45 protein-coding genes and 1 tRNA gene are annotated in these 50,229 nt (G+C 70.7%); 27 read left to right on the forward strand and 19 right to left on the reverse strand.

All coding sequences use genetic code 11. From position 1 onward, the window contains the following. Nucleotides 1-517 precede the first annotated feature (517 nt). Nucleotides 518-1,480 carry a hypothetical protein gene (locus OB08_RS13765; protein ID WP_461475659.1) on the forward strand — a complete coding sequence of 321 codons (963 nt, stop codon included), beginning with the start codon at nt 518-520 and terminating at the stop codon, nt 1,478-1,480. A gap of 150 nt (nt 1,481-1,630) precedes the next feature. On the opposite strand, the gene OB08_RS13770 is transcribed toward OB08_RS13765, so the two are convergent. Together OB08_RS13770 and OB08_RS13775 are read right to left on the reverse strand one after the other, a co-directional pair. Continuing rightward, nucleotides 1,631-3,883: an esterase-like activity of phytase family protein gene (locus tag OB08_RS13770; RefSeq protein ID WP_461475661.1), complete on the reverse strand. Its 2,253-nt coding sequence runs from the start codon at nt 3,881-3,883 to the stop codon at nt 1,631-1,633. Between the two features lie 202 nt (nt 3,884-4,085). Continuing rightward, nucleotides 4,086-4,985, reverse strand: a complete 900-nt coding sequence (locus OB08_RS13775) for a TerC family protein (protein ID WP_461475663.1) — start codon at nt 4,983-4,985, stop codon at nt 4,086-4,088. 197 nt (nt 4,986-5,182) lie between these two features. On the opposite strand from OB08_RS13775, the gene OB08_RS13780 reads away from it, so the two are divergent. Then, a complete protein-coding gene (locus tag OB08_RS13780) occupies nt 5,183-6,298 on the forward strand; it encodes a fatty acid desaturase family protein (RefSeq protein ID WP_461475734.1) in 1,116 nt (371 codons plus the stop codon). Between the two features lie 27 nt (nt 6,299-6,325). On the opposite strand, the gene OB08_RS13785 is transcribed toward OB08_RS13780, so the two are convergent. The 3 genes from OB08_RS13785 to OB08_RS13795 form a co-directional block, all read right to left on the reverse strand. Then, a complete protein-coding gene (locus OB08_RS13785) occupies nt 6,326-6,826 on the reverse strand; it encodes a septum formation family protein (protein WP_461475665.1) in 501 nt (166 codons plus the stop codon). A 115-nt stretch (nt 6,827-6,941) separates the two neighbouring features. Then, nucleotides 6,942-7,922 carry an SRPBCC family protein gene (locus OB08_RS13790; protein WP_461475667.1) on the reverse strand — a complete coding sequence of 327 codons (981 nt, stop codon included), beginning with the start codon at nt 7,920-7,922 and terminating at the stop codon, nt 6,942-6,944. A gap of 1 nt (nt 7,923) precedes the next feature. Further along, complete coding sequence (locus tag OB08_RS13795; RefSeq protein ID WP_461475668.1) at nt 7,924-8,319, reverse strand: ArsR/SmtB family transcription factor; 396 nt, start codon at nt 8,317-8,319, stop codon at nt 7,924-7,926. Nucleotides 8,320-8,419: 100 nt separating this feature from the next. On the opposite strand from OB08_RS13795, the gene purL reads away from it, so the two are divergent. The 7 genes from purL (at nt 8,420) to OB08_RS13830 (ending at nt 14,871) form a co-directional block, all read left to right on the forward strand. Next, nucleotides 8,420-10,747: a phosphoribosylformylglycinamidine synthase subunit PurL gene (purL, locus tag OB08_RS13800; RefSeq protein ID WP_461475670.1), complete on the forward strand. Its 2,328-nt coding sequence runs from the start codon at nt 8,420-8,422 to the stop codon at nt 10,745-10,747. Between the two features lie 27 nt (nt 10,748-10,774). Next, the gene (locus OB08_RS13805; RefSeq protein ID WP_191765071.1) at nt 10,775-10,912 is read left to right on the forward strand and encodes a hypothetical protein; all 138 of its coding nucleotides are present in this window, start codon (nt 10,775-10,777) and stop codon (nt 10,910-10,912) included. A gap of 70 nt (nt 10,913-10,982) precedes the next feature. Then, nucleotides 10,983-11,783: a hypothetical protein gene (locus tag OB08_RS13810; protein WP_461475672.1), complete on the forward strand. Its 801-nt coding sequence runs from the start codon at nt 10,983-10,985 to the stop codon at nt 11,781-11,783. Nucleotides 11,784-11,849: 66 nt separating this feature from the next. Next, nucleotides 11,850-12,767 (forward strand): hypothetical protein, encoded by a 918-nt coding sequence (locus OB08_RS13815; protein ID WP_461475674.1) that lies wholly within the window; start codon nt 11,850-11,852, stop codon nt 12,765-12,767. A 105-nt stretch (nt 12,768-12,872) separates the two neighbouring features. Then, nucleotides 12,873-13,265, forward strand: a complete 393-nt coding sequence (locus OB08_RS13820) for a GntR family transcriptional regulator (protein ID WP_461475676.1) — start codon at nt 12,873-12,875, stop codon at nt 13,263-13,265. Next, complete coding sequence (locus OB08_RS13825; RefSeq protein ID WP_461475678.1) at nt 13,262-14,179, forward strand: ABC transporter ATP-binding protein; 918 nt, start codon at nt 13,262-13,264, stop codon at nt 14,177-14,179. Before OB08_RS13820 ends, OB08_RS13825 begins: the two co-directional genes overlap by 4 nt. Then, nucleotides 14,176-14,871, forward strand: a complete 696-nt coding sequence (locus tag OB08_RS13830) for a hypothetical protein (protein WP_461475680.1) — start codon at nt 14,176-14,178, stop codon at nt 14,869-14,871. The genes OB08_RS13825 and OB08_RS13830 overlap by 4 nt, the downstream gene beginning before the upstream one ends. 101 nt (nt 14,872-14,972) lie before the next feature. On the opposite strand, the gene OB08_RS13835 is transcribed toward OB08_RS13830, so the two are convergent. Further along, nucleotides 14,973-15,266, reverse strand: a complete 294-nt coding sequence (locus tag OB08_RS13835; RefSeq protein ID WP_461475681.1) for a chorismate mutase — start codon at nt 15,264-15,266, stop codon at nt 14,973-14,975. Nucleotides 15,267-15,342: 76 nt separating this feature from the next. Here OB08_RS13835 and OB08_RS13840 point away from each other — a divergent pair, with 76 nt between their 5' ends. Further along, the gene (locus OB08_RS13840; RefSeq protein ID WP_461475683.1) at nt 15,343-16,509 is read left to right on the forward strand and encodes an AI-2E family transporter; all 1,167 of its coding nucleotides are present in this window, start codon (nt 15,343-15,345) and stop codon (nt 16,507-16,509) included. 116 nt (nt 16,510-16,625) lie between these two features. Here the strand turns inward: OB08_RS13840 and OB08_RS13845 are convergent, their stop codons facing one another. Both OB08_RS13845 and OB08_RS13850 read right to left on the reverse strand, forming a co-directional pair. Next, nucleotides 16,626-17,801 carry a lactonase family protein gene (locus OB08_RS13845; RefSeq protein WP_461475684.1) on the reverse strand — a complete coding sequence of 392 codons (1,176 nt, stop codon included), beginning with the start codon at nt 17,799-17,801 and terminating at the stop codon, nt 16,626-16,628. Between the two features lie 2 nt (nt 17,802-17,803). Next, nucleotides 17,804-19,090: an adenylosuccinate synthase gene (locus tag OB08_RS13850; protein ID WP_461475686.1), complete on the reverse strand. Its 1,287-nt coding sequence runs from the start codon at nt 19,088-19,090 to the stop codon at nt 17,804-17,806. A gap of 78 nt (nt 19,091-19,168) precedes the next feature. Here OB08_RS13850 and OB08_RS13855 point away from each other — a divergent pair, with 78 nt between their 5' ends. Then, nucleotides 19,169-19,933, forward strand: a complete 765-nt coding sequence (locus OB08_RS13855; RefSeq protein ID WP_461475688.1) for a Pr6Pr family membrane protein — start codon at nt 19,169-19,171, stop codon at nt 19,931-19,933. 22 nt (nt 19,934-19,955) lie between these two features. Here the strand turns inward: OB08_RS13855 and OB08_RS13860 are convergent, their stop codons facing one another. Further along, nucleotides 19,956-21,335: a DUF1254 domain-containing protein gene (locus tag OB08_RS13860; protein ID WP_461475690.1), complete on the reverse strand. Its 1,380-nt coding sequence runs from the start codon at nt 21,333-21,335 to the stop codon at nt 19,956-19,958. Between the two features lie 91 nt (nt 21,336-21,426). Between OB08_RS13860 and argG the strand changes: the two genes are divergently transcribed. Together argG and OB08_RS13870 are read left to right on the forward strand one after the other, a co-directional pair. Next, a complete protein-coding gene (gene argG, locus OB08_RS13865; protein WP_461475692.1) occupies nt 21,427-22,869 on the forward strand; it encodes an argininosuccinate synthase in 1,443 nt (480 codons plus the stop codon). A 206-nt stretch (nt 22,870-23,075) separates the two neighbouring features. After that, on the forward strand, nt 23,076-25,697 hold the full coding sequence (locus OB08_RS13870; protein WP_461475694.1) for a penicillin acylase family protein: 2,622 nt from the start codon (nt 23,076-23,078) through the stop codon (nt 25,695-25,697). Nucleotides 25,698-25,745: 48 nt separating this feature from the next. Here the strand turns inward: OB08_RS13870 and mnhG are convergent, their stop codons facing one another. From mnhG to OB08_RS13900, 6 genes are read right to left on the reverse strand one after another with little or no spacing between them, the layout of a single operon-like run. Further along, nucleotides 25,746-26,108: a monovalent cation/H(+) antiporter subunit G gene (mnhG, locus tag OB08_RS13875; RefSeq protein WP_461475696.1), complete on the reverse strand. Its 363-nt coding sequence runs from the start codon at nt 26,106-26,108 to the stop codon at nt 25,746-25,748. Continuing rightward, on the reverse strand, nt 26,105-26,374 hold the full coding sequence (locus OB08_RS13880) for a monovalent cation/H+ antiporter complex subunit F (RefSeq protein WP_461475697.1): 270 nt from the start codon (nt 26,372-26,374) through the stop codon (nt 26,105-26,107). The genes mnhG and OB08_RS13880 overlap by 4 nt, the downstream gene beginning before the upstream one ends. After that, complete coding sequence (locus tag OB08_RS13885; protein ID WP_461475736.1) at nt 26,371-26,943, reverse strand: Na+/H+ antiporter subunit E; 573 nt, start codon at nt 26,941-26,943, stop codon at nt 26,371-26,373. Before OB08_RS13885 ends, OB08_RS13880 begins: the two co-directional genes overlap by 4 nt. A gap of 38 nt (nt 26,944-26,981) precedes the next feature. After that, nucleotides 26,982-28,580 (reverse strand): Na+/H+ antiporter subunit D, encoded by a 1,599-nt coding sequence (locus OB08_RS13890; RefSeq protein WP_461475699.1) that lies wholly within the window; start codon nt 28,578-28,580, stop codon nt 26,982-26,984. Further along, nucleotides 28,577-29,125, reverse strand: coding sequence for a Na(+)/H(+) antiporter subunit C (locus tag OB08_RS13895; protein ID WP_461475701.1), 549 nt, complete (start codon nt 29,123-29,125; stop codon nt 28,577-28,579). Before OB08_RS13895 ends, OB08_RS13890 begins: the two co-directional genes overlap by 4 nt. After that, on the reverse strand, nt 29,122-32,046 hold the full coding sequence (locus OB08_RS13900; protein WP_461475703.1) for a Na+/H+ antiporter subunit A: 2,925 nt from the start codon (nt 32,044-32,046) through the stop codon (nt 29,122-29,124). Before OB08_RS13900 ends, OB08_RS13895 begins: the two co-directional genes overlap by 4 nt. Before the next feature lie 168 nt (nt 32,047-32,214). Here OB08_RS13900 and OB08_RS13905 point away from each other — a divergent pair, with 168 nt between their 5' ends. Then, entirely contained in the window at nt 32,215-33,804 is a 1,590-nt protein-coding gene (locus tag OB08_RS13905; protein ID WP_461475705.1) for a hypothetical protein, read from the forward strand. A gap of 1 nt (nt 33,805) precedes the next feature. Here OB08_RS13905 and OB08_RS13910 read toward each other — a convergent pair whose 3' ends face one another. Continuing rightward, nucleotides 33,806-34,855 carry a LacI family DNA-binding transcriptional regulator gene (locus OB08_RS13910; RefSeq protein WP_461475707.1) on the reverse strand — a complete coding sequence of 350 codons (1,050 nt, stop codon included), beginning with the start codon at nt 34,853-34,855 and terminating at the stop codon, nt 33,806-33,808. 112 nt (nt 34,856-34,967) lie between these two features. Between OB08_RS13910 and OB08_RS13915 the strand changes: the two genes are divergently transcribed. From OB08_RS13915 to OB08_RS13935, 5 genes are all read left to right on the forward strand, one after another. Continuing rightward, entirely contained in the window at nt 34,968-36,173 is a 1,206-nt protein-coding gene (locus OB08_RS13915; RefSeq protein WP_461475709.1) for an MFS transporter, read from the forward strand. A gap of 27 nt (nt 36,174-36,200) precedes the next feature. Further along, nucleotides 36,201-36,896 carry an endonuclease NucS gene (gene nucS / locus OB08_RS13920; protein WP_461475711.1) on the forward strand — a complete coding sequence of 232 codons (696 nt, stop codon included), beginning with the start codon at nt 36,201-36,203 and terminating at the stop codon, nt 36,894-36,896. A 92-nt stretch (nt 36,897-36,988) separates the two neighbouring features. After that, nucleotides 36,989-37,672 (forward strand): HAD hydrolase-like protein, encoded by a 684-nt coding sequence (locus OB08_RS13925; RefSeq protein WP_461475713.1) that lies wholly within the window; start codon nt 36,989-36,991, stop codon nt 37,670-37,672. After that, the gene (locus tag OB08_RS13930) at nt 37,665-38,930 is read left to right on the forward strand and encodes a coiled-coil domain-containing protein (RefSeq protein ID WP_461475715.1); all 1,266 of its coding nucleotides are present in this window, start codon (nt 37,665-37,667) and stop codon (nt 38,928-38,930) included. Before OB08_RS13925 ends, OB08_RS13930 begins: the two co-directional genes overlap by 8 nt. Nucleotides 38,931-38,957: 27 nt before the next feature. Beyond that, complete coding sequence (locus tag OB08_RS13935) at nt 38,958-41,030, forward strand: bifunctional lysylphosphatidylglycerol flippase/synthetase MprF (RefSeq protein ID WP_461475717.1); 2,073 nt, start codon at nt 38,958-38,960, stop codon at nt 41,028-41,030. Between the two features lie 151 nt (nt 41,031-41,181). Here the strand turns inward: OB08_RS13935 and OB08_RS13940 are convergent, their stop codons facing one another. After that, nucleotides 41,182-41,388, reverse strand: a complete 207-nt coding sequence (locus OB08_RS13940; protein ID WP_191765018.1) for a cold-shock protein — start codon at nt 41,386-41,388, stop codon at nt 41,182-41,184. Between the two features lie 327 nt (nt 41,389-41,715). Between OB08_RS13940 and OB08_RS13945 the strand changes: the two genes are divergently transcribed. From OB08_RS13945 to OB08_RS13960, 4 genes are all read left to right on the forward strand, one after another. Next, a complete protein-coding gene (locus OB08_RS13945; RefSeq protein ID WP_461475718.1) occupies nt 41,716-42,354 on the forward strand; it encodes a GntR family transcriptional regulator in 639 nt (212 codons plus the stop codon). Between the two features lie 27 nt (nt 42,355-42,381). Further along, on the forward strand, nt 42,382-42,696 hold the full coding sequence (locus tag OB08_RS13950) for a GNAT family N-acetyltransferase (protein WP_461475720.1): 315 nt from the start codon (nt 42,382-42,384) through the stop codon (nt 42,694-42,696). A gap of 261 nt (nt 42,697-42,957) precedes the next feature. Then, the gene (locus OB08_RS13955) at nt 42,958-43,662 is read left to right on the forward strand and encodes a hypothetical protein (RefSeq protein ID WP_461475722.1); all 705 of its coding nucleotides are present in this window, start codon (nt 42,958-42,960) and stop codon (nt 43,660-43,662) included. Further along, nucleotides 43,659-44,201: a DUF4352 domain-containing protein gene (locus OB08_RS13960; RefSeq protein WP_461475724.1), complete on the forward strand. Its 543-nt coding sequence runs from the start codon at nt 43,659-43,661 to the stop codon at nt 44,199-44,201. Before OB08_RS13955 ends, OB08_RS13960 begins: the two co-directional genes overlap by 4 nt. Nucleotides 44,202-44,587: 386 nt before the next feature. Here the strand turns inward: OB08_RS13960 and OB08_RS13965 are convergent, their stop codons facing one another. Next, a complete protein-coding gene (locus OB08_RS13965) occupies nt 44,588-45,949 on the reverse strand; it encodes a hypothetical protein (RefSeq protein WP_461475738.1) in 1,362 nt (453 codons plus the stop codon). 80 nt (nt 45,950-46,029) lie between these two features. After that, a tRNA-Leu gene (locus tag OB08_RS13970) sits at nt 46,030-46,113 on the reverse strand. Nucleotides 46,114-46,348: 235 nt separating this feature from the next. On the opposite strand from OB08_RS13970, the gene OB08_RS13975 reads away from it, so the two are divergent. The 4 genes from OB08_RS13975 to OB08_RS13990 all read left to right on the forward strand — a co-directional run. Then, entirely contained in the window at nt 46,349-47,095 is a 747-nt protein-coding gene (locus OB08_RS13975; protein WP_461475726.1) for an FhaA domain-containing protein, read from the forward strand. Then, complete coding sequence (locus OB08_RS13980; RefSeq protein ID WP_461475728.1) at nt 47,092-47,625, forward strand: FHA domain-containing protein FhaB/FipA; 534 nt, start codon at nt 47,092-47,094, stop codon at nt 47,623-47,625. The genes OB08_RS13975 and OB08_RS13980 overlap by 4 nt, the downstream gene beginning before the upstream one ends. A gap of 18 nt (nt 47,626-47,643) precedes the next feature. Next, on the forward strand, nt 47,644-48,882 hold the full coding sequence (locus tag OB08_RS13985) for a PP2C family protein-serine/threonine phosphatase (protein WP_461475730.1): 1,239 nt from the start codon (nt 47,644-47,646) through the stop codon (nt 48,880-48,882). After that, the coding region (locus OB08_RS13990; protein ID WP_461475732.1) for an FtsW/RodA/SpoVE family cell cycle protein at nt 48,879-50,229 on the forward strand (1,351 nt) is incomplete at its 3' end. The genes OB08_RS13985 and OB08_RS13990, both read left to right, overlap by 4 nt.

Below are 50,229 nucleotides of genomic sequence, written 5' to 3' on the forward strand. Positions count from 1 at the left end.
CGCCCACCTGCTGACCGAGTCCGGCATGGGTTACCGCCTGGTCCTCGACCCCGCCTGACCCCGCCCCACCCGGCCCGCCCCGCCCGGCCGGCCCGCCCGGCGGGCCCGACCCCGGCCCGGCCGGCCCTCGCCGCGCCTGACCGGCCCGACCCTCGCTGCCGACGCGTAGCCGTCCCGCGCCGCCCTCGTGGCCGCGCCTCGCTCCATTCCCGCGCCCGCTGCTCGAACCTGTGACCGCGGCCCAGAACTGCGAGCCCCGCACCACTCGGCAGCCCCTCATTTCGCGACCGCTGCTCAAACCGGCGACCGCGGCGTCGCCCGACGCAGCGCTCGCACGAAACAGCCGCACTCGCGACCGACGGCTCGGCGAATGACCGAAAGCCGCGGCATCCACGAAACAGCGGCAGTCACGGGCAGCCGCGGCGTGCTTCCTCCCCCGCTACCGCCGCACCGGGCGGCATCCACCGACACTCCCGACGGCCGACGGTCGAGGCCGCGCCTGTTGCACCGTGGTCCGATGTGGATCCTCGAACCGCCGCTCGACACCGTCTTCCGCCGGCGTGAGAACGACGGCGAGCCGGTGAACGACCGGCGGCTGAAAGCCCGCCTCGCGCAACGCGAGATCGTGCGCATCGCGCCGGGATCGTACGCCGCTCGCAAGGAATGGGAGGCACTCACACCGATGGCGCGTCACGCTCAGCGCGTGTGGGAGACCGCCGCGCGCGCCCGCTCGCACCTCGTCATCTCGCATCACGCGGCCGCTGCCCTTCACGGCATCGACCTCATCGGTGCGTGGCCCGCCGGCGTCGATGTCAGCACAGAGCTCGCGTCGGGCGGGCGCTCGAGCGGCGTGATGCGGCGTCACGGGCGCCGCCTGTCGGAGGTGGAGGCCGTGCCGTGGCTGCGGCACGCGGTGACGACACCCTTGCAGACGGCCGTCGACCTGATGGCCGGCGCCCGCTTCCCCGACGGCGTGGTCGCGGCCGACCAGGCCCTGTGGGCGCGGCGCGCCGGCGGGCCGCTCGTCGACGCGTGCGATCTTCGCGAGCGCGCGCACTCGGTCGTGGGCCGCGGGTCGGCGCGGTCGGCGCGAGCGGCGGACTTCGCGACAGGACTGGCCGACAGCGTCCGCGAGTCCCAGTCCCGGGTGCTGATCGCGACCATGGGCTTTCCCGTGCCCGAGCTGCAGGCCCGGTTCGAGCTCGCCGACGGCCGGGAGGCCCACACCGACTTCTTCTGGCGGGAGCACCGCCACATCGGCGAGTTCGACGGTGCGGGGAAGTACCGCGACCCCGTCTTGCTGCAGGGGCGCACTCCCGAGCAGGTTCTGCTCGACGAGAAGGATCGCGAAGACGAGCTGCGGCGCCAGGTCGCGGCCTTCTCGCGGTGGCGGATGCCGGCGCTCCGGTCACCTCGCGCGCTCTACGACATCCTGACCGGCGCAGGACTGCCTGCACGCCGTCCGCGGCCGGCGCGGTAGCCCACGGGGCGCCCGTTCGTCGAGCGCTGCACCTTCCTGCGAGCGCTGCATCGACCGACGCCGCGGTCGCAGAAATCAGCCGCGGTCGCGAATCCGAAAGGAGAGCGGGCGGATGCCGCAGCATCCGCCCGCTCTTCGGTCGAGGTCGTGTCAGCCGACCGTCGCCACCGCCACGCCGGGCTGGTCGCTGAAGAGGCCGTCCATGCCCTGCTCGAGGAACACCCGGATCTCACCGGCCAGGTCGCCCGGAGCATTGGGGTCGGTGCTCGAGCGGAACTCGACCGGGAGGAACTGGTTCTCGAGGCGGAACGTCCAGCCGTGCACGGAGAGCCCCGCGGCGTGCGCATCGGCGATCACCGGGGTCGGCGTGCCGAGGTTGCCGGCCGGCGTGCGCGGGATCATGACCGACTTCTCGAGGCCCACGCCGTCGGCGTAGGTCGCGATCTCGGCGAGGCCGGCGGGCGTCACGAGGTCCTTGTACGTGCGCGGGTCACCAGCGGCGATGAAATCGTACGGGCGGCCCGAGGGGCTGACCAGCTGGGCGATGCTCACGTCGGTGAGTTCGTTCAGCTCCACGAGGTTCGCGACCTCGAAGCTCTGCAGGATCACCGGCGCGTCCGCGCGGTCCATGCCGTTCGCCTGGAGGGCGGCGGCGAGCGGCTCCTCGAGCGAGAGGCCGATCGAATCGAAGTAGGTCGGGTGCTTCGTCTCCGGGTAGACGCCGACCGGGCGCCCGTCGCAGCTCACCGAGTGGCGTGCGAGGTCGATGACCTCGTCGAGCGTCGGCACGAGGTAGAGGCCGTCGAACGCCGTGTTGGCAGGACGGGTCTGCGGCAGCCGCTCCTTCGCGCGCAGCGTGCGCAGCTCGGAGAGGGTGAAGTCCTCGGTGAACCAGCCGGTGATGCGGGCACCGTCGATCGTCTTGGTGACGCGGCGGTCGGCGAACTCGGTGCGGGTCGAGACATCGGTCGTGCCGCCGATCTCGTTCTCGTGGCGGGCGACGAGCACGCCGTCCTTCGTCGACACGACGTCGGGCTCGATGTAGTCCGCGCACTGCACGATGGCCGTCTCGTACGCCGCGAGGGTGTGCTCGGGACGGTGGCCGCTCGCGCCGCGGTGACCGACGACGGTGATCTCGGACGGCTCGATGCGCGCACGCTGGAGGTCGATCACGGCGAACTCGGTGTCGTCGGGTGTGCCCGCGATGCGCGCGTCGTTGCCGGGGTAGTTGTTGTCGTTGCCGATGAGCAGGCGCCCGTCCTTCAGCTGCACGACGGTCTCGAACGACTGCACCGGCAGCGAGTACACCGCACCCGTGCCGTAGCCGTCGCCGTCGCCGATCAGGTCCGGGTTCTGGATGCGCAGCGCGTCCACCACGAGCGTCTTCTCGAGGTAGCCCTCGGCGTCGGCGCGCGTGAGGTCGACCTCGTAGATGCGCTTGGTGACAGCCTGGTCGCCCTCGAAGTCGTCGCGCTCGACGATGAGGAGCCGGTCGCTCTTCGTGAGGAAGGCGTCGCCGATGACGTTCGCCTCCTGGTCGGTCTGGTAGCTCCACGTGCGGCCGGTGTACTGCCCGCGCTTCACGTCGAACTCGAGCACCTCACGGCGACGCAGGTCGGAGTCGTCGGCGTACGAGCCCTCGACGATCGGGTAGAGGAACTTCCCGTTCTTCGACGCGGCGAGCGCCTCGAAGCCGCGGCTGGCCCGCACGCGCGGCGTCTCGCCCTGCAGGTACGGGTTCTGCGGCGACTTCGCGCCGTCGAGCGAGAACGGCTTCTCGAGCAGCGTGCCCTCGGCGTCGAAGTGCAGCAGGAACGGGCCGAACTCCTCGCCGACCCAGAACGTGCCGTCCTTGGCGCGCACGACGGACTCGATGTCGAAGTCCGCGCCGGTGAGCAGACGCTCTTCGGTGCCGTCGCCCACGATCGGGAAGTCGAGCACGCCGTTGCGGTCGTTGTACGAGATGAAGCGCTCGACCTCGATGGCGCCCGCGCCGCCGGCGGCGGTCTCCCACGCGGGGCGCACCAGGTAGTTGCGCAGCAGGAAGTCGGCCGAGTTGCCCTTCGAGCCGAAGCCGTTGTCGGGCTGCGCCCAGAAGGTGCCGTCGCCGTTGTCGATCGCGGCGGAGAATCCGGGGATGACCTGGCCGTCCCACGGACCGGTGCGCCCGTTCGCCGACGAGGCGAGCGCGCCCGACGGCGGTCCCTCTTCGAGGTGGTCGGCCGACAGCGTCGCGCGCGCGACCAGGGTGGGAGCGACGGTCTTGACGATGCCCGAAGCACTGGGGGCGCGGTCGGGCGCGGCGAGCGCGGCGGCGGGAGTGAGGACGGATGCCGCGGCGACAGCCGCGACGGTGAGGGCGACGACGCGCGGCAGGGCGCGCGATCGGGGGAATCGGCTCATGCGACGAGCAAACCGAGCCGACGGGGCGCCGCCGTGACGCCGAGGGAACGCGGGTCGGACATCCGGGTGAACGGATGCCGCGGCATCCACTCGCCCCGTTGCCGTCGCGAGCGCTGCACATTCCTGCGAGCGCCGCGTCGATCGGAGCAGCGGTCGCAGGAAACGGCAGCACTCACGAGCGCTGTACGAGGAAAGTCCTCTGTCAGCCCAGGCCGGCGCGCTCGTCGTCAGCCGGGGCGGTGTCGCCCGCGACGGGCTTGCGCGAGAGTCCGACCGACCCGCCGGACGCGCCGCCCGACAGCGCGGTGCGCACCGCGACCGACTCGTCGACGTCGGCGTACTGCGGACGCAGCTGAACGGCGTGCTGGCGCTTCTGCTCGCGCTTCGCCTTGCGTGCGGAGTACGCCAGGTTGAGGGCCTCGACGAAGATCGCGAACGCCATCGGTCCGTAGATGAACGCCTTGTCGATCTTGATCTCGAAGCCCTCTGCCACGAGGAACACGCCGATGAGTAGAAGGAACGACAGCGCGAGCATCTTCACCGTGGGGTGCTTGTTGACGAACGCGAAGATGAAGCGCGATGCGAAGAGCATGATGCCGAACGACAACACCACGACCGTGATGATCACGATGAGGCTCTCGGTCATGCCGACCGCGGTGATGACCGAATCGAGCGAGAAGACGAGGTCGAGCAGCAGGATCTGGATGAGCACCGATCCGAACGTGATCGTCTTGCGTCCGACGCCGCCGTGCTCCTCTTCGGCCCCCTCGAGCTTGTGGTGGATCTCGGTGACCGCTTTGTAGACGAGGAAGAGACCACCCGCGATGAGGATCAGGTCCTTCCACGAGAAGCCCATCTCGCCGATGAAGAAGACGTCCTCCTTGAGCGTGATGATCCAGCCGGCGAACAGCACGAGGACCACGCGCATCACCATCGCGAGGGTGAGGCCGAGGTTGCGGGCCTTGGCCTGCTGCTCCTTCGGCAGCTTCGACGCGAGGATCGAGATGAAGATGACGTTGTCGACGCCGAGAACGATCTCGAGCACGAACAGAGTCAGGAAGACGGCGACCAGATCCGGGGTGAAGTCGAGGGAGAAGTCCACGAGGCCATCGTAGGCGGCAGGGACGGAGGAGCTTGTCAAGGGGGTGGGTCTGAGCATGACCCGGGAACACGCTTGGTATCAGCCACCCATACCGGCCCGGTCATATGCAGGTGCGTAGTCTGGCCTCAGCGATCGGCATCCGCCTGTGGCTCCGCACCGACCGAGAGGTCGGCACCCGAACCAGAGCAGGTGCGATCATCGCCACCATCACCACCGTCGCCCCCGAAGGTCGTCTGGGTGCTGTGCGCCAGACCTACGCCGGCGCCGAGACCTTCCCGCCCGTCGCCCGTGCCTACACCGAGGTGTCGCAGGTGGTCCGTGAGACCGGCCTCCTGCAGCGGGCCCGCTGGTTCTATGCCCTGGTCGGCGGCGCCATCGCGCTCGCCTTCGGCGGCGCCGTCACCGGATTCATCCTGCTCGGCGACACGTGGTACCAGCTGCTCATCGCCGGGGCGCTCGGCGTGATCTTCACCCAGGTGGCCTTCCTCGCCCACGAGGCCGCGCACCGGCAGATCCTCGAGTCGGGGCCCGCGAACGACCGGCTCGGACGCATCCTGGCAGCCGGCGTCGTCGGCATCAGCCTCTCCTGGTGGAACAACAAGCACAACCGCCACCACGCCAACCCGAACCGCGTCGGAAAGGACCCCGACATCGAGATCGACACGATCTCGTTCCTCGAAGCGGATGCCGCGTCCGCCGGTCGCCTGCGCGCCCTCGTGACGCGCAAGCAGGGCTGGCTGTTCTTCCCGCTCCTCACGCTCGAGGGCGCGAATCTGCACGCCCACGCCTTCCGGCACCTGTTCTCGCGCGGCGAGGTCAAGGACCGCTGGGTCGAGCTCGCGCTCATCGCGCTGCGTTTCTCGCTGTACCTCACCCCGATCTTCCTGTTCCTGCCGATCGGCATGGCGTTCGCCTTCCTCGGCGTGCAGCTCGCGGTCTTCGGCGTTTACATGGGCGCCTCGTTCGCGCCGAACCACAAGGGCATGCCGATCATCGCCGCCGACGCCAAGCTCGACTTCTTCTCGAAGCAGGTGCGCACGTCGCGCAACATCCGCGGCGGCTGGTGGGCGACTGCGCTCATGGGAGGGCTCAACTACCAGGTCGAGCACCACCTCTTCCCGAGCATGGCGCGCCCCTACCTCGCCAAGGCGCGCGAGATCGTCATGGAGCAGTGCCGCACGCGCGGCGTGCCGTACACCGAGACGTCGCTCGTGCAGTCGTACGGCATCGTCATCGCGTACCTGAACCGCGTCGGGCTCGCCGCGCGCGACCCGTTCGACTGCCCGATGGTGAATCGCTTCCGCAGCGCCTGAGACCCGCAGGTCCCGGAGGGCCGCGGGTCAGCGCGCGGCGTCCGCGAGGCTGCCGGTCGTCTCGCCGGACTCCTCGCCGATGAGGCACGTGACCGTGCGATCGTCGAGGCTGTTCCACGACTCCTCCGTCGGCGTGTAGTACGTCGCGAGCAGCACCGACTCGTCGTAGGTGAGGCCGACGAACTCGGTGAAGGCCTCTTCACACGTCGTCCAGGCCTGCTCGTCGACGACGTCGGCGCCGGGGAACTCGTCGCCCGTCAGCTGGAAGTCGTGGTACGCCTCGAACGCGTGGGGCTCGCCGCACGGCACGGCGGCGACCTCGGAGACCTCGCCCTCCGGCGCGTCGGCCAGACAGTCGCCGACGGTGATCGTGAAGACGTCGAGCTGACCGCTCTCGGCGATCTCGCCGCTGTCGTCGCGCTCGGCGCCGGCGGGGAAGATCGAATCGATGACGCTGCACCCGGTGAGGGTGAGTGCGGCGGCGACGCTCGCGGCGGCGAGAGCCCCGAGTCGGCGGGTGGTGTGCATGGGCGGCCCCTTGCTGATGAAGCGTCTGCTGTGCGGCACGGCGGACGGCGGATGCCTCGACCGCCGCGCCGCGAGCAGTATATGGGTCTGCGCGGACACGCCCCCGCCGCGTCGCTCAGACCGCCGCGAGCACTCCCTCGAGCCGCGCGTAGCTCGCCTCCATGCCCTCCGTCATGCCGGTGGCGAGCACCATGTCGCGCGTCTGCTTGTCGGGGTACTCGATGAGCAGCGTGATGAGCGTCGCACCGTCCTCCTCTTCGAGGCTCAGGTCGTTGAGCGTCGAGGGGTAGTCGGTGCCGGTCATGTGCTCCGTCGTCACCGCGCGCCGCGGCGCCTCGGCGAGCACGGTCTCGCCGTCGAACCCGAAGCGCTCGCCTTCGGCGCCGTCGACGGGCTCCCACTCGTAGCGGTAGCGGCCGCCCACCGCGGAGTCGACCTCGCACACCGACATGCGCCAGCCGTCAGGTCCCAGCATCCACTTCTCGAGCAGCTCGGGCTCCTGGTGGGCGCGCCACACGAGGTCGATGGGTCCTTCGATGAGGCGCGTGATGCGCACGTGGGTGTCGTCGAGGATCTCGGTCTGCGTCCCCTTGCCGGCGGCGTACTCGCGCAGGCCGGCGAGTACGCGGTCGAGCTGGTTGATAGCCATCGTCGAACCCTCGACGGCGCCGAACGCGACGACCTGCTCGAGCGCCTCGGCCGAGGCGAAGTACGTCGTGTTGACCATGCGGGAGCCCGTGCCGGTCGCATCGAAACGGAACACGACCCGCATCGTGGGCATCCCGTCGAGCGGCGCCCCGTCTTCGTTGGCGAAGTTGTCGAGCACCGTGAAGCCCTGCGGGCCGTCGATCTCGAGGAACTCCCATGAGCCGTACGACTTCTCGCCCTGCGGGCTGGTCATGAAGTACACGGCGTGGCCGCCGACCTCGAAGTCGAACGTCGGGAACGTCGCCGGCCAGCCCGGAGGGCCCCAGAAGCGCTCGAGCTGCCGCGGGTTCGTGAAGGCGTCCCAGAGCCGATCCACCGGCGCGTCGAACTCCGCGGTGAGCGTCATGGTGAGGGCTTCGGGATCGGTGGTGACATCGGTGACGGGCATCTCATGCTCCTTGAGTGTCGGTGCGGTCGGGGTCGTGCGGGTCGGTGCCGGCCGTGCCGCCGGCGGGTTCGGCGAGGAGCACGTCGAGGCGGTCGATGCGCGAGCGCCACAGCTCCTCGTAGCGCGCGAGCAGCGCGCGTGCCCGGGCGATCATGGTCGGATCCGCCCGGACGAGACGTTCGCGCCCTTCGGCGCGCTTGACGATGAGGCCGGCCGCCTCGAGGACGGCGACGTGCTTCTGCACCGCGGCGAACGACATCTCGTAGTCGCGGGCCAAGGCCGAGACAGAGTGCTCGGACTCGATGGCGCGGCGCAGGATGTCGCGCCGCGTGGACGCCGCGAGGGCGTGGAACACGCGGTCGATCTCATCATCGCTCAACTCATTTCGTACAACCATTTGGTTGTACGTTAGCGCCGGTCACAGCATCCGTCAACCCCTTCGGCCCCAACTAGACTGGGACCGTCCGGCGTCCCTCGAATTCCTGGAGCTGAGCCGCGTGACCACCCCCTCTCCGAAGGCCCTGGCCGACACCGTCTCGAACGCCGAGGCCACCCCTGAGAAGGAGCAGCCGTACGCGGCGCTCGGACTCAAGCCCGACGAGTACGACAAGATCCGCGAGATCCTCGGACGCCGCCCCACCTCCGGCGAGCTGGCGATGTACTCCGTCATGTGGAGTGAGCACTGCTCGTACAAGTCGTCGAAGATCTACCTCCGCAAGTTCGGCGAGAAGGTCTCCGACGAGATGAAGGAACGGCTCATGGTGGGCATGGGCCAGAACGCCGGCGTCGTCGACATCGGCGAGGGCTGGGCGGTCACCTTCAAGGTCGAGTCGCACAACCACCCCAGCTACATCGAGCCGTTCCAGGGTGCCGCGACAGGCGTCGGCGGCATCGTGCGCGACATCATCTCGATGGGCGCCCGCCCGGTCGCCGTCATGGACCAGCTGCGCTTCGGCGCCATCGACCACCCCGACACGGCGCGCGTCGTGCACGGCGTCACGAGCGGCATCTCGTTCTACGGCAACTGCCTCGGCCTGCCAAACATCGGCGGCGAGACCGTCTTCGACGCCGTGTACCAGGGCAACCCGCTCGTCAACGCCCTCGCGGTCGGCGTCCTGCGCCACGAAGACCTCAAGCTCGCCAACGCGACCGGCGCCGGCAACAAGGTCGTGCTGTTCGGCGCCCGGACCGGCGGCGACGGCATCGGCGGGGCATCCATCCTCGCCTCCGACACGTTCGCCGACGGCGGCCCCACCAAGCGGCCCGCCGTTCAGGTGGGCGACCCCTTCGCCGAGAAGGTGCTCATCGAGTGCTGCCTCGAGCTCTACAAGGGCGAGCTCGTCGAAGCGATCCAGGACCTCGGCGCCGCCGGCATCTCGTGCGCCACGAGCGAGCTCGCCGCCAACGGCGGATCGGGCATGCGCGTCGACCTCGAGAACGTGCTGTTGCGCGACCCCACGCTCACGCCCGAGGAGATCCTCATGAGCGAGAGCCAGGAGCGCATGATGGCGATCGTGGCTCCCGAGAAGCTCGACGCGTTCCTCGAGGTCGTGAAGAAGTGGGACGTCGAGACCAGCGTGCTCGGCGAGGTCACCGGCGACGGTCGCCTGCAGATCTTCTGGCACGGCGAGGAGATCGTCAACGTCGACCCCTCGACGGTCGCGGTCGACGGCCCGGTGTACGAGCGCCCCGTCGCCTACCCGACCTGGATCGACGCGCTGCGCGACGACTCCGCCTCGGCGCTGCCGCGCGACGTCGACGGCGACACGCTCCGCCGTCAGTTCACCCAGCTCGTCGCGAGCCCGAACCTCGCCGACACCTCGTGGGTGACGAACCAGTACGACTACTACGTCATGGGCAACACCGCGCTGGCGTTCCCCGACGACGCCGGCATGATCCGCGTCGACGAGCAGTCGGGCCTCGGCTTCGCGATCGCCACCGACTGCAACGGCCGCTACTGCCAGCTCGACCCGTATCAGGGCGCCAAGCTCGCCCTCGCCGAGGCGTACCGCAACGTCGCCGTCACCGGCGCGGTGCCGACCGCCGTCACCGACTGCCTCAACTTCGGCAGCCCTGAGAACCCCGAGGTCATGTGGCAGTTCTCGCAGTCCGTCGACGGGCTGTCCGACGGATGCCTCGAGCTCGGCGTGCCCGTCACGGGCGGCAACGTCTCGTTCTACAACCAGACCGGCGACCAGCCGATCTTCCCGACGCCTGTGGTCGGCGTGCTCGGCATCATCGACGACGTCGCCCGCCGCATCCCGTCGGGCTGGCAGGACGCCGGCGAGAACATCTATCTCCTCGGCGTCACCGCGACCGAGCTCTCGGGCTCGCAGTGGGCCGGCACGATCCACGGCCACCTCGGCGGACGCCCGCCGGCGGTCGACCTCGGTCAGGAGAAGAAGCTCGCCGAGCTGGTCCACGCCGCCTCGCAGCAGTCGCTCGTCTCGTCGGCGCACGACCTGTCGTCCGGCGGCCTGGCGCAGGCCCTCGCCGAGGCCGTCATGCGGTTCGGCGTCGGCGCGCGCGTGTGGCTCGACGAGATCATCGAACGCGACGGGGTGGATGCCGCGACCGCGCTGTTCTCGGAGTCGACCGGCCGCGTGATCGTGAGCGTGCCGCGCGAGGACGACGTGAAGTTCCGCGGCCTGTGCGAGGGCCGGGGCTACCCGGTGCTGCGCATCGGCGTGACGGATGCCGGTGCCGACGGCGCGGCACTCGAGGTGCAGGGCCTGTTCACCGTGCCGCTCGCCGAGCTGCGCGACCTGTCGACCTCGACCCTGCCGGCCGCCTTCGGCGCCACGGTGGCGGAGCCCGTCGCCTGACGCGACCCCGGATCTAGGATGGGACGCATGGCGGCGGACGACGAAGAGTACAGCGGTTTCAACGACACCCGGCAGAAGCGCGTCAAGGTGATCGCCTGGGTGACGATCGTCGCCCTGATCCTGGTCGGCGGCGGCGCCACGGTCTTCGCCCTGCTGTTCGGCTGATCTCGGTATACGTCCGCGCGCTCAGCAGACTCCCGGGACGCCGCGAGGCACCCGCGGTTACCATGTCAGGGTGGAGCCTCTCATCCTGCTCGTGCAGGGCTGGTGGTGGGCCGCTCCGGCCGCCGCGGGCGTCGGAGCCGCTTCCTACATGGGCCTGACGACGGGTCGCCGCCGCGCGCGACGACTCGAGCTCGACGCCGCCCGTCACGAGGAGAGCCAGGCGTACCGTGCGCTCGTCGCCGCCAAGGCGCAGGTGCGCGTGGCGCAGGCCGACGTGCTCGCAGCCCGCTCGCGCGCGGGCGGTGCGGCGTCGGCGGGTGCGAAGCGCGCGCTGCAGTCCGCACGCGACGATGAGAAGACGGCGTCGTACGCGCTGCGCGCCAGCCGTGCCCGCGTGAAGGCGTCGTATGCCCAGTACCGCGCCGGCTCGGCCGCCGAGCCGCTGCCGATCGAGCGGCTCTACGCCGCGCACGACGCCGTGAACGCTCGCTGGCTCGCCTACGAGACCGACATCGACAAGGCGCTGGCCTTCCCGCAGGTGACCGACCCGCGGCATCCCGCCACCGTCGCATTCCTGCGAGCGCAGCGCGAGGCGCAGTTCGCCCGGCCCACGGCAGGCCGCCGCATCGCTCCCGCCGACTTCGTCCGCTACCGTGACGCGGTCGCCGCGCTCGATGCGTCGCTGGTCGAGGCCGAGCGCCAGGCGGGCGTGCCGGGCACGCCGCGCGCGCCGCAGACCGGTGTCGCCGGTGTACTCGGCTCGGTCGCCGACATGATCGACGCGGCGATCCCCGTCATCGAGGGCATCCGCTCGGCGGTCGTGCTGCCGCAGCGGTGGACCACCAAGCCGCCGGGGCCTGCGGCCCGCTGAGCGCGCCGGGCTGGCAGGCTGCCGCGAGCCCGACATCCGGCGTCGCGCGCCCGTTAGCATGACAGGGTGGAGCCGATCTTCACGTTCCTGAGCCAGTACTGGTGGCTCGTCTTCCCGCTCTTCGGTGTGATGAGCGCGGTCGGCGGCGCCTGGGAGCGGGGCGCCCGCCGCCGTCACAGGCGCCGGCTCGAGGTTCTGCACGCGAAGGCCGAGCTCAAGGCCGCCGCGCGGGGCGACGCCGTGGCCGCGGCATCCCTCCCCCCTGTCACGGCCCCGACCGCGACGACCATCGACTCGCATGGCGTGCGCGAGACGCAGGCCACGCAGCTCGAGCGGCTCTTCGCCACCCACGACGGCGTGACGGCGCGCTGGCTGGACTACGAGCTCGACGTGGCCAAGATCATCGCGTTCCCGGCCATGAGCGACGGGCGACAGCCCCTGACCGCGGCGTTCCTCCGCGCCAAGCGCATCGCCGACGGACTGCGCCCCGCGTCGCCGAAGGCCCGCCTGACGAAGGAGCAGCTGGCCGAGTACCGCAATGCGGTCGCCGACTTCGAGGTCGCGTTCGACGTCGCCGAGCGCGACGCGCGCCGCCTCAAGGACTCCTCGTTCACCGAGGTGGAGCGCAAGCGCCTCGACACCGCCAAGCAGCTGCTGACCGTCGCGATCGACCAGGCGGCGACGCCCGCCGAGCGCCAGCTGGCGTATCGGCGCGTCCGACAGGAGCTCGACGGGCTCATCTCGCTCTCGGACGAGGCGATCGAGGTGCTCGAGACGAAGGTCGCCCTCGAACTGCCGGCAGCTGCGCCTGCGCAGGAGACGGGGGCGGATGCCGCGCCCCCGCGCGTCTCGACGACACCGCCGCCCGCCCCGGCGTCGGGGGTCTCGGGTGCCGCTCCGCAGCCCGCCCCGTGGCCCGTGCCCGCCCGACCCTCCGGCGACACCGCGCCCGGCCGTGTGATCCACCCCAAGTCGCATCCCTGACGGCGAGCGCGCCCGCCTCACCCTCCCCTGCGCACGCGGGGGGTTGCGCGCACGTCAGGTTCTGTGGTTACTTGGTCGAGTAACTAACCGACAAGGCAGGTCGATGTGATCGAAGAAGGCCGGGCGCTGTTCCTCCAGATCGCCGAGAGCGTGGAGGACTCCATCGTCGACGGCAGCCTCCCCGAAGAGGGGCGTGCGCCGTCGACCAACGAGCTCGCCGGCTTCTACCGCATCAACCCCGCCACCGCCGCAAAGGGAGTCGCCATGCTCGTCGACAAGGGCGTCATCTACAAGCGCCGCGGGATCGGCATGTTCGTCGCGCCCGGCGCTCGCGAACGGCTTCTCGCCGAGCGCCGGGCGTCGTTCGCCGACCGCTTCGTCGAACCGCTCCTGGCCGAGGCCCGCAAGCTCGGGCTCGGCGCCGAGGATCTCACCGCACTCATTCGCGACCGATCCCTCACACCGGCCGCGCCCACCCCCGAAGGAGACGCACGATGACGCACGTGATCGAGGTGAAGGGCCTCACCAAGCGCTACCGCGAGACACTCGCCGTCGACGACGTGAGCTTCTCGATCGAGAAGGACACGATCTACGGCCTGCTGGGCCGCAACGGCGCCGGCAAGACCACGGTCATGTCGATCCTCACCGCTCAGAACTTCGCGACCAGCGGCGAGGTCCGCGTCTTCGGCGAGAACCCCTATGAGAACGCGAAGGTCCTGGGCCGGATGTGCTTCGTCCGCGAGAGCCAGAAATACCCCGACGACGCGAAGCCCGCCCACGCGTTCAAGACCGCGCGGCTCTTCTTCCCGAACTGGAGCCAGGAGCTCGCCGACCGCCTGATCGACGACTTCCAGCTTCCGATGAACCGGCGCATCAAGAAGCTGTCGCGCGGACAGCTGTCGGCCGTCGGCGTGATCATCGGCCTCGCCTCGCGCGCCGAGATCACCTTCTTCGACGAGCCCTACCTCGGCCTCGACGCCGTGGCGCGGCAGATCTTCTACGACCGGCTCCTCGCCGACTACACCGAGCACCCGCGCACGGTCATCCTCTCGAGCCACCTGATCGACGAGGTCGCGAACCTCATCGAGCGCGTGCTCGTGATCGACCGCGGCCGCATCGTGATGGACGAAGACACCGACTCGGTGCGCGACCGCGCGTCCAACGTCGTCGGCGATTCGGCCGCGGTCGAGGCCTTCGTCGCCGGACGCGAGGTCATCCACCGCGAGAGCCTCGGCCGCGTCTCGTCGGTCACGGTGCTCGGCGCCCTGACCGACGCCGACCGCGAGCGCCTCACGGCCGCCGGCCTCGAGGTCGCGCCGGTCTCGCTGCAGCAGCTCATCGTGCGCACGACGCAGCACGCGAGCGGCGCCGCCCCCGAACCCGCCCCGATCGACGAAGGAGCACTGCGATGAGCCGCACCGTCAGCGTCGTCCGCATGCAGCTGATCAACCGCCAGACCTACATCTGGGTGCCGCTGCTCGTGCTGGGCGGCGCCTTCCTGCTGACGCTCGCGATCTACGCGATGCTCGAGACCTCGGGGGTGACCGGGCCGAAGTACGGCGGCGGGGCCCAGGCGCCGCTGTGGTACTTCTGCGTGGTCGGGATCCAGGCGCTGACCCTCACCTTCCCGTTCTCGCAGGCGATGAGCGTGACGCGACGCGAGTTCTACGTCGGAACGCTGCTCACCGCGGCGGGCACGAGCGCCGTGCTCGCGGTCATCTACCTCGTGGGCGGCCTGATCGAGCAGGCGACCGGAGGCTGGGGCATGAACGGGTACTTCTTCTCCGTGCCCTGGGTCTGGGAGGCCGGCCCCGCCGTCACCCTGCTGTTCTGGTTCACCTCCGCGATGCTCGTGTTCGTGTCGGGCTTCTGGGCGGCGACCATCTACAAGCGGGCGGGGTCCGTCGTGCTCACGCTCGTGCTGGTCGGTCTCGGCGCCCTGCTGGTCCTGTGGATGTACCTCGTCGGCCGCATGGACGCGTGGGCCCGGGTGTTCGAGTGGTTCGCCGCGCAGGGCCCGCTCGGCCTCTCGCTGTGGGGCCTGCTCCTCGGCGCCGTGCTGGCGGCGGCGTCGTACCTGACCTTGCGTCGCGCCGTTCCGTGACGCGACAGGGCTCACCTCGGGGGTGAGCGGATGCCTCGGCCCGCCGCATCGCGCGGGGCCGGGGCATCCGTCATTCCGACGCCCGGTCGCTGTGCGGCGCCTCAGCGGCTGTCCGCGGCCTCAGTGTGGTGGCGGATCACCTCGGCCACCACGAAGTTGAACCATTTCTCGGCGAAAGCGGGGTCGAGGTCGGCCTCTTCGGCGAGGCGCCGCAGGCGGGCGACCTGCTGCTCCTCGCGCGCCGGGTCGGAGGCAGGCATGCCGTGCTCGGCCTTGAGGTGGCCGACCTGCTTGGTGGCCTTGAAGCGCTCGGCGAGAAGGTAGACGAGCGAGGCGTCGATGTTGTCGATGCTGCTGCGCAGCCGGCGCAGCGTGGTCGTCGGGTCCTCGGTCATGGGGGCCTCCTCGGCTTCGACGATATCGCCCTTTTCGGATGACACCCGCCCGCGGGGCCGCCCCTAGAGTGTCACCATGACAGACGGTCCCGCAGTCGCGCCCGCCATCGTGAGCGTCCCCATCCCGGCCGAGCCCGCGACGGCGGTCCCATCCGCCGACCTCGACGAGACGGCCGCGGGGCGCCCCCGGCAGATCTGGGCCAACCTCGGGAACCCCTTCGCCGTCGGCCTCACCCTTACGCTCGGCGGGCTCGTCGCGATCGCGCTCGGCGTCGCGTTCATGAACCTGTCGACGATCGTGATGTACATCGGACTCGGCCTGTTCGTCGCGCTCGCCCTCAACCCCGCCGTGAACATGCTGGGCCGCCGCGGCATGTCTCGGCCCCTGTCGATCGTGTTGATCTACGGCCTCTTCGCGATCATCGTCGGGCTCGGCATGTGGTTCATCGTGCCGCGCCTGTTCAATGACCTCAGCACCTTCGTCTCGTCGATCCCCACCCTGATCACGAACTTCGAGGCATCCGACACGTATGCATGGATCGAGTCGACCTTCGGCGACCAGGTATCGGCCATGCTCGACCAGGTCGAGACGTTCTTCACCAACCCCGCGAACCTCGCCGCCATCGCCGGAGGCGCCCTCAAGGTGGGCGTCGGCATCGCCACCGCCATCTCGGGCGGCATCATCGTCATCGTGCTGAGCCTGTACTTCCTCGCGTCGCTGCCGGCGATGAAGGAGTCGTTCACGCAGTTCGCGCCCGCCCGCAGCCGCGGCACCGCGCGCAGCATGATCAACGAGATCACCGACTCGATCGGCGGCTACCTCGTCGGCATGGTGATCCTGGCCTCGTGCAACGCGGTCGTCGCGTTCCTGCTGCATCTGGTGCTCCAGCTGCCGCACCCGGGGCTCATGGCGTTCGCCGCGTTCTGCATCACGCTAATCCCGCTCATCGGCTCGGTCTGTTACTGGATCTTCGCGACCGTGATCGCCCTCTTCACGAACCCCGTCGCCGCGCTCATCTTCGCGATCGCCTACCTCATCTACATGCAGCTCGAGGCGTACGTGCTGACGCCGCGCGTCATGAACAAGGCGGTCTCGGTCCCCGGAGCGCTCGTCGTGATCGGCGCCATGGTGGGCGGAACGCTCATGGGCCTGCTCGGCGCGCTGGTCGCGATCCCGATCACGGCGTCGATCCTGCTCATCATCAAGCGCGTGTTCATCCCGAAGCAGGACGCCAAGGTCTAGGCCCGCGCGGCGCGGCCCTCAGTCGGCGACGACCGCTGTACGTTCCTGCGAACGCTGCGTCGATCGACGGCGCAGTCGCAGGAAATGGCAGCGCTCGCGCAGGGCGTCGGGCGCTCCTAGGCGATCGGCAGGAGGCAGGTCGGCGACGGCGCGGCGGTGCGGTGGCGCACCCGCCCCGGCACCCCGGTGCGCACGTCGAGCGTGAGCGAAGCGACCTCGTCGGAGCGCTGACCGGCCACGAGCAGGGCATCGCGCACCACGACGTGATGGCGCGGCCACTCCACCCCGGAGTCGACGAGCGCCACCGGGCTGAGCGTCTCTCCCGAACCCCGCACCCGCACCGTCGCGATCGTGTTGCTGCCGCGCACGCCGGCGTAGAGGAACTCGCCGTCGCGCGAAGTCGCCAGCTCAGCCGCGGTGTCGCCCGGGAGCACCCCGCCCGCGCCGACGGGCGTGCCGCCGACGACGCGCCACGTTCCGTCCGCCGAGGCGGCGAGCGCGAAGACCTCGCACGAGAGCTCGGCCACGACGTACAGGTGGCCGCTCGGGTGGAAGACCATGTGCCGCGGGCCGCTGCCCTTCGGCAGCGCGACCTGCTGGACGGGGCGCAGGCCGTTCGCCGCCGTGCGCCAGAAGCGCACGAGGTCGAGGCCCATGTCGGTCGAGGCGATGAGCCCGCCGGGAAGGAACACCGTCTGGTGCGCACGCGAAGGGCGAGCGGATGCCCCGTCCTCGGCGTCGCCGGCAGGAGCGGCGTCCGGGGCGTCGTGGTCGGGCACGAGGTGCGCGTACTCGGCGCCGGCGGCTTCGCGCAGCGCGCGTGCGGCCGCGGCCAGGTCGAGGTCGGGGGCGCCGGCCGTGGCGTCGGAGCCGTAGGGGTCGGCGGCCGGCGGCGCCGCCACCGGCGAAGACGGCCGGCCCGCGGCATCCAGCCTCATGCGCACCACTCGGCCATCGCCCCAGCAGGCGGCCAGCAGCGAGGCGCCGTCCGGGGCGACAGCGACGTGACAGGTCGCCTCGCCGGCCGGCACGGCTTCGCCGAGTGGGACGAAGGATGCCTCGCCCGTGCGCCGAAAGGCCTGCACGGCGCCGCGCGCCTCGAGTGCCGCGTAGACGACGTCGAGGGTCGGGTGCGGCGCGAGCCACGACGGGGAGTCGGTCGCGGCGACATCACCGGCGAACGTCAGCGGGCCGCCGGCAGATCCATCGTCGGCCGCGCCGGCGAGCAGCATCCCGATCCCGCTCGCGGCACCGTCCATGTCGGCGGTGTACCCGCCCAGGAGGAAGCGCACCGTCAGTCGATGAGGTCGTGCCGCACGATGACGGCGTCGCGCGCAGCGCCCACGCCGATCACCGAGATGCGTGTGCCGCTCATCGCCTCGAGGGCCAGCACGTACTCCTGTGCCTCGAGGGGAAGGTCGTCGAAGGTGCGCGCACCCGAGATGTCGTCCTTCCAGCCCGGGAAGTACTCGAGGATCGGCTTGGCGTGGTGGAAGTCCGACTGGTTGACCGGCACCTCGTCGAACCGCTCGCCGTCGACGTCGTACGCGACGCACACCGGGATCTGCTCGAGCCCGGTCAGGATGTCGAGCTTGGTGAGCACCAGGTCGGTGATGCCGTTGATGCGCGTGGCGTAGCGCGTGATCGGGGCGTCGTACCAGCCCACCCGGCGCGGGCGCCCGGTCGTCGTGCCGAACTCGAACCCGCGCGACCGCAGGAAGTCGCCGTTGTCGTCGAAGAGCTCTGTCGGGAACGGGCCGGAGCCGACGCGCGTCGTGTAGGCCTTCACGATCCCGACGATGCGGTCGAGGCGGTTCGGACCGACGCCGGCACCGGTCGCCGCGCCGCCGGCGGTCGCCGACGACGACGTCACGAACGGGTAGGTGCCGTGGTCGACGTCGAGCATCGTCGCCTGGCCGCCCTCGAACACCACGACGTCACCCGCGTCGAGCGCGTCGTTCAGGAGCAGCCCGGTGTCGTCCACCATCGGCCGGATGCGATCGGCGTACGACAGCAGGTCGTCGACGATCTCGTCCGCGGTGATGGCGCGGCGGTTGAAGATCTTCACCAGCAGGTGGTTCTTCTGGTCGAGCGCGCCTTCGACCTTCTGACGCAGGATGTTCTCGTCGAAGAGGTCCTGCACGCGGACCCCGACGCGGTTGATCTTGTCGGCATACGCCGGCCCGATGCCGCGCCCCGTCGTGCCGATCTGGCGCTTGCCGAGAAAGCGCTCGGTGACCTTGTCGAGGGTCCGGTGGTACTGCGTGATGATGTGCGCGTTCGCGCTGACGCGCAGGCGCGACGTGTCGACGCCGCGCGCGTGGAGGGCCTCGAGCTCGTAGAAGAGCACCTCGAGGTCGATGACGACGCCGTTGCCGATGACGGCATTCACGCCCGGGGAGAGGATGCCGCTGGGCAGCAGGTGCAGCGCGTACTTCTCATCGCCGATCACGACCGTGTGGCCGGCGTTGTTGCCGCCGTTGAACTTGACGACCCAGTCGGTGCGTTCGCCGAGCAGGTCGGTGGCCTTGCCCTTGCCCTCGTCTCCCCACTGGACTCCGACGATCACGATGCCTGGCATGGGCTACTCCCCCGCTATCGGACGGTTACACCCCATCCTATCGGTGTCGGGCGCCGGGCCCACCGCTAGGGTGGCCCCATGCGATCCATGGCATGGGCTCGTACCTGGTCGGTCATGCGACTCGCGATGGGCCTCGTCATCGTCGCCGCCATCGCGGCCCAACTGACGAAATCGCTCTCGACCGCCGCCGAGCTGGGGCGGGACGCCACCACCACCCTGGTCAACTTCTTCAGCTTCTTCACGATCCTGTCGAACACCCTGGCCGCCGTCATCCTGGTGTGGGCGGCGCTCTGGTACCTCATGCGCGGACGCCGCGCGATCGCCGAGCCGCCCGCGTTGGCCCTCGCCCTCGCGTGCGTGACGACGTACATGGTCATCACCGGAATCGTCTACAACTCGCTGCTGCGCCACATCGAGCTTCCGCAGGGCAGCGCGCCCATCCCGTGGTCGAACGAGGTGCTGCACCTCATCGGGCCGCTGTTCCTGCTCATCGATCTGTTCGTCGGACCGCTGCGACGGGCGCTTCCGTGGCGCGCGGTGTGGGCGATCGTCGCGTTCCCGATCCTGTGGGTCGTGTACACGATGCTGCGCGGCCCGCTCGTGACGAACCCGGCGAGCGGCGCACCGTTCTGGTACCCCTACCCGTTCCTCGATCCCAACGGCAACGGCGGGTGGCCGTCGGTGCTGCTCTACGTCGTCGCGATCTCGGTCGCGTTCCTCGTCGTCGCGTCGCTGGTCGTGTGGTGGGGCCGCCGCGTGGGCGCCGAGCGCGACCTCGACCACGCCACCGGCGACCACGTCGAAGAGGAATGGCGGGACGCCCGCGAGGCCGAGGACGACTGAGGCTGAGGCGCCTCGGGCGGGGTCAGTGGCCGGGCGTGTACCGCGACGCGTCGGACGAGTCGGCGGGGGCGTCGCCCTCGCTCGAACGCGCGGACTCTTCTCCCTCGGCGGGGGTCTGGGTCCACGGCTCGGCGTCGCCGTGCTCCGCGGCCCGGGCTTCGTCGGCGACGGGGTGATCGGATGCCGGTTCGGCGTGGTCGCCGTCGCCGTCGACCTCGTCTGCCGGGACCTCGTCATGGGGGACGCCGTCCGCGGCAGCCGGCGCCGCGTCGCCCGGCGCGTCATCGTCCGGCACCTGATCGTGCGGTGCCTCGCCGCCCGGCGTCTCGTCCTGCGCGACCTCGCCCAGCTCGGGCTCGGGCTCGCTCTCGCCGGCGGCCGGGGCCGTCCAGGCCGCCGCGGGCGCGGCATCCGCTCGCTCTTCCGCCTGCGCAGCGGCGTGTTCGGCGTCACGGTCGCGGCGACGCACCAGGTCGGGCACCTGCCACTCGCCCGAGGCGATCTCGGGCCGAGGACGGTACAGGCGGATGAGGTAGTTCCAGCCCTCGGGGAGCGGGATGCTGTTGGGCTCGGTCGCCGCCCCCGGCGGCGTGAAGTGCACCGTGATCGCGCCGTCCTCGTCGCGGACCCCGGTCACGCTGTTGATCGTGTAGCGGCCCTCGGCGTTGGGCTCGAAGTAGCCGGAGGCGTTGTAGACCGACACCGACCAGAAAGCGTCGACGGGCACGTCGTGCATGGTGAGGTCGTAGAAGCCGACGGGCAGCTGCGGGTCGACACCGACGTACGACGCCTCCGATACGGGAAGGCCTCCCCACCCCGCCGCCGTGCCGATCAGGTGACGGACCGGGTCGACATCCACCTGCGAGCCGAATGTGCGCTCGAACGAGCGCAGACCCGACGCGAGGGAGAGGAGTGCCGTGCGTGTCGCGTCGAGGGAAGCGGTGTCGTAGTCGTCGCGCTCGAACGCGACGTCGGACCCGGCCTCGAGCACGAGACCGTCCTGGATCTCGGCGACGTTCCCCAGGTCGGACGGGTCGTCCGGATCGACGAGGGTGCGCGCTGCGACCAGTACGTAGTCGGCGCCGTATGCCAGCGCGGCCAGGTCGTACGTGCCGGCGTCGTGCAGCACCGCGCGGACGTGGTGATCGCGGTCGACGACCATCACCGAGAGGTAGCGGTCGCCCGCATCGGGCACGGTGAGGCTCGCGCCCTCCGACAGGTCGACGACCGCGAAGCTGTAGAGGGTGTCGCGGTTGAGCCGGATCACCGTCTGCGCGTCGATCGCCGCCGGCTCGCGGTTGTGGCGGAAGGTGTTCACGCCGCCGGCGTCGCGCTGGATGTCCGCGAGCATGCGGTCCGTCTCGGCGCGCACGAAGTTGTCGGCGTTCACGTGAATGCTCATGGGACAACTCTGGCCCACCGGCCGCCGTGGCGCCATTCCGCCCTCGTCACAGCGGAAATGTGCGATCATGCCCCGAACTAGACTGGAGCCCATGTCGAAGGTCCTCCAGTCCCTGCCCGTCGGCGAGCGCGTCGGCATCGCCTTCTCCGGGGGACTGGACACCTCCGTCGCCGTCGCGTGGATGCGCGACAAGGGTGCCGTCCCCTGCACCTACACCGGCGACCTCGGTCAGCCCGACGAAGACGACATCGCGTCGATCCCCGACCGCGCCCTCACCTACGGCGCCGAGCTCTCGCGCCTGGTCGACTGCAAGCCCGCCCTGGTCGAGGAGGGCTTCGGCGCCCTCGCGTGCGGCGCGTTCCACATCCGCTCGGGCGGTCGCACCTACTTCAACACGACACCGATCGGCCGCGCCGTCACCGGCACGCTGCTCGTGCGGGCGATGAAGGACGACGGCGTCGACATCTGGGGTGACGGCTCCACCTACAAGGGCAACGACATCGAGCGGTTCTACCGCTACGGCCTGCTCGCCAACCCCGCGCTGCGCATCTACAAGCCGTGGCTCGACGCCGACTTCGTCACCGAGCTCGGCGGCCGCAAAGAGATGAGCGAGTGGCTCGTCGAGCATGGGTTCCCCTACCGGGACTCGGCCGAGAAGGCGTACTCGACCGACGCGAACATCTGGGGCGCGACGCACGAGGCCAAGACCCTCGAGCACCTCGACGTCTCCCTCGAGACGGTCGAGCCGATCATGGGTGTCCGGTTCTGGGACCCCTCGGTCGATATCGAGGCCGAAGACGTCACCGTCACGTTCGAGGCAGGACGCCCCGTCGCGCTCAACGGCGTCGAGTTCTCCGACCCGGTCGAGCTGGTGTTCGAGGCGAACCGCATCGGCGGGCGTCACGGCCTGGGCATGAGCGACCAGATCGAGAACCGCATCATCGAGGCGAAGTCGCGCGGCATCTACGAGGCGCCGGGCATGGCGCTGCTCTTCACGGCGTACGAGCGCCTGGTCAACGGCATCCTGAATGAGGACACGCTCGCGACCTATCACGAGCAGGGCCGCCGCCTCGGTCGTCTGATGTACGAGGGTCGCTGGCTCGAGCCGCAGTCGCTCATGCTGCGCGAGTCCATCCAGAAGTGGGTCGGCTCGACGATCACGGGCTCGGTCACGCTGCGCCTGCGCCGCGGCGAGGACTACACGATCCTCGACACGACCGGCCCGGGCCTGTCGTACCACCCCGAGAAGCTCTCGATGGAGCGCGTCGGCGACGCCGCATTCGGCCCCACCGACCGCATCGGCCAGCTCACGATGCGCAACCTCGACATCGCCGACTCGCGCTCGCGCCTGGAGCACTACGCCGCGCACGGCATCATCGGCGGCGCGGCGGGCGACCTCGTGGGCCGCGTGACGGCCGGCGAGGCCGACGAGATCACCGAGCGCGCCGAGTCGCAGGATGCCGCGGCCGACGCCCTCGACGAGGCCATCGAAGCGGCATCCGAATCGGTCATGTACGACGCCGGGACGGACTGAACCGGCGGACGACACGGACTGACCTCGCGGACCGGCACGGGTCCTCAGAGTCGGGCCGGATCGACGCGCCGCGCGCGCGATTCGTCGGCTGACCTGGGCCGGGTTACGATGCCACACGGTGCTCGCGCGACCCGAAAGCGCGACACCGGGGTTCGCGGTGCACGGCACCGCGTCCCACACCGGTCCGATCCGAAAGCCGTCCTTCAATGCTGAAGCCCTCCCCCGCGCACGACGACGCCCCCGACGCGGTCGACGAACCGCGCCGACGCTCGGTCGGCCGCACCGTCGGGATCACCCTGTACAGCATCGTCTCGGGCATCGTCGTGCTCGCCCTCATCGCGACGGGCTTCGTGGTCTACACAATCCAGCGCTCGTTTCCGCAACTCGACGGCACGGTCGCCGTCGCCGGGCTGGGCGGCGAGGTGACGGTGCAGCGTGACGTGCTCGGCATCCCGACGATCACCGCCGGCAGCGCCGACGACCTCTTCTACGCCCAGGGGTACGTGCACGCGCAGGACCGCTTCTGGGAGATGGACTTCCGCCGTCACGTCACGAGCGGCCGCCTGTCGGAGCTGTTCGGCGAATCGCAGTTGCCGACCGACCGCTTCCTGCGGACGCTCGGCTGGCGCGCCGTCGCCGAGCAGGAGGTCGCGGCGCTCGACGACACCACCCGCGCCTACTACGAGGCGTATGCCGACGGCGTGAACGCCTACCTCGCCGAGCACCAGGGCGCCGACGCCTCCTTCGAGTACGCGGTGCTCGGACTGCAGAACGACGACTACGAGATCGAGCCGTGGACGCCCGCCGACTCGGTGGCCTGGCTGAAGGCGATGGCGTGGGACCTCCGGTCGAACATCGAGGAGGAGACCGAGCGCGCCGTCATCGCGCCCGACTTCACCGAGGAGCAGATGCAGGAGCTCTACCCCGCGTACCCGTTCGACCGCAATCCGGTCATCGTCCCGTCGATCTCGACCGTCCCAGCGGTCGGCACAGTCGCCGATGTCGACCGCGATGCGGAAGCAGATGCCGCGACCGCGTCGATCCAGTGGTCGGAGGTCGACGGCGTGGTCGAGGCCGTCAGCGAGCTCGTCGGCGGTGTCGGCGAGGGGATCGGCTCGAACTCGTGGGTCGTCTCAGGAGACCTCACGGAGAGCGGCAAGCCGCTGCTCGCCAACGACCCGCACCTCGGGGCCTCGCTGCCGAGCGTCTGGCATCAGGTCTCACTGAAGTGCCGCGTCGTGTCGGAGGAGTGCGCGTTCGACGTGTCGGGCTTCGGCTTCTCGGGCGTCCCCGGCGTCATCATCGGGCATAACGACCGCATCGCGTGGGGCTTCACGAACCTCACCACCGACGTCACCGACCTCTATCTCGAGAAGGTCGACGGCGACAGCTACTGGCGCGACGGCGCCCTCGTGCCGCTCGAATCCCGCACCGAGACGCTGAAGGTCGCGGGCGACGACGACGTCGAGCTCGAGATCCGCTCGACCGTGCACGGCCCGATCATCTCGGGCCTCGTCGACGACTACACCGCGATCGCCGAGGATCCCTACACGGGCAACGGCGGCTTCATCGAGCAGCCGTCCGGCGCTCCCACGGGTGAGTACGCGGTGAGCCTGCAGTGGACGGCGCTCACGCCGGCATCCACCCCCTCTGCGATCTTCGCGCTCAACCGCGCGCAGGACTTCGACGACTTCCGCGGCGCGGCCGCGCTCTTCGCCGTCCCGGCACAGAACCTCGTCTACGCCGACGTCGACGGCAACATCGGGTACCAGACGCCGGGATCGCTGCCCATCCGCGGCGACGGCGACGGCTCGATGCCTCAGCCGGGGTGGGATTCGGCGTACGACTGGCAGGGCTACATCCCGTTCGAGGAGCTGCCGGTCTCGTACAACCCCGACGAGGGCTACATCGTCACCGCCAACAACGCGGTCGTGGGCGAGGACTACCCCTACTTCCTCACCCGCGACTGGGACTACGGCTGGCGGGCCGCGCGCATCGTCGACCTGATCCAGCGGGCGTCGGCGACCCGGCCGCTCACCGCCGAGGACATGCGCGACATCCAGGCCGACAACGGCTTCTTCCTCGGGATGCGTCTGTCGGGCGCTTACGAGTCGATCCAGACGGGCGACGCGGGGACGGATGCCGCGCTCGATCTGCTGCGCCAGTGGGACGCCCAGAACGACGCCGACTCGGCCGCCGCCGCGTTCGCGAACGTGCTGTGGAGTGAGCTGGCCGACAACCTCTTCGTCGAGGGCCGGGAGCACCCCGTCCCGCTGTCGGACCAGGCGCGCCTCTTCCTCCTGGTCGACGGGCTGCTGCGCGACCCGTCGTCGGAGTGGTGGACGAACGAGGCGCTCGGCGTCTCGGGCCAGGAGCAGATGCTGCAGCGCGCGGCGACCGACGCGTACGAGCGGCTCTCCGAGCTCCAGGGCGAGAAGACGTCGAAGTGGAACTGGGGCTCGCTGCACGCGCTGCCCCTCGTGAGCGACACCTTCGGCTCGTCGGGCATAGCGCCGATCGAGTGGCTGTTCAACCGCGGCCCGTTCCCCGTCGGCGGAGGATCCTCGGTCGTGAACGCGACGGGCTGGGTCATGGGCGAGGGCTTCGCCACGGTCACGGTCCCGTCGATGCGCATGGTCGTCGACCTCGCCGACTTCGACGACTCGGGCTGGAACCACCTGACCGGCACGAGCGGTCACGCCTTCCACCCCAACTACATCGACCAGACCGAGACGTGGCAGGAGGCCGAGATGACGCCCTGGGCGTACTCGCGCGACGCCGTGGCGGCCGCCACGACGAACACGCTGACGCTGGTCCCCGCCGGCTAGCCCGGCCGGCGTCGGTGCCGAGGCAGACTCCGGGCAGCGGGCGGCGGGTCAGCCGCCGGCTGCGGGCGGGGTGCGGCGCGAGTCGGCGAGCTCGTCGACGTACAGGCCCGTCTCGTCGATGGTGCCGTTGCGATAGGCCTGCCGGCCCACCATGTGCGCCGACAGCGGCGCCGTCGCGAGCTGGATGAGCACGATGGGCACGAGGAACGCCACGACCGGCCACGACCGCAGCGACAGCGCGATCGCGAGGCAGATCAGCACGAGGCCGAGCACCTGGGGCTTCGTGGCGGCGTGCAGGCGCGTGGGCACGTCGCGGAACCGCAGCAGCCCGATGGCCGCGGTGAGGCACAGCACCGCCCCGATGAGGATCAGGATCAGCGCCGTGAGGTCGAGTGCGTCGTCGAGTGTCATCTCTCGGTGTTGTCCCTCCGTGCGACGAACCGGGCGATCGAGATCGACCCGAAGACCCCGACCGCGGCGATGATCAGCAGCACCGGCAGTGACCGCGTGTGGTGGTTGATCGCCATCTCCGCGCCGAGCACGCACATCACCTCGGTGAGCAGGACGTCGGATGCCACGGCCCGATCCAGGATGGACGGTCCGATGATGATGCGCCACAGGGTCAGCAGCGCGGCGACGCCGAACGCGACGTAGATGGCGATGAGCAGCACGTTCACGAGGCGCCTCCCTTCGGCGCCACGGAGCCGGGGGACGCGGCATCCGCTCTCACCATCGCCACCTGCGCACGCGAGCCGACGGCCATCACGATGCGCCGCTCCCATTTCTTCACGCTCGCGCGCTGCCTGTCGACGTCGCGCTGACTGCGCACCCCGATCACGTGGAGGTACAGGATGCGCCGGTCGCGATCGGTGTCGACGATGAGCGACCCGGGGATGAGCGAGGCCGTGACCCCGGTGTGCGTCATGATCAGGTCGTCGTCGGTCACGAGCTGCACCGCGATGACCGCGGTACCGGGCTGGCGGCGGAGATCCAGCACCTGCGCCGCCACGGTCAGCGATCCCTGGACGAGCGCGACGATGAACTCGAGCACGAAGATCGCGCCGTACCAGAGGTTCACGCGGCCCGAGAGCTCGACGGGAGGCAGCCGGAAGACGCGGGTGACCACGATCGCGGCGACGAGGCCCGTGAGGAAGGCGACCCACGTGAACTGCCCCCACAGCAGCATCCAGAGCGCGATCAGCCACACGAAGAACGGCAGCTGGCGCCACAGCTGCGTCAGCAGCATCTTCTTCTCGGCGCGGGGCGAGTCCTCGTTCACGGCGGTCACGGCTGCACCCCCTGCCCGAGGTCGTCGGTGCCGACGTCGAGCTCCTGCTCGAGCTGCACGAGGCTGACCGGCTCGAGGAGCGAGGCGCCGATGCGCGCGCACACGTCGTACAGGGGTCCTGCGAAGACGGTGAGCGCCACGGTGATCGCCACCATGCCCGCCGTCGAGGCCGTCATGATCTTCGGAATGACACGGCGCTCGGTGTCGACGCCGCCGGGGGAGGCGCCGAGGTACGAGATGCGCGCCTCGGTCTCGGCCGAGTCGTCCTCCTCGCGCCAGAAGGCGAGGTTCCACGCGCGCATGAGCGCGTAGAGCGTCAGCAGCGAGGTCAGGATGCCGCCGACGATGAGCACCATCATGATCGGCGTCCCGACTTCGGCGGCCGCGTCGAACAGCGCGAACTTGCCGATGAACCCGGAGAAGGGCGGCAGTCCTCCGAGGTTGACGGCGGGGATGAAGTAGAGGATCGCGATGACCGGCGCGGCCTTCATCAGACCCTTCACGCGAAGGATCGACGTCGAGCCGGCGCGGCGCTCCACGAGGCCGACGGCGAGGAAGAGGGTCGTCTGCACCACGATGTGGTGGACCATGTAGTAGATCGTCGCGCCGATCGCCGCCGGGGTGGCTATCGCGAGCCCGAAGATCATGTAGCCGATGTGGCTGACGAGCGTGAACGACAGGATCCGCTTGAGCTCCGCCTGCGCCACCGCGCCCAGCACGCCGACGATCATGGTCGCCAGGGCCACGATCATCAGCAGGAGGTTCACGTCGTTGTCGAGGAAGAGCTCGGTCTCGGTGCGGATGATCGCGTAGACGCCGACCTTCGTCAGCAGGCCCGCGAAGACCGCCGTAACGGGTGCCGGCGCGGTCGGGTACGAGTCGGGCAGCCAGAACGACAGCGGGAAGACGGCCGCCTTGATGCTGAACGCGAGCAGCAGCATGAGGTGCAGAACGAGCTGCGTCTCCTGCGGCAGCTCGCCCATGCGCTGCGAGATCTGCACCATGTTGACGGTGCCGAGCGCCCCGTAGATCACCGCGATCGACGACAGGAACAGGATCGACGACACCAGCGAGACGACGATGTAGACGACGCCCGTGCGGATGCGGGACTCGGTCGAGCCGAGAGTGATGAGCACGTAAGACGCGACCAGCAGGATCTCGAATCCGACGTAGAGGTTGAAGAGATCGCCGGCGATGAAGGCGTTGAAGATGCCGGCCGCGAGGATCAGGTACGACGGGTGGAAGATCGAGACCGGCGTCTCGTCGTCGCCGTCGGCGGCGCCCTGCCCGACCGAGAAGAGGAGGACCGCGAGCAGCACGATGCTGGACACCAGCACGAGCAGCGCCGCCAGGCGGTCGACGTAGAGCACGATGCCGAAGGGCACCGGCCAGCCGCCGACCGACACGGCGATCGCCTGGTCGCTCGAGTCGACGACCCACAGCAGGATCGCCGAGATGACGGTGGTCAGCGACAGGGTCGCGACCGACACCATGACCTGCGTCCGGCGGTGGCGTCCGGAGATGAGGGCGATCGCCGCGCCGAGCAGCGGCAGGGTGACGAGCAGCGGGACCAGGGCGGGCGCGAAGCCGATCATGCGTCGTCACCGCCCTTGGCCTCGGGTGCGGCGGGACGGTCGACGGGCGCGTCGTCGCGCAGCCCCGCGAAGTCGCGGGGCCCGAGGACCGTGATCGGCGACGTGTCGAGACCGACGAAGTCGGTGGTCGCGTCGTCGTCCTCGTCCTCGATCTCTATCTCCTCGTCCATGGTCTCGTCGACGTCGGCGGTGCGTTCGCGGATCGCACGGTCGGCCTCGTCGTCCTCGACCGTGTCGGCCTGCCCGAGCTGCCACGACCGGTAGATGAGCGCGAGCAGGAAGGCCGAGATCGCGAACGTGATCACGATGGCCGTGAGCGTGAGCGCCTGGGGCAGCGGGTCGGACATGTCCTCGGGATCGTCGGCGGCCCCGAAGAACGGCGCCACACCCGGCTCGCCCATGACGATCAGCAGCAGCAGGTTCGCCGCGTTGCCGAGCAGGAGGAAGCCGATGAGCACGCGCGTCAGGCTGCGCTCGAGCATCGCGTACACGCCGCACGCGAAGAGCACGGCCATGATGACGATGAGGACTCCGGACACGCTCATGTGACGCTCACCCCCGCCGGCTGGCCCTCGCGGGCCTCCTGCGCCTGGCGGTCCACCTCGGCGCCGAGGCTGCGCAGCACGTCGAGCACCAGGCCGATGACGACGAGGTACACGCCGACGTCGAAGAGCGTCGACGTGACGAACTCGACGTGGCCGAGCACGGGCAGCTCCGCCTCGAAGAACGTGCTGGTGAGCGGGGCCGCGCCGAAGAACAGCGGCACGACCGCGCACGCCACCGCGATCGACATGCCCACGCCCAGGAGGCGTCCGGCGTCGGTGGGCGCCGCCGCCCCCAGCTCGTAGCGGCCGCCCGCGACGTACCGCATGACGAGCGCCATGCCGGCCACGAGCCCGCCGGCGAATCCGCCGCCCGGAAGGTTGTGCCCTGCGAACAGCAGGTAGAGCGACACGATGATGATCGTGTGGAAGAGGATCCGCACGACGACCTCGAGCATGATCGAGCGGTTCTCGGGCCGCACGCGCTGACCGCCGACGAGCCACGCCATCCTGCCGCCACCGCCCTCGCCGCGCGGCTTGACGCCCTCGGAGGTCTCGACGAGCGTGCGGCGCGTCCGCGCGGCCGCGGCGGGCAGGGGAGCGATGAAGCGCGAGAGCGTGTCGGAGCGGTGCGTGACGAAGACGAGGGATGCCACGCCCGTGGCCGCCAGGATGAGCACCGACAGCTCGCCCATCGTGTCCCAGCCGCGCAGGTCGACGAGCGCGACGTTCACGACGTTCTTGCCGTGCCCGAGCTCGTACGCCAGCTCGGGGAACCGCTCGGAGATCGGCTTGTAGGTGCGTGCGGCGGTCGCCACCAGCGCGACCCCGGCCATCGTCGCGCCGACCGCCGCGCCGAGCACCGCGCGGGCGACCGGCCACACCGAGGCGTTGTGCTCGCCCATGCGCGACGGGATGCGCCGAAGCACGAGCGCGAAGGCGACGAGCGTCACCGTCTCGACGAGGATCTGCGTCAGCGCGAGGTCGGGGGCGCCGCTCGTCGCGAAGAGCAGGACCATGCCGAGGCCGGTGGCCGAGACGAGCACGACGCCGGTGTACCGCTTGCGCGCCCGCACGGCGATGAGGCCCGCGATGATCATGATGGGCGCGACCACGAGCTGCATGGGCGTGTGGAAGGCGTCGAGCTGCGCCTTCCACTGCGGGCTCGCGAGCAGTGCCGTGCCCTCCGCGGCGACGAAGACGACGAAGATCGTGCCGACGTAGACGGGCAGCGAGCCGCGCTGGGTCAGGCTGGTCGTGACGACCGAGAGCCGCGCGATTCCGCGCAGCACCGCGTTGTACGCGTCGGCCGCGGTGAACGGCAGGACGCGGCGCGACCAGCCGGCGCGCGCAGTGAACCAGAAGGCGACCGCGCCCAGCGCGATGGTTCCGAGGGAGATGAACAGGGCGGGCTCGAGCCCGTGCCACAGGGCGAGGTGGGCCGGATGCTCCGCCGCACCCGCCGGCGCCAGATCGGCGTAGCCCGCGAATGCGACGTCGAGCAGCGGCGCAGCGAGCCCGGCCACGACCGTGAGCCCCGACAGCAGGACCGGGGCACCCAGGAAGCCGATCGGCGGATCGGGCCACGCCGTCGCCGGCACCGCCTGCCGCGAGGCATCCTTCTTGGTCCAGAACGCGCCCCAGATGAATCGGATGCCGTACGCCGCGGTCAGGATCGATCCGAGGACCACTCCGGCGAAGGCGACGATGCCCCACGGCGAACCGGCGAGCGCCTCGTCGAGCAGAGCGGTGAGCGCGCCCTCCTTGGCCACGAAGCCGATGGTGGGGATGACGCCCACCATCGACGCGACCGCAATGATCGAGAACGTCGCCATCACCGGCGCCTGACGACCGACCCCGCTGAGCTCCGCGATGTCGCGCGTCGAGAGCTGGCGGTCGATGACGCCGACGACGAGGAACAGCGCGGACTTGAAGAGCGCATGGCTGAGCAGGAGCGCGAGACCGGCGAGTGCGGCGTCGCGCGTGCCGTAGCCGAGCACGACGGTGAGGAAGCCCAGCTGGCTCACCGTGCCGAACGCGAGGATGCGCTTGAGGTCGGTCTCGCGCAGCGCCTGGTACCCGGCGAGCAGCATCGTGAAGACGCCGAGCGAGATGACGATCGGCCGCCAGGTGGGCGCGACGGCGAAGACGGGCGCCAGCAGCGCGATGAGGTAGATGCCGGCCTTCACCATCGCCGCCGCGTGCAGGTACGCGCTGACGGGCGTGGGTGCGGCCATGGCGCCCGGCAGCCAGAAGTGGAAGGGGAAGATCGCCGACTTGCTGAGCGCCCCCACGAGGAGCAGCACGAGAGCGGCGTCGACGATCGGGCCGGTGGGCGCCTCGGCGAGGATCGTCGAGATGCTCGAGGTGCCGGCGTCGACGACGAGCAGGACGACGCCGATCAGCATCACGAGCCCGCCGAGGGTCGTCACGAGCAGCGCCTGGAGCGCGGCTCGTCGGCTCGCGGCCCGTCGGTTGTAGTAGCCGATGAGGAGGTACGACAGGACGCTCGTGGTCTCCCAGAACATGACGAGCACGACGAGGTCGTCGGTGAGCACGAGTCCGTACATGGCGCCGGCGAACGCGAGCAGCACCGCCGAGAACTGGCCGAGGCCCTCCCTCTTGCCGCGGAAGTACCAGCGGCAGTAGATCATCACGAGGGCGCCGACCCCGGTGACGATGAGCGTCATCAGCCAGCCGAGGGTGTCCATGCGCATCGACAGCTCGATGCCGAGGGGCGGAATCCAGTCGTACGACTCGAAGGGGATGTCGCCCGCGAGCACGGCCGGCGTGTACGCGACGGCCTGGCCGAAGGCGATCAGCGGCAGGATCGAGGCCACGTAGAAAGCACGCGGCCCGATGCGGGCGACGAGCCACGGAAGCACCAGCGGAACGAGTGCGAACGCGCCGAGGACGAGGAGCATGGCGGCCTCCTCGTGGTCGTCGTCGGCCGGGGGCTCACGCGCGCGGCTCGGGCGATCAGGGTGTCCGGTCCAGTCTAACCGGGGTGCCCCGCCCTCAGGCCGCCGGGTTGCGCTGAGTGGTCCGACGCGCAGCCCGGGCGAGGGGCGGTGGCGTGCGAGAGTGGTCCCGTGCAGGCCGACCCCGCCGTGATCCGCGCGCCGCGCTGGGTGCGCGAGCTGCTCGGGTGGGCGACCGCGCTCGCGGTCGCCGTCGCCGCGGTCGCCGCGGTCGCGTCCTCACCGCGGGGGGACCTGCTCTTCCGCGACGGCGACTCGCTCGTCACATCGCTCGTGGTGCGGTCGGTCGCGGCCGGCCAGCCGCAGGACTGGGCGATGTCATCGGTGCTCTTCCTCCCGGAGACCGCCGTCCTCGGCGCGCTGTCGCTGCTCGGCCTCGGGGTCGCCGGCACGCTCGCCCTCGCGGGCGTGGTCAACCTGCTGGCGCTGTACGGGGCGCTGCGGGTGGCTGCCGGCGCGGCGAGCGTCGCAGGTCCCGCGGGCGAACCCCCGGGCGCACCCGGAGCGGCACACGCGACCCGCGCCCCCGTCGCCGGTGCATTGCTGGCCCTCACCGGATTCGCGCTCCTCATGGTGACCGAGACGTCGCCCAGCCGCGATGCGCTCGAGCTCGCGTCGCTGCTGACGACGACCACGTACTACAGCGCGGCGGTGGTTGCGACGGTGCTCGTCGTCGGCTTCGCGCGACGCGCGGTCGAGGCGCCGGGGCGGCGGTGGCCGCTCTGGCTGACGGGGGCGGTGGCTGCGGCATCCGTCCTCTCGAACCCGCTCTTCGCGGCGTGGGCGGTCGTGCCGCTCGTCCTGGTGCTCGCGCTCGTCGCGGTGATCGCGCCGGCCGTCCGGCGCTCCGCGGTCTGGATGATGGTCGCGCTGGTCGCCGGATCGGTCGTGGGCTTCGCCGGCCGGATGCCGCTCGCCCGCCTCATCGCGAACACCGGCGCCGGCTACGCCGACCCGTCGCGCTGGCTCGAGTCGGCGGGCTACTACGGCGCGCTCGTCCTCGATCGCGGCAGCACCCTCCTCGGCGGGTTCGGGATCGCGCTCGGTGTGGGCCTGTGGGTCTGGTGCATCGTCGCGGCGGCGATCCTCGCGAGGCGGAGCGAGATCGGTCCGGCGCTCGTCGCCGCGTGCGGGGCGGTCATGCCCGTCCTCGTCGCGGTCGGTGCCGTGGCCCTCGGCACTCATGCCGCGCGCTACCTCGAGCCGCTCGCGTTCGCACCGGTGCTCGGGCTCGTCGTGCTGCCGGGTCTGCTCGGGCGCCGGGAGAGAGGCCCGAGCCTCCCCGTGCTCGCCGGTGCGGCGGCGCTCTCGCTCGTGGCGGCGTCGGCGATCGGCATCCCGCGCCTGAGCTCGGCGGCGAGCGCCCCCGATCCCGACCTCGACTGCGTCGTGAAGTGGACGGATGCCTCGTCCCGCACGGGCGCCGGGCAGTTCTGGACGGTCCGGCTCGCCAAGGCGCACCTCGACGATCCGCGGCGCCTCGTGCAGGTCGACCACGAGCTGCGGGGCTATGCGTGGCTGGTGAACCGCGACGACTTCCGGGTGGGCGAGGTGTCCTTCCTCGTGATCGACGAGGAGTCCGTGCCGTTCGCCCTGCCCGAGGGCGCGACCCTCGACGACGCCACGCTCATCGACTGCGGCCGCTACACGATCGCGGACTTCGGCGAGCGGACGCTCGGGCTCGGCCCGCAGCGGTCCTGAGTCAGACGGCCGGCGCGGGGCCGGTGGTGTTCCCCTCGCGGAACTCGCACGTGAAGCTGATCGACGCCGCGTCGCCGCCGTCGAGCATCGCGGCGACGGCGCGGCCGGCGGCCCGGCCCTTGTCGGCGGCCGGCTGCACGAGCGTGGTGAGCTCGTAGGGCGCGAGACCGTCGACGACGATGCCGTCGAAGCCGGTGACGCTGACGTCCTCCGGCACGCGGAGCCCCGCCTCCTCGGCCGCGCGGATCACGCCGGCGGCGAGCAGGTCGCTCTGCGCGATGACCGCGGTGGGGCGATCGGATGCCTCTGCGAACAGCACGCGGCCCGCCGCGAGCCCCTCGTCGATGAAGCTCCCCGCCGCGGCGTAGGCCGGGGCGTCAGGGAACACGTCGAGGGCGCCGGCGAGCCGCTCGCGCGTGACGTCGACCGTGATGGCGGTGCCGTCGAGGATCCAGCCGCCCTCCCAGCCGCCGCGCGCCGGGAGCGCGACGACCGCGACGCGGCGGTGCCCGAGCGCCCGCAGGTGACTGGCGGCCTGGCGCTGCGCCTCGCGGTTGTCGAGCCCGATGCGGGGCACGTCGTCGCCGGCGTCCCCCTCGATCACGACGACCGGTATGCCCCGGGCCCGGACGGCGTCGAGGGATTCGCGGAGGTGGCCACTGCAGCCGACGAGCACGGCTGCGTCGAGCGGCGCCGACATGAGCGACGACCCGCCGCTGCCGGGGTCGTGGTCGCGCAGCAGCAGGAGGCCTGCGCCGAGCGGTGCGACGCCGTCCGAGAGGCCGTCCATCATGAGCGTCTTGACGGGATCGAGGAAGGCGGTGCCGAGGTGCTCCTCGAACACGACGCCGACGATGCCGGATCGTCCGCGGCGCAGCGAGGCGGCTCGGGGGTCGGGGCCGGTGTACCCGAGTGCCGAGGCGGCGTCGAGCACGCGGCGACGCGTCGCGTCGGACACTGGGGTCTTGCCGCTGAAGACGACCGACGCCGTCGACGGCGAGACGCCCGCCTCGCGCGCGACGTCGGAGATGGTTGCCCGGCGTGTGCTCATGTCGCAACGATGGTAGCGCGTGGGAAGTCGGCCCGTCGAATCGATTCGACACCGGTCGAATCGATTCGCTACAGTGTCTGCCATGGAACTCGTCCTCACCCGCTCCCAGTAAGTGCGCTGGCGCACGGCCGTCTTCGCGATCTTCCTCGCGAGCGGCCTGAGTATCGCCACGTGGGCCTCGCGGGTGCCGACGATCAAGGAGACGCTCGGCGTCGACAACATCCAGATCGGCCTCATGCTGCTCGGCGCCGGCATCGCCTCGATCGTCGGTCTCTCCCTGGCGACCCCGGTGCTCGCCCGGTTCGGCGCGCGCAAGGGCATGCTCGTCGCGATGATCGTCTTCGCGGCCGGCGTGCTCCTCATCGGCGTCGGCACCGACGTCGCGCAGAGCTTCGTGTTCGTCGTCGGGGGCCTCGTCCTCTTCGGCCTCGGCAACGGCGCCGTCGACGTGATGATGAACGTCGAGGGCGCGGCGATCGAGAAGCAGGGCGGCAAGACGATCCTCCCGCTGTTCCACGCCTTCTTCAGCTTCGGCACGGTGATCGGCGCCGGCATCGGCGCCTTCGCCGCCGCGCAGCACATCAACGTGCTGGTGCACACCGCCGTCATGTCGGTCGTGATCCTGGTGATCGCATTCGCATCGTTCGCGAACGTGCCCGCCCGCGAGCTGACCGGCGACACCGAGGCCGAGACCGACAAGCCGCACTGGCGCGACCGCCTGCACACGTCGCTCGAGGCGTGGCGCGAGCCGCGAACCTACGCGCTCGGCGTGATCATGCTCGGCATGGCGTTCGCCGAGGGCGGCGCGAACGACTGGCTCGCCCTCGGAATGGTCGAAGGCCACGGTGCCACCCCCGCCGTGGGCGCCCTCGGACTCACCGTCTTCTCGGTCAGCATGACCGTCGTCCGCATCTTCGGCGGCCCGCTGGTCGATCGCTTCGGCCGGGTGAACACGCTGCGCGTGCTGTCCGTGCTCGCCGCGGGCGGACTGCTGCTCTTCATCCTCGCGCCCACCATCCCGCTCGTCTTCGTGGCCGCGGCACTGTGGGGCGCGGGTGTCTCGCTCGGATTCCCGCTCGGCATGTCGGCTGCGGCCGACGACCCGGCGAAGGCGGCGGCGCGCGTGAGCGCAGCGGCCACGATCGGCTACATCTCGTTCCTGTGCGGCCCGCCGATCCTGGGCTTCATCAGCGAGCAGATCGGACTGCTGAACACGCTGTACATCCTCGTCGCGCTGGCCGTGGCATCCGGCATCGCCTCACCCGCCGCCAAGCCGATCGCCGGCTCGACGGTCGGCGCCGGGCACGCGCGTCACTGACACCGGCGGCGGGGCTAGGCTCGTCGGGTGCGTCTCGTCATCGCCCGCTGCTCCGTCGACTACACCGGTCGGCTGACCGCGCATCTCCCGCTCGCGACGCGCCTGCTCGTGCACAAGGGCGACGGCAGCCTGCTCGTGCACTCCGACGGCGGCTCGTACAAGCCCCTCAACTGGATGAGCCCGCCCTGCCGGCTCGAGGTGGAGGAGCCGGATGCCGACTCCGTCGCCGCCGGTGTCGTGGAGCACTGGCGCGTGACGCACGCCAAGACCGGCGACGCCCTCCTCGTGCGCATCTACGAGGTGCTCCACGACTCGTCGCACGAGCTCGGCATCGACCCCGGCCTCCAGAAGGACGGCGTCGAGGCCGACCTGCAGCGCCTCCTCGCCGAGCAGGTCGATGTGATCGGCGACAACCTCACGCTCGTGCGGCGCGAGTTCCCGACGGCCATCGGCCCGGTCGACCTGCTGCTGCGCGATCCTGCGGGCGGCACGATCGCCGTCGAGGTGAAGCGCCGCGGAGACATCGACGGCGTGGAGCAGCTCACGCGCTACCTCGAGCTGCTCGGCCGCGATCCGCACCTCGCGCCCGTGACCGGCGTCTTCGCCGCTCAGGAGATCAAGCCGCAGGCGAAGGTGCTCGCCGCCGACCGCGGCATCCGCTGCGTCACGCTCGACTACGAGGGCATGAAGGGCATCGAGTCCGGCGCCCCCCGGTTGTTCTGATGCAGCCTCAAGTCCCCGCCGGTCGAGGAGGCGCGCCAGCACCGTATCGGGACCCGACCGACGCACCTCGTCCCCACCCATAGGCTGGACCCATGCCGACCCGATCTCCCTGGACCTGTGTGCTGTGGGACGTCGACGGCACGATCGTCGACGCCTCCGACGGCATCCTCCGCCGCCTGACGATCACCCTCGAGCACTTCGGCAAGCGCCCGCCCACCCGCGCCGAGCTGGTGCACTGGATCGGGCCGCCGATGTACGACTCGTTCCAGGTCAACGTCGGCATGACGCCGGAGGAGTCCACCGAAGCGGTCGCCTTCTACCGCGTGCTCGGCAAGGCCGACGGCTACACCACGGGGGCGAAGCTCTTCGACGGCGTCGCCGAGCTGATCCGCGACGTGGCTGCCTGCGGGATCCCGCAGGCGACCGCCAGCTCGAAGCCCGAGATCCAGGTCGTCGCCCTCATGGACCACTTCGACCTGTCGACCTCGCTCACCGCGATCGCCGGCGCGACGCCCGACGAGAAGACCCTGAGCGCCAAGGCCGACATCGTCGCCGAGGCTCTGCGCCGGCTGCGCGCGGCCGGCGTAGACACCAGCCGTCCCGTGCTCATCGGCGACCGGCACCACGATGTCGAGGGGGGCGCCGCCCACGGGGTTCCGGTGATCTTCGTGCGCTGGGGCTTCAGCTGGCCGCACGAGGCGGACGGCGCGCAGGCCGCCGTCGACGACGTCGCGCAGCTGCGCCGCCTGCTGCTCTTCGAGGACCTCGATGGCTGAGATCGTCGGGGCGGTCCTCGCGTGGCTCGTGCCCGCGCTGATCGTGTTCGGCGTCACGGCGATCCTCGTCGCCGTGGTGGTGTGGGCCGCACGCCGCGCCCGCCGGTCTCCTCGTGCCCGGGCCGCGGCCGAGCAGGATCGGGCCCGCGCGGGCGCGACGCTCGTGCGGCTCGACGACGAGGTGGCCGAACTCGACCTCGAGGTGGGGCTGTCGGGCGCGCTCTACGGCGGCGGCGCCCCCGCGTCGCTGCGGCGCGCGCGCCTGAACGGCCAGCATGTGCGCGACCAGTCGTTCGACGAGTACCGTGCCATCAGCGAGCCGGGCGTGGCCCCGGACGAGATCCGGCGCCTCGCCGCCCGCATCGACAAGCGCTCCGCCGAGGCGCTGCGAACGATCGCCGCGGCCCGCTCCGAGCACGCCGCGTGGGTGCAGGCCAACATCTCGGCGGCCGGCCAGATCGCCGCTGCCCGCGAGCGTCTCGCCGGTCTGCGGGCGTCCATGGGCGATCCGGCCGCGCTCGTGTCGGAGCTCGCCGCCCGGTTCGACGAGGACGAGTGGCAGGATGCCGCGCGCGCCGCCCGCGATGCACTCCACGAGGCCGACGAGGCCGCCCGCCGCCTCGACGCCGCCGCAGCCCACGCGCAGGACCCCACGCGCAGCGTGCTCGCCGAGCTCGGCGGCGCCGAGCGGTCGCTGCGGCAGGCGGAGGCCGACGCGCGCATCCTCGAGGAGGCTCACCGGCTCGTGCTGCAGGCCGCGCAGGCGGTGCCCGGCGAGGTCGACGCCGCGCGCGTCGCACTCCATCAGGCGCACGTGACCCGCGAGCACCTCGACCCCGCAGACGCCGAGAAGCTCGGAGCGGAGCTGCGCGCCATCGACGCCGAACTGACGGCGATCGAAGCGGATGCCGCACGCCGACCATCCCGCACCGTCGACCGCATCGCACGCCTGCGCAGCCGGCTCGACCTCGCACTCGGCGACGCGCGCACCGCGCAGCAGCGCCTCCGCGGTGCCCGCACCGCCCTGCCGGGGACGCTCGCGGCAGCCCGCGGCGCGATCGCGCAGGCCGAGGCATCCGTCGCCCATTCGCGCGCCAGCGCGGACGCCCGCTCCCGGATGCTGTCGGCCCAGCACGAGCTCGCGCAGGCGCGGCAGGCGGGCGATCCGGTGGCCGCGCTCGACGCCGCGCGCCGCGCGCTGCGTCACGCCGAGGATGCGATGGCGCTTGCCGACTACGACCGCCTCGGCCGGCCGTGACGCGCGCGGCGTCGCTATCGTGAAGCCATGACCGACGCCGGGAAGCGATCGCGCCACGCCCTCGCGTCCGTGATCGCACGGATCCCGGTGACGCTCTCGCTGATCGCGGTGCTGCTGGCGGTCGGCGTGATCTGGGGCGGCCTGTGGAGCCCCTTCTCCGAGGACCCGCTCTTCGGGAGCGTCGCGTACGGGCTGCCGGCGCTGGCGGAGGGCCGGTGGTGGACGCCGGTGACCGGCACGTTCTTCGTCGACCACCCGATCGTCTACGCGTTCGTGATCCCGAGCTTCGCCGGGCTCGCCTACCTCGAGCACCGGCGCGGATCGCTCAGCGCGCTCGGCTATTTCGGCGTGGGGCAGCTCTTCGCGATCTTCGCGAGCGCGCTCTTCCTGTGGGCGGCCTCCGCGCTGCCCTGGCCGTGGGCGCAGGCCGAGGCCGCCGTGCTCGACGTCGGACCGTCGGGCGGAACCCTGGCCGGCATCGCGGCCGCCGTCGGCCTGCTCGCCTCTCCGTGGCGCGTGCGCGGATGGTTGTTCCTGCTCGGCTTCAGCTTCGTCACGCTGTTCTTCTGGGGTTCGCTCGCCGACCTCGAGCACGCGTTCGCGGTGCTGCTCGTGCTGTTCGTCGACCGATCGCTGCGCATCCAGCGCACGACGGTGCGCGAGCAGAGGCTCATCGCCTTCGTCGCGGCGCTGGCGATCCTCGCGGTCGAGATCCTGACACTGCTCGTTCCCACCGACGGGCCGTTCGGGCACACCGCGGCGACCGGAGGATCGTTCCTCGACATCGCGGTCGACGTCGTCGTGATCGCGCTCCTCGCGAACGGCCTGCGTCGCGGGCGCCGCTGGGCGTGGGTCTGGACTCTCGTGCTCGCCTCCGTCAACGTCCTCACCGGCGTGCTCCTCGTGGTGCTCGCCTTCGTGCTCGGCCCGGAGCGCCTCGACGACCGGTTCGGCGACTTCAACGTCGCCATCGCACAGTCGGCGATGTGGCTGCTGCTCCTCGTCTACCTCGTCTGGGTGCGCCGGGCGTTCCGGGCGCGGCGGCGCAGCCGGATCGGCGGGTCGCCGGTCCCGACCGCCGACGACGCGCGCGCCGCGCTGCGCGCACACGGCGGAGGAACCCTGTCGTGGATGACGACGTGGGAGGGCAACAGCTACGCCCGCACCGGCGACGGCATCGTGACCTACCAGCGGCGTGCGGGCGCGGCCGTCGTGCTGGCCGACCCGCTCGGTCCGGAGGCGTCGCGCGCGGCATCCGTCATCGAGTTCATCCGCTCCGCCGAGCATGCCGGGCTCGTGCCGTGCTTCTTCAGTTCGAGTGAGGCGACGCGGTCGGCGGTCCCCGCGGGGTGGCGCAGTCTCGTCGTCGCCGACGACACCATCGTCGATCTGCCCGGGCTCGCGTTCACCGGCAAGCGCTGGAACGCGGTGCGCACATCGCTCAATCGCGCAGGGCGCGAGGAGATGACGTTCCGGATGACCCGGCTGCGGGACGAGCCGTGGGGCATTCGCCAGCAGCTGCGCGCCATCTCGGAGATGTGGGTCGGCGACAAGGGGCTGCCCGAGATGGGCTTCACCCTCGGAACGCTCGACCAGGCCGAGGACCCTGAGGTGCGGCTGGCCCTGGCGGTCTCGCCGCGCGGCGACGTCGACGGTTTCCTCTCCTGGCTGCCGGTGTACGGCGGCGGCGGCGCGGTGCGCGGCTGGACCCTCGACCTCATGCGCCGGCGCGACGACGGGTTCGGGCCGGTGATGGAGTTCCTGATCGGCTCGTCTGCGCAGCTGTTCTCACAGGAGGGCGCCAAGATCATGTCGCTGTCGGGCGCGCCGCTGGCTCACGAATATCCGCCGGATGCCGGTGCCATCGCCTCGCTGTCGGATCGACTGGCCGGCATGCTCGAGCCCGTCTACGGGTTCCAGTCCCTGCACCGGTTCAAGAGCAAGTTCCACCCGCGCTACGAGACGATGTACCTGCTCTTCCGCGACGAGAGCGACCTGACGCGCATCGGCGCCGCCCTCACGCGCGCCTTCCTCCCCGACGCGACGCTGCGCCAGTTCGCGGGCGCGGGGCTCGAGCTCGTGCGCGGCGACCGCGACTGACGGAGATTGTCGCCTGCGGTTCGGCCGGCCCCGGGAAACGCGAAAGCGCCCGGCCGAAGCCGGGCGCGACTGAGCCGCGGCACCTGCCCGACGCTGGGCGAAGGAGATGCCGCGGCGCAGCTCCGCTGATGCGGGCCCGAAGGCCCGAGGCTCAGATGGGGCGGATGTTCTCCGCCTGCAGGCCCTTGGGGCCCTGGGCGATCTCGAACTCGACCCGCTGGTTCTCCTCGAGGGAGCGGTAGCCGCTCGCCGCGATGGCGGTGTAGTGCGCGAAGACGTCTGCGCCGCCCTCGTCGGGAGCGATGAAGCCGAAGCCCTTCTCCGAGTTGAACCACTTGACGGTGCCCTGCGTGCTCATTACTTGCCGTTCTTTGGGGGTGCCCGCGCTCATGCCACGAGTCACAACCAACGTAATGGTGTATGGGGCGCACCGCGACACGGGTTTCACAGGGTGTGACACAAACGTTGCAGACAGCGGATGCCGCAACCCGCCGGCCCATCGGACGCCCGGGCTGAGCAGTGCTCGAAGCCCGGGCGTCGACGGATCCCCCCGGATAGGCCACGCCGAAGCGTGACAGGCTCATGGTACCGATATATCGGCGTCGCGGCGAGGCCGGCGTGGGGAGTGGTGACCCCCAGGAAATGTTCATGCGCCTGAATCGGCAGTCGTACACTGGTCGCACTCATGACCGTCCCCCTCGCCCCTCTGGTCCCTCGCGGCACCGTCCTCGGTGACGAGGTCTACACGCGCCTGGGCGAGGCGATCCTCGACGGCAGTCTCGCTCCGGGGGAGCGTCTGCGCGACCACGACCTGGCCGAGTGGCTGGGCGTCTCGCGCACCCCGGTGCGCGAGGCGCTGCAGCGGCTGGAACGGGTCGGACTCGTCGAGGTGTCGCCGCACCGCTACACGCGGGTGTCGGTGCCCAACACCAAGGCCCAGGCCGACACGCTCGAATTCGTCGCCTATCTGATGGGCAACGCCGCCCGCATGGCGATCGCGCACGGGGCCGACGACGAGCTGGACGACGTCATCGCCGAGCTGGACCACGTGATCGCAGCATCCCGCGCCGATGACTACGCCGAACTCCTGCGCGCGAGCCACCTCTTCTTCGCCAAGCTGACGCGCGCCACCGGCAACGTCGCCATCCTGCGGTTCATGCGCGAGGCCGAGCTCGCGATCCGGCGCAACATCTCGACATGGCGTCCGTTGATCGAGTGCCCGGTCGGGCGCTCGTCGGCGTACGAGGACTTCCGCGATGCCATGATCCGGCGCGACGGCGCACGCGCCGAGGCGCTGCTGCGCGAGCTGCACGGTCTCTCCTGAGTCAGAGGCGCTCGCTACGGTGGGCGTGTGAACCACATCGAGCTGCGCGACCTCGACGACGACGACCTCGACGCCATCTTCGAGATGATGCGCGACCCCGACGCGGTGGCGATGGCGGCGTTCACCGCGGAAGACCCCGACGACCGCGCCGCCTTCGACGCGTGGATCGCTCGCCAGCGCGGCAACCCCGACGTCCTGGTGCAGGTGGTGACCGAGAACGGCGGCTTCGCGGGGACGGCGGCGGCCTTCACGATCGACGGCGATCGCGAGGTGAGCTTCTGGATCGCGCGCCACGCGCTCGGCCGCGGCGTCGCCACCGAGGCGCTCCGCCACCTCGTCTAGCGTGAAGCCGTCCGGCCGCTGTTCGCTCGTGCGGCCGCCCACAACGCCGGCTCGATCGCCGTCCTCACGAAGGTGGGCTTCACCGAGGTGTCGCGCAACGTCGACTACGCGCCGGGTGTGCGCCGCGAGGTCGAGGAGATCGTCTTCACCCTCGTGCCGATGCTGGAGTAGGGCCCGACGAGCAGCCGCTCGCGGCGGCACCCGCCCGCCGAGGTCGCGTGTGTCCGGCCAGGGCCGATTCGCCGCCATAGGATGTGGCTCGTGACCGTCCCGCCCGTTCCCCCGGAAGTCGGCGGAGATCAGGCCCCTGTCGAACCGGCGAGCGGGGCGCGCCGGCTGGCGCGCATCTCGGACCGCGTGCCGACCGCGTGGTTCGCGGGAATCCTCACGGTGGCGTTCCTCGGCGTGACGGCCGCGTTCGGCGGACTCGACGCCACCGCCGCGCTGCCGATCAGCGAACTCGAGGCGGGGGACACCCACGAGAACGCCCAGTTCGCCCTCACGATCGAGAGGGCCGTGCTCATCGACGAGCTTCCGGAGGCCGGCATCTTCCTCGAGGAGGACTCGGATCAGCGTGTGCTCGCGGTCGTGCTCACGGCCGAGAACGTCTGGACCGAGGCGCAGGCATCCAGCAATGCGAACGGCACGCAGGGCGTCATGGGATCGGTGCGGATCGCCGAACTGGGCGATGCTCCGGCCGAGTCCATCGCCCGCTTCGACGACACCACGATCAACCCGTACCTCCAGCCGGGCGTGCCTGCGCAGCTCGTGCTCACGTGGGCGGTCGACGCCGAGAGGTTCGCCGAGGGGGATGAGCTGCACGTCGAGTTACGCGACTTCAGCCTCTACACCGGGCAGCTGATCACGTATGGGCAGTCCTGGCAGGACCCGGTCGATGCCGCCGTCCTCACGGTCGATCTGACGGATGTCGGAGCCGGCTCCGACGCTTCGGGAGCCGAGGAATGAGGCGGTGGCTCGTCTGGACTATCGGCGTCGCGCTGCTCGTGGCGGCCTGGGGCGTGGTGCAGCTCACCCCTGCAGACGATGACGCGCAGCGGCCGTTCGTGGTCCCGGCCGCTGTCGGAGAGACCGCGTCGGGGCGCACGTTCGAGGTCACGGTCACCGATGCGCGGATCGGGGATCGTGCCGTGGCGAGCGGCTGGCAGGCCGACGGGACATGGCTCGTGATCGACCTCGAAGCCTCGGCTCGCGGCGAGGAGACGGGCGCGCGCCTGGAGCATGCCGTCTTCGTGGTCGACGGGGTCACCTATCGGGCGAGCGAGCGGCCGGACTCGCTCTTCGAGTCGGCGCTCTCCGTCGGGATCGCGCGAAGCGGGAGCATCGCGTTCGAGCTTCCCGAGAACCTCTCCGAACGCACGGGGGTGCTGCACCTGGCGATGGACGACGAGACCCGGCTCGACTCGATCGTGGAGGTGCCCCTCGATCTGGCGGCCCTCGCGCGGGACGCCGACGTCGAGCTGCTCCCCGACGGATGGGCCTCATGACCCGCGGCTGGTGGCGGCGGAACGCGGTCGCGCTGGTCGCCGTCGCCGTGCTGCTGCCGGTGACCGGCGCCGTCATCGCGGGGAACGAATGGTGGGCGCGGAATCAGGCCCAGCCGGTGTTCGCCACGACCGCGCAGCCGGGCCAGGAGATCGCCTACGCCGGTGCCACCTGGGGCCCCGCGACGGCCGCGTTCGCCTCTCCCGGCTCCGACGATGACGTTCCCTCCGGCACCCGGCTCGTCGTCGTCGAGGTTCCCGTCGCGCCGGACGCGGACGGAATCGGATGCCTCCGCCCGACGCTGCGGGAACTGTCGGGCGAGGGCCGCCAGTGGAACGACGCGACGAGCCACGTCGACTGGGACTACGAGCTCGACACCTTCTGCGACTCAGAGTCGACCGGGTCGTTCACCCTCTCGCTGCCATTCCTGCTCCCCGACGACGCGGAGGGGCCCTTCGGCGTCGACATCCAGGTCGGCGACGAGCTGCCCGGGTTCGTCCGACTCGTCGTCGCGCCCTGACGGCGCGGCCGGCGCGCCGATGAGGGCGCCGATCGTGGCGTCGTACGCACTGGCGATCACGGCGGTGCGCACCGGCTCGATCACGAGCGGCACGAGCAGCAGCAGGGGCGTGCCGGCGACGAGCCAGAACGTCCAGAAGTCGTGGGGCCCGACGAGCCGGATGAGTCCGATGCGCAGCCACTGCTCGGCGAACATCACGATGGCGTAGAGCAGGACGTATCCGCCGATGAGAATCGGGCCGCTGCGCCACATCAGCACGATCGCGCGCCACACCGGGCGGAATCGCGATCCGACGCCCGAGCCGATGTCACCCAGCCGCCGTCGCACACGCTGCGGCACCGAGCCGTACCGGGCGCGGGCCTCCTCGACGAGCCGTCCGCGCCATTGCACGCCCTCCGGCGAGACGGCCTGGCCGTAGATGACGCCGGCGATGGTGAGCCACGCGAGGGGCACGAGGATGAGGGCGCCGACCTCGCCGAGCACCCAGCCCACGGCATCCCACGCCCATCCCAGTGGCGCGAACCAGCCGCCGATCCAGGCGCGCGCATCCGCGAGCCACGCCATCGCCTGCCTCGACTCGATCCAGCCGGTCACCTGATCCAGCGCCTCGCCGATGAAGTAGGCGGCGAGGAAGATCCACAGTGCCTCGAGATAGGTCGCGACGAGGGCCGTCCAGCGGGGCAGCCTCATCTGCCAGCGCTTCCAGGCCCAGCGGCCCGCGAACGCGAGGACGATCACGGCGATCGTCCAGGGCTCCCAGGCGAGCTCGGTCACCGCCCCCGAGGTGTCGACGGCGACGGTGACGCCGGTCTCGACCGACTCGGCGAGGCCCGCGAACTCGCGTCCGGACTGCACCGCGAGCGCGGCGTCGAGGTACGCCGCGACGTCCTCGACGAGGAACCCCAGCAGCGCGTACACCGCGATGAAGGGCAGCACCGACGACAGCAGCGCGTCGCGGAAGCTCCGCAGCCGTTCGTCGCGGTCGGCGGGCGGCGGCGCGATCGCCCCGAGGCGAACCATGCCGTCGCGCAGGACGAGGAACATCGCCACCACGCTGATGAGCTTCGCCAGGATCGGCAGCGGGAGCAGCAGCATGCCGCCGAGCGCCGAGTATCCGCCCACGAAGCCCGCGAGCTCGATGCCGAGGTAGCGACCGAGCGTGCCCGCGAGGTACCACGCGACCAGCGCCGGCCAGTGCGCGGCGAGCAGACGCCCCGTCATCACGATCATCGCCCGCACGCTCATACGGTACCGGCCGCCGCGACCCGGAACGGGAAAGGCCCCCGGGAACCGGGGGCCTTTCTCGTGTGTGCGCGAGGGGGGAGTTGAACCCCCACGCCCTTTCGGGCACTGGCACCTGAAGCCAGCGCGTCTGCCTATTCCGCCACTCGCGCGAGCCGCGGCATCCGGAGACACCGCGAAACTCAACTTCCCGAGGATATCACGCAGCGACGCGGCTCCCGAACTCGGAGGATCGCCGGTACTTCGGAACATTCCGGCGGAATCCTCCGAAGGATGGAGGATCCTCCGAGAAACGGTGACTCGGGGCCATCCCGGCGATCGGTTCACGGGCATTCCAGACTGTGCAACTAGCATGTACCAACCGGCACCCCCCGTCCGAGGAGCCCCGTGGGACTACTTGACAGCTTCGAGAAAGGTCTGGAGCGCGCAGTGAACAGCGCGTTCGCCAAGACCTTCCGCAGCGGCATCCAGCCCGTCGAGATCGCCTCCGCACTGCGGAGCGAACTCGACAAGAAGGCCGCCGTGGTGAGCCGCGACCGCATCCTCGCGCCCAACACCTTCACGGTGCACCTCGCTGCCGCCGACGACGAGAAGATGTCGGCACTCGGCGATGCCCTCGTGCACGAGCTCGACACCCTCGTGCACAAGCACGCCAAGGCGCAGGGCTACTCGTTCGCCGGTCCCGTCTCCATCGCCCTGCAGCGCGACGAGCAGATCTCGACCGGCACGCTGCGGGTGGAGTCGTCGACCGCGCAGGGCGGCCGGGTGTCGTGGCGCGGTGTCGTCGACATCGCGGGGAAGAGGCATCCGCTCGTCAAGGGCCGCACGGTCATCGGCCGCGGCAGCGACGCCGACATCACGATCGCCGACGCCGGCACCAGCCGCAAGCACGTCGAGATCCTGTGGGACGGCGAGCGCGCGATGGTCCGCGACCTCAAGTCGACCAACGGAACGCTGCTCAACGGGAACAAGGTGACCGAGGCCGCGCTGCCGCCGGACTCGACCGTCACGATCGGCCGGACCGACATCGTGTTCCACGTCGTCGCGCAGGCCGCCCCGCCGCCGAAGCCCACGATGAGCCCCGACGACGCGACCCGTGCGTACAACCTGCGCGACGGAGGTCCCCTGCCGTGAGTGAACTGACGCTCCTCCTGCTGCGCATCGGCTTCCTGGTGCTGCTGTGGGCCTTCGTGTTCGCGGTCATCTACTCGCTGCGCGCCGACCTCTTCGGCGTGAAGGTCCGCAAGATGCCCGAGCCCGCCGCCGCCGGAGTCCCCGCGGCCGCGGCATCCCGCCCCGGCGGGGCCACCGCTCCCGTCGCGCCGGCAGCGGCGCCCGCCGCAGGCCCGAAGGGCGGACCGGCGACCGCGTCGTCGGTGTCGCGCATCGTGATCACGAGCGGTCCCAAGGCCGGCATCGAGCTGCCGCTCGGCAACGAGCCGCTCACGATCGGGCGCTCGAGCGAGTCGGCGCTGGTCATCCGCGACGACTACACCTCGAGCCACCACGCGCGTCTCGTGCTGTGGGGCGACCAGTGGATGATCCAGGACCTCGACTCGACGAACGGCACCTGGCACGACGGCGTGCGCGTGAGCGCACCGGTGCCCGTGACGATCGGCGCCCCGATCAAGGTCGGCGCGACGACGTTCGAGCTGCGGAAGTAAGCGGCGGTCCCCACACCCATGGTCTTCCAGGGCTCGAGTGCCGCCATCTCCCACACCGGCAAGGTGCGGTCGAACAATCAGGACTCCGGCTACGCCGGTTCGAATCTGTTCGTCGTCGCCGACGGCATGGGCGGGCACGCGGGCGGCGACGTCGCCTCGAGCCTCGCCATCGCGCGACTCGAGAGCCTCGATCGCCCGTTCGCGTCGACGGCCGAGGCCGAGCGCGAACTGCGCGATGCGATAGCGGATGCCGCGACCGAGCTGATCGACACGGTCAACGTGCGCCCGGAACTCGCCGGAATGGGCACGACCGTGAGCGCGCTCGTCATGGTCGACGACTACGCCGTCATCGCCCATATCGGCGACTCGCGCATCTATCTGTTCCGCGAGGGCGCGCTCACCCAGATCACGACGGACCACACGTTCGTGCAGCGGCTGGTCGACTCGGGGCGCATCACGCCCGAGGAGGCGCGCTATCACCCGCGTCGCTCGGTGCTCATGCGCGTGCTCGGGGACATGGATCCCGACCCCGAGCTCGACACGTTCATCATGCCGACCCAGCCCGGCGACCGCTGGCTGCTGTGCTCCGACGGACTGTCGGGCGTGGTCGACGATCCCCACACGTCCAAGGCCCTCGCCCTCGGACTCGCCCCGGGCCGCACGGCCGACAACCTGCTGAAGCAGGCGCTCGACGGCGGCGCGCCGGACAACGTCACCATCGTGATCGTCGACGTCGGGGGGCAGCATCCGCTCTTCTCGGGCACGCCCACGGTCGTCGGCTCCGCGTCGAACCCGGTGGGACTCGGCGTGCCCGCGGCGCGTCCCGGACGCACGAGCTGGCTCCACCCCAACCGGCAGGCGGCCAATGAGCCGACGCACTTCGAGCCGGCGGCGGAGTTCCTCGAGGAGCTCATCGAGGAGGACAAGCGCCGGGTTCGGCGTCGGCGCATCGGCTGGATCGTCGGTCTCGCCCTCGTCCTCGCGCTCATCGCGGGAGCGCTGTGGATCGGCTACCAGTGGACGCAGACGCGCTACTTCGTCGGCGCCGACGACGACACCGTGGTGATCTTCCAGGGCGTGCAGCAGGGCATCGGCCCGATCTCGCTGTCCACGCCGTACGAAGACACCGAGATCCCCCTCGACTCGCTGTCGGAGTTCGCGCGCGTCACCGTCGTTCAGACAATCTCGGCGAGCTCCCTCTCAGACGCCCGACGTATCGTGCAGACGATCAGCGAGACGGCGGGAGGAGGCTCATGAGCGGCTCGACGAGCACGGCGACCGAGGCGGTCTCCACCGACACCGCCGTCGTGCGGGCCCTCCGCCGGATCCGCGTGCCGCAGACCCAGCGCAACCGCGAGCTCGCGCTGCTGGTCTTCGCGTTCGCGATCAACGGCTCCGCTGTCGCCCTCGTGCAGCTCGGCGCCGTGGGCGCGATCGACTGGACGTTCCTCGTCTACTGCGGCGGCCTGACCGCCCTCGTCGTGGCGCTGCACATCGTGCTGCGACTGCGGGCGAGGGATGCCGACCCCTTCGTCGTACCGATCGCGACCCTGCTCACCGGGCTGGGCCTGGCGATGATCTACCGCATCGACATCGCGATGGAACGGCATGGCTGGGAGGCCTTCTCGACCCGCCAGCTCGCGTGGGCCGCGATCGCGCTGGTCGGTGCGGTGCTCGTCGTGCTGCTGCTGCACAACTACCGGGTGCTGTTCCGGTACACCTACATCTTCGGCTTCGTCGGCATCGGGCTGCTCATCCTGCCGATCATCCCGGGGCTCGGCACCGATGCCAACGCCGACGTGTGGGTCTCACTCGGCTTCTTCTCCTTCCAGCCCGGCGAGCTCGCGAAGATCGCCCTCGCGATCTTCTTCGCCGGCTACCTCGTGCGCACGCGCGAGAGCCTGACGTCGGTCGGCACGCGGTTCCTCGGCATGACGTGGCCGCGCGCGCGCGAACTCGGCCCGCTGCTCGTGCTCTGGCTGATCTCGCTCGGCATCATCGTGATGCAGCGCGACCTCGGCACCGGCCTGCTGATCTTCGGCATGTTCGTCGCCATGCTGTACGTCGCGACCGGCAAGACGAGCTGGGTCCTCATCGGCGTGACCCTCGCCGCGGCCGGAGCCCTGATCGCGTCGCAGGTGCTGTCGTACGTCAACGGCCGCTTCACGAACTGGCTGGATGCCTTCAACCCCGAGGTCATCGAGGCGAACGGCGGCAGCTACCAGCTCGTGCAGGGAATCTTCGGCCTCGCGCAGGGCGGTCTCATCGGCACGGGGCTCGGTCAGGGCAGGCCGTACCTGACGCCTGTGTCGGAGAGCGACTACATCCTTCCTGCGCTCGGCGAGGAGCTGGGGCTCGTCGGCGTCTTCGCGATCCTCTGCCTGTACATGGTCTTCACCAGCCGCGGAATCCGCATCGGACTGGCCGGCCAGGACGACTTCGGCAAGCTCCTCGCGACCGGCCTGTCGTTCACCATCGCGCTGCAGGTGTTCATCATGGTCGGCGGCGTCACCCGCATCATCCCGCTCACGGGCCTGACCACGCCGTTCCTCGCGGCGGGTGGTTCGTCGCTCGTCGCCAACTGGATCATCGTCGCCCTGCTGC

It is taken from the genome of Microbacterium sp. HJ5 (assembly GCF_054824025.1).

Excerpts from the sequence above, each read along its gene's own strand:
- OB08_RS13765 (WP_461475659.1), top strand. The coding sequence starts at position 518 with ATGTGGATCCTCGAACCGCCGCTCGACACCGTCTTCCGCCGGCGTGAG.
- OB08_RS13770 (WP_461475661.1), bottom strand. The coding sequence starts at position 3,883 with ATGAGCCGATTCCCCCGATCGCGCGCCCTGCCGCGCGTCGTCGCCCTC.
- OB08_RS13785 (WP_461475665.1), bottom strand. The coding sequence starts at position 6,826 with ATGCACACCACCCGCCGACTCGGGGCTCTCGCCGCCGCGAGCGTCGCC.
- OB08_RS13790 (WP_461475667.1), bottom strand. The coding sequence starts at position 7,922 with ATGCCCGTCACCGATGTCACCACCGATCCCGAAGCCCTCACCATGACG.
- OB08_RS13795 (WP_461475668.1), bottom strand. The coding sequence starts at position 8,319 with ATGGTTGTACGAAATGAGTTGAGCGATGATGAGATCGACCGCGTGTTC.
- OB08_RS13805 (WP_191765071.1), top strand. The coding sequence starts at position 10,775 with ATGGCGGCGGACGACGAAGAGTACAGCGGTTTCAACGACACCCGGCAG.
- OB08_RS13825 (WP_461475678.1), top strand. The coding sequence starts at position 13,262 with ATGACGCACGTGATCGAGGTGAAGGGCCTCACCAAGCGCTACCGCGAG.
- OB08_RS13830 (WP_461475680.1), top strand. The coding sequence starts at position 14,176 with ATGAGCCGCACCGTCAGCGTCGTCCGCATGCAGCTGATCAACCGCCAG.
- OB08_RS13835 (WP_461475681.1), bottom strand. The coding sequence starts at position 15,266 with ATGACCGAGGACCCGACGACCACGCTGCGCCGGCTGCGCAGCAGCATC.
- OB08_RS13840 (WP_461475683.1), top strand. The coding sequence starts at position 15,343 with ATGACAGACGGTCCCGCAGTCGCGCCCGCCATCGTGAGCGTCCCCATC.
- OB08_RS13850 (WP_461475686.1), bottom strand. The coding sequence starts at position 19,090 with ATGCCAGGCATCGTGATCGTCGGAGTCCAGTGGGGAGACGAGGGCAAG.
- OB08_RS13855 (WP_461475688.1), top strand. The coding sequence starts at position 19,169 with ATGCGATCCATGGCATGGGCTCGTACCTGGTCGGTCATGCGACTCGCG.
- OB08_RS13860 (WP_461475690.1), bottom strand. The coding sequence starts at position 21,335 with ATGAGCATTCACGTGAACGCCGACAACTTCGTGCGCGCCGAGACGGAC.
- argG (WP_461475692.1), top strand. The coding sequence starts at position 21,427 with ATGTCGAAGGTCCTCCAGTCCCTGCCCGTCGGCGAGCGCGTCGGCATC.
- OB08_RS13870 (WP_461475694.1), top strand. The coding sequence starts at position 23,076 with ATGCTGAAGCCCTCCCCCGCGCACGACGACGCCCCCGACGCGGTCGAC.
- mnhG (WP_461475696.1), bottom strand. The coding sequence starts at position 26,108 with ATGACACTCGACGACGCACTCGACCTCACGGCGCTGATCCTGATCCTC.
- OB08_RS13885 (WP_461475736.1), bottom strand. The coding sequence starts at position 26,943 with ATGCTGCTGACGCAGCTGTGGCGCCAGCTGCCGTTCTTCGTGTGGCTG.
- OB08_RS13890 (WP_461475699.1), bottom strand. The coding sequence starts at position 28,580 with ATGATCGGCTTCGCGCCCGCCCTGGTCCCGCTGCTCGTCACCCTGCCG.
- OB08_RS13895 (WP_461475701.1), bottom strand. The coding sequence starts at position 29,125 with ATGAGCGTGTCCGGAGTCCTCATCGTCATCATGGCCGTGCTCTTCGCG.
- OB08_RS13900 (WP_461475703.1), bottom strand. The coding sequence starts at position 32,046 with ATGCTCCTCGTCCTCGGCGCGTTCGCACTCGTTCCGCTGGTGCTTCCG.
- OB08_RS13910 (WP_461475707.1), bottom strand. The coding sequence starts at position 34,855 with ATGAGCACACGCCGGGCAACCATCTCCGACGTCGCGCGCGAGGCGGGC.
- OB08_RS13925 (WP_461475713.1), top strand. The coding sequence starts at position 36,989 with ATGCCGACCCGATCTCCCTGGACCTGTGTGCTGTGGGACGTCGACGGC.
- OB08_RS13930 (WP_461475715.1), top strand. The coding sequence starts at position 37,665 with ATGGCTGAGATCGTCGGGGCGGTCCTCGCGTGGCTCGTGCCCGCGCTG.
- OB08_RS13935 (WP_461475717.1), top strand. The coding sequence starts at position 38,958 with ATGACCGACGCCGGGAAGCGATCGCGCCACGCCCTCGCGTCCGTGATC.
- OB08_RS13940 (WP_191765018.1), bottom strand. The coding sequence starts at position 41,388 with ATGAGCACGCAGGGCACCGTCAAGTGGTTCAACTCGGAGAAGGGCTTC.
- OB08_RS13945 (WP_461475718.1), top strand. The coding sequence starts at position 41,716 with ATGACCGTCCCCCTCGCCCCTCTGGTCCCTCGCGGCACCGTCCTCGGT.
- OB08_RS13960 (WP_461475724.1), top strand. The coding sequence starts at position 43,659 with ATGAGGCGGTGGCTCGTCTGGACTATCGGCGTCGCGCTGCTCGTGGCG.
- OB08_RS13965 (WP_461475738.1), bottom strand. The coding sequence starts at position 45,949 with ATGATCGTGATGACGGGGCGTCTGCTCGCCGCGCACTGGCCGGCGCTG.
- OB08_RS13985 (WP_461475730.1), top strand. The coding sequence starts at position 47,644 with ATGGTCTTCCAGGGCTCGAGTGCCGCCATCTCCCACACCGGCAAGGTG.